The organism is Micromonospora craniellae, assembly GCF_014764405.1.
In the GTDB taxonomy this organism is placed as follows: Bacteria; Actinomycetota; Actinomycetes; order Mycobacteriales; family Micromonosporaceae; genus Micromonospora; species Micromonospora craniellae.
The window spans coordinates 1959695-2016696 of sequence record NZ_CP061725.1; the positions used below are offsets into that span (position 1 = coordinate 1959695).

A 57002-nucleotide genomic window follows, 5' to 3' on the forward strand; every position below is an offset into this window, starting at 1 on the left:
ACCCAGACGCCCGGCGGCGTCCGCGAGGACGAGTACGTGGAGATGCTGCTCGACCGTCAGGTGTCCGGGATCGTCTTCGTCTCCGGACTGCACGCCGACACCGCCGCCGACCACGACCGGTACCGCACCCTGATCGCCCGGCCGCTGCCGATCGTCATGATCAACGGGTACGCCCCCGGCATCCCGGCACCCTTCGTCTCCTGCGACGACCGCGAGGCGGCGGAGCTGGCCGTGGCACACCTGGGTGCCCTGGGCCACCGGCGGATCGGCCTGATCACCGGGCCGGACCGGTTCGTGCCGGTGCAGCGCAAGGTCAGCGGGTACAAGACCGCGATGAGCCGCCTCGTCCAGCTCGACGACGACGAGCTGGGCGAGCTGACCGAACTCTCGCTGTTCGGCGTGGAGGGCGGCGAGGCCGCCGCCGGCCGCCTGATCGAGCGGGGCGCCACCGGGATCGTCTGCGGCTCGGACCTGATGGCGCTCGGCGCGATCCGGGCCGCCCGGCAGCGCGGACTGTCCGTCCCGGAGGACCTGTCGGTGGTCGGCTACGACGACTCGCCGCTGATGGCCTTCACCGATCCGCCGCTGACCACCATGCGTCAGCCGGTGGCCGCGATGGCGGTCGCCGCGGTCCGGGCCCTGGTCGACGAGATCAACGGGCACGCCGCCCCGCACTCGGAGTACCTGTTCCGTCCCGAGCTGGTGGTGCGCGGCTCGACCGCGGTGGCCCGCCGGGACGACGCCGCCTCGCAGGGCGGCCAGGGCCGGCGACCGGCGCCGTCGGTCCTGTCGGTCCCGGCGTGACGCCGGACACCTACCGCCCTCCTTCCCCCGTGAGGCCGGCCCGATTCCGGCCGCCCGCGGCCGTCGACGAGACGCCACACATGCACCGCTCTCCTTGCGCAAGAAATGCTTGACTCTTGCAGCGACGGCGCGGCATTCTTCTCAGACACCCGCGCCACCTCGCCCACGCCCGGGTGCCGCCGTCCCGCGCCACAGAACGGGGAACACCCGATGACCGTCAGCCCTCCGTCGCCGCTGACCTCCGACGCCGACTGGTGGCGATCCGCCGTCGTCTACCAGGTCTACGTCCGCAGCTTCGCCGACTCCGACGGCGACGGCATCGGCGATCTCCAGGGCATCCGCGAACGCCTGCCCTACCTGTGTGACCTCGGGGTGGACGCGCTCTGGCTGACCCCCTTCTACACCTCGCCGATGGTCGACGGCGGCTACGACGTGGCCGACTACCGCGACGTCGACCCGATGTTCGGCACCCTCGGCGACTTCGAGGCGATGATCACCGACGCGCACGCCCTCGGGCTGCGGATCATCGTGGACCTCGTCCCGAACCACACCTCCGATCAGCACCCCTGGTTCCAGGCCGCGCTGGCCGCCGCCCCCGGTTCGGCGCAGCGGGCGCGGTACCTCTTCGCCGACGGTAAGGGCGAGCAGGGTGAACAGCCCCCCAACGACTGGGAGAGCATCTTCGGCGGCCCAGCCTGGACCCGGGTCCCCGACGGCCAGTGGTACCTGCACCTGTTCGACCCCGCCCAGCCCGACCTGAACTGGCGCCACCCGCAGGTACGCGCCGAGTTCGAGGACATCCTGCGGTTCTGGCTGGACCGTGGCGTCGACGGATTCCGCATTGACGTGGCCCACGGCATGATCAAGGCCGAAGGGTTGCCGGACGTCGGCTTCAGCTCGATGACCACCGGCCGCCGCCAGTCCGAGTTGCTCGGCAAGGGCCGCCTGCCCTACTTCGACCAGGACGAGGTGCACGACATCTACCGCGCCTGGCGTCCCATCCTGGACAGCTACCCCGGCCACCGGATGGCGGTGGCCGAGGCATGGGCGGAGACCCCGCAGCGGCTGGCCCGCTACATCGGCCCGGACGAGCTGCACCAGGCGTTCAGCTTCGACTTCCTCGACGCCACCTGGTCGGCCGACTCGTTCCGCAAGGTCATCGACACCGCGTTGGGCGAGTCCACCATCGTCGGCGCCCCGACCACCTGGGTGCTGTCCAACCACGACCGGCAACGGCACGTCACCCGGTACGGCGACGGGGAGATCGGGCTGCGTCGGGCCCGTGCCGCCGCGCTGCTGATGCTCGCCCTGCCCGGGTGCGCCTACCTCTATCAGGGCGAGGAGCTGGGGCTGCCCGAGGTGCTCGACCTGCCCGACGAACTGCGTCAGGACCCGGCGTTCCTGCGTACCGGGGAGAGCCGGGACGGCTGCCGGGTCCCGATCCCGTGGAGCGGCGAGCTGGCGCCGTACGGCTTCGGACCGGCCGGCAGCGCGCTGAGCTGGCTACCGGCCCCGGCGACCTGGCAGGCCCTCTCGGTCGCCGCCCAGGCCGGCGTGCCCGGCTCGACCCTGGAGCTGTACCGGGCGGCGCTGCGGATCCGGCACACCCACCCGGCACTGGCCGGCACCGGCGGCATCACCTGGCGGGAGACCGGGCCGGACGTGCTCGCGTTCCACCGGAACGCCGGCTCCACGTCGTTGACCTGCGTGATGAACACCGGCGACTCGCCGGTCCTGATCGACGGGTACGGCACGCCGCTCGTCGCCAGCGCGCCGCTCACCGAACGCGACGGCGGACACCTGCTCCCGGGTGACACGGCCGCCTGGTTCGAACGGCGCTGACCGGGGTATCACCTCGACGACCTGGTCCCTGGGACGACCGGGACGACTACCCCTTGTGGTGGGGGGTGCGGTGGCACCGGTGCCCGGACGTCGACGTCCGGGCACCGGTGCCGGGTGGTGCTCAGCCTCCGGTGAGCTGCGTCGCGATCCGGGTGAACCCGGCCCGCAGCTCGGCCTCGTCCGGCACCGGCAGCGGCCCGCTCACGCCCTCCCGCTCGGCCGCCGCCATCTCCTCCTCGTCGACGGTGTCCTCGTAGTCGCCGTACAGGTCAGCCTCCTCCACCTGGACCGTCTCGTCGGTGGCGGCGAGCTGCGCGGCGGCGATCTCACCCCGGATCTGCTCCACCGTCACCGCCGGCACCAGCGGCTCGACCACCGCCATCAACTGCTCCTCGGCCACCACCGCCTCGGCCAGCGCCAACGCGTGCGGTCGCTCGTACGGCCCGCAGACCACCGGCTCCCACTCGTCGGCGTCACCGAGCGGCCCGAACGTGATGATCCACGGCAGGCCGAGCATCGGTGAACCGCTCGGCAGGTCCAACGTCACGAGTGCCCCCACGGGCCCATCATCGTCGGTGGTCGACGACATCGGGGCGGGTTCCCCGCATCACGGTCAGCCGGCCCCGCCGGGCGTACCGGGGTCGCTCTCCACATCGTGGTCGACGGGACGGGGGCGACTGGCCAGGTCCACCACCCGGCCGCGCCGGCTCGTCGCCGCCAGCGCGGCACCGAAGAGCACCAACTGGTTGAGCAGGTAGAGATAGACCAACAGACCCACGGCGGTGGCCACCACGGTGTACGCCGGGTTGTGCTCCACCCGTCCCACCCAGAACCGCCCGACGGTGTTGAGCAGCGTGATGCCGACCGCGACGAGCAGCACCACCGGCCGCAGCCGGGCCCGGCTCATCCGCAGCCGGGGCACCGCCACCAGCAGCAGCGTCGCCAGCACCGCGTTCACCAACACGCTGAGCACCGCACTGATCGTGGTCAACGCGAACGAGCCGGTGCTGCGCAGCAGGAACCGCAGCAGCGTCTCCAGCGCGTCGACCGCCGCCACCGAGATGCCGAGCAGCACGAAGACCACGAGCAGTACGCCGAGGTCGACCAGCCGGCGGACGACCAGGTTGCCCGGATGCTGGTCCAGCCCGTGGATCAGCCGCTGCGAGGAGCGGATCGCCTCCACCCAGCCGATCCCGGTCAGGACCAGGATCAGCAGACCGACCACGCCGACCGTGCCGCTGCTCTCGGCCACCTGCGCCGGATCGAGGAACGGCAGGTTCTCCCGGAGGAACTCCTCCGCACCCGCGCGCACCTCGTCGTTCTCGTCCAGGATCGCGCCGAAGGCCGCGTACGACACCAGGGCGAGGGCGAAGACCGCGAAGAAGCCGTAGTAGGCGATGGCGGCGGCCAACCGCCCGCCGTGCAGGTCGGTGTAGCGCACGCCGGCCCGCCACAGGTGCCCGAAGGCCGGGGAGCGGTGGCGGGCGGTACGCAACCCGCGGTCGACGCCCGCCTCCACCCGCCCCAGCAGGTTCACCGGTCAGCCGCCCAGCCGGAAGTCCCGGCGGGGCTGCCACCGGGTCTGCCCGCTGTGCGAGAACAGGGTGAAGCCCTCCACCTCGAAGATCGCGGAGAAGTCGGCCAGGTCCTCGTACACCCGGTCGAGGGCCTCCGGCGCGACGTCCTGGGCCACCGTCACGTGTGGATGGTAGGGAAAGCGCAGCTCACGCCGGAGCTGGGGGGCCGAGTTGATCGCGGCGGCGAGCAGTTCACACTCGCTGATCCCGGCCGCCACCGTCACGAAGACCACCTGCGTCACCGGCCGGAAGGTGCCCGTGCCCCGCAGGTGCAGGGTGAACGGCAGGTGCTCGGCGGCGACCCGCCCGAGGTGCCGCTCCACCTCGGGCAACGCGGCCACCGGGATCTCGGTCGGCCCGAGCAGGGTGACGTGGGCCTGCACCGTGTTTGGGTCGCCCGAGGCCAGCCGGCGCCGGGTCAGCTCGCCGCCCCACGGCTCGGGGATGTCGACCGCGATGCCGATCTGGACAATGTCGCCGGTCGGCGGGACACCGCTGCCCTGACCCACGCTCCGCGTCACCTCTCCGGCCACCGACTGCTCGCCCTCGCGCGGGCGACTACTCGCCGCGTACCGGCGGGAAGAAGCCCACCCGCTCGTACGCGGTCCGCAGCGTCGGCGCCGCCACCGCCCGGGCCTTCTCCGCACCGGCCGCGAGGAGCTTGTCGAGCTGGGCCGGGTCGTCGAGGTACGCGCGGGTGCGCTGCTGGATCGGGGTGACGAACTCCCGCACCACCTCGGCGAGGTCCTTCTTGAGATCGCCGTAGCCCTTGCCGTCGTACGCGGCGACCAGGTCGTCGATGCTGCGCCCGCTCAGCGCGGAGTAGATGGTGAGCAGGTTGGTGACACCAGGCTTGGTCTCGGCGTCGTAGACGATCTCCCGGCCGGTGTCGGTGACCGCCGAGCGGATCTTCTTGGCCGAGCGGGCCGGATCCTCCAGCAGGTCGACGATGCCGCCCGGGGACGACGAGGACTTCGACATCTTGGCCGTCGGGTCCTGCAAGTCGGTGATCTTGCCGGTCTCCTTCACGATGTGCGGCGCGGGCACGGTGAAGGTCTGGCCGAACAGCGAGTTGAACCGCTGCGCCAGGTCGCGGGAGAGTTCCAGGTGCTGGCGCTGGTCCTCGCCGACCGGCACGGCGTGCGCCTGGTAGAGCAGGATGTCCGCGGCCTGCAGGATCGGGTACGTGAACAGCCCGACGCTGGCGCGCTCGTTGCCCTGCTTCTGGGACTTGTCCTTGAACTGGGTCATCCGGCTGGCCTCGCCGAACCCGGTGATACAGCCCAGCAGCCAGGCGAGCTGCGCGTGCTCGGGCACCTGCGACTGCACGAACAGGATGCAGCGTTCCGGGTCCAGCCCGACCGCGAGGAGCTGCGCGGCGGCGATGCGCGACCGCTGGTGCAACACCTTCGGCTCGTGCCCCGCGGTGACCGCGTGCAGGTCGACCACGCAGTAGAACGCGTCGTGCGACTCCTGCAACGCCACCCAGTGCCGCACCGCGCCGAGGTAGTTGCCGAGGTGGAACGAGTCGGCCGTCGGCTGGATACCGGAGAAGACGCGAGGTCGGGCGGGAACGTCGGACATGCCGCCGATTCTGTCAGCAACACCCGGCGTCCGTCATGACGGGCCGGCAGGTCGCGCCCGGTCCGCGACACCGCCCGGATCGCGGCGCTGTTCGGGCAGGCGGGCGAGGGTGACCGCGAGCCGGGCCACCCGGCGGCCCTCCAGTGTGAGCACCCGCAGCAGCCAGCCACCGCCGGACGCAGCGGGATCGTCACCCGCCCCGGACACCGGGATCTCGTCGCCCGGTCCGGGCAGCCGGCCCAGCGCCGCCATCACGAAGCCGCCCACCGTCTCGTACGGGCCGTGCGGCAGGTGCACGCCGGTGCGCTCGGCGAAGTCGGTGAGGTTGAGCCGGCCGTCGACCACCGTGGGCAGGCCGGCCAGGATCGGTTCGGGCGTGTCGGCGTACTCGTCGTGGATCTCACCGACCAGTTCCTCGATCAGATCCTCGCAGGTGACGATGCCGGCGGTGCCGCCGTACTCGTCGATCACCACGGCCAGATGGTGTCCCTCCCGCCGCATCTCGGTCAACGCGGCCAGCACCCGCTTGCTTGCCGGCAGCCGCTTGATCTCCCGGGCCAGTTCACCGACGGTCGTGCCCGGGTCGCGGTCCGGGCGCAGCAGCACGTCGCGCAGGTGCACCACGCCGACCACGTCGTCGTGGGTGCCGTCGACCACCGGGTAGCGGGTGTGCGTACCGGCCCGGACCAGCGGTTCCGCCTCGACGGCGGTCAGCGACGCGCTGAGGAACACCACCTCGGTGCGGGGCATCATCACCTCGCGGACCAGACTGGCCCCGGCCACCAGCACCTCGTCGATGATGCGGCGGCCGACCGGATCGAGCACCGTGTTCGCGGCCACCAGGTCCCGCAGTTCAGCCTCGCTGATCCGCTCCCGGCCGGCGGCCGATCCGGCGCCGAGCAGGTCGGTGACGAGTCGCAGGGTGCCGTCGGCGGCGCGCACCACCACTCGGGCGACGGCTCTGGCCACCGGCCCGGGCTGGCGGCGGGACCGCTGTGCGCCCCGTCGCCTGGGTCCGCGCCGACGCGCTGCCCGCATGACAGTGATGGTAGTCAGCGGGACGCGCCTCGGCCGTGTTCGACTCTGTTGAAAAATGGTTGGTCGTGATGGAGTTGTAGGGTGACCCCCACAGGTCCAGGCAGGAGGAGAGCGACGTGAAACTACTCGTCACCGGCGGCGCCGGATTCATCGGCAGCGTGGTGACCCGGATGCTGCTCGACGCCGGGCACGAGGTGGTCGTCCTGGACGACCTGCGCACCGGCCACCGGGAGGCGCTCGCGCCCGACGCCACCCACGTCGAGGCCGGTATCCACGATGCCGCCCGGGTGCTCACCCCGCAGGCGGGATTCGACGGCGTGCTGCACTTCGCCGCCCTGATCGCCGCCGGCGAGTCGATGACCGCCCCGGAGAAGTACTGGCACACCAACACCGTCGGGTCGCTGGCGCTGATCGACGCCGTCCGCGCCGCCGGCGTGCCCCGGATGGTCTTTTCCTCCACCGCCGCCGTCTACGGCAACCCGACCGAGCTGCCCATTGCGGAGACCGCCGTCAAGGCTCCGACCAACACGTACGGCGCGACCAAGCTCGCCGTCGACATGGCGCTCACCTCCGAGGCGATCGGGCACGGCCTGGCCGCCGTCTCGCTACGCTACTTCAACGTCGTCGGGGCGTACCTCGACGGCGACACCGCCCTCGGCGAGCGGCACGACCCGGAGACCCACCTCATCCCCATCGCCCTGGAGGTGGCCGCCGACCGGCGGGAGAAGCTGCAACTCTTCGGCGACGACTACCCCACCGCCGACGGCACCTGCGTCCGCGACTACATCCACGTCGCCGACCTGGCCCGCGCCCACCTGCTCGCCCTCGACGCGGCGACCCCTGGACGGCACCGCATCTACAACCTCGGCAACGGCAACGGCTTCACCAACCGGCAGGTCGTCGAGGTGGTCCGCGAGGTCACCGGCCACCCGGTGCCGGTGGAGGTGGCGCCACGCCGCGAGGGCGACCCCGCCGAACTGGTCGCCTCCTCCGCGCTGGCCCGCGCCGAACTGGGCTGGGAGCCGCGCAAGCCGACCCTGCACGACATGGTCTCCGACGCCTGGGCCTTCTACCGCGCGCACGTGCTGGGCCGGCCGTGACCGGCGTCGCCGCCCGCGCCGACGCCGGCTTCCGGCAGGTGTACGCCGAGCCGCCCACCGGCCGCTGGGCGGCCCCCGGCCGGGTCAACCTGATCGGTGAGCACACCGACTACAACGACGGCTTCGTGCTGCCGTTCGCGCTGCCGCTGCGCACTGTCGTCGCCGCAGCCGCCCGGCCCACCGACGACTGGACGGTCTGGTCCGAACTCACCGGCGAGACGGTCCGCTTCGGCGCCGACGAGGTGACCGCCCCCGGCCGGGTCACCGGCTGGGCCGCGTACGTGGCCGGGGTGGTGTGGGCGCTGCGCGAGGCCGGGCACCCGGTGCCCGGCGCCTGGCTGGCCGTCGCCTCCGACGTGCCGCTCGGCGCGGGTCTGTCGTCCTCGGCCGCGCTGGAGGCCGCCGTGCTCACCGCGCTCGTCGATCTCGGCGGGCTGGACCTGCCCGCCGGACACCAGCCCCGGCTGGCGCAACGCGCCGAGAACCACTACGTCGGCGCACCGACCGGCATCATGGACCAGTCGGCCGCGATCCGCTGCCGGGCCGGACACGCCCTCTTCCTCGACTGCCGCACCGAGCAGGTGGAACACATCCCGTTCGACCTCGACCACGCCGGTCTGGCGATCCTGGTGATCGACAGCCGCGCCCCGCACCGGCACGCCGACGGCGAGTACGCGTCCCGCCGCGCCACCTGCGAGAAGGCGGCGAGCCTGCTGGGCGTGCCGGCACTCCGGGACGTACCCGCCGACGCCCTCGACGACGCGCTGGCCCGGCTGCCCGACGACGAGACCCGCCGCCGGACCCGGCACGTGGTCACCGAGAACCAGCGGGTACGCGACACCGTCACCCTGCTGCGGGCCGGGGAGATCCGACGGATCGGCCCGCTGCTCACCGCCTCGCACGCCTCCATGCGCGACGACTTCGCCATCACCGTCGGAGAGGTCGACACCGCCGTCGACACGGCGCTCGCCGCCGGGGCGCTCGGCGCGCGGATGACCGGCGGCGGCTTCGGCGGCTGCGTCCTGGCCCTGGTCGAGGCGGCCCGGGCCGCGCAGGTGGGCGACGCCGTCACCGCGGCCTACGCCGCCCGCGGCTACGCCACCCCCACCCGCTTCACCGCGCTACCGGCCGCCGGCGCGACCCGCCTGGACTGACCCGCCCAGCACTCGCCGCATCGCACCCCATGACCACGCTCGATCCTGGATCGAGTGGCTTCGGTGCCGCCACGAGACCACTCGATCCCGGATCGAGCACGACCTTGCGACGAGTCGCCGCACACCCTGGGTCATCGGGTGGAGGCGACCAGGGTTGCCGGAGGGGCGAGCCTGCCCGGCCCGCCGTGCGGTCAGGCGGTCTCCACGATCATGGCGGCGCCGACGGTGCGGTTGGTGGTCTCGTCGATGATGACGAAACCGCCGGTGGTGCGGTTGCGGCGGTACTCGTCGGCCAGCAGCGGAACGGTGGTCCGCAACCGCACCCGGCCGATCTCGTTGAGCCGCAACTCGGTCGCCGTCTCGTCGCGGTGCAGTGAGTTGATGTCCAGACGGTAGTGCAGGCCGCGCACGATCGCCCGCGCCGACCGGGTGGTGTGCTTGATGGCGTACTTGCCGCCGACCTGCAACGGGCGGCTCTCGTCCATCCAGCAGACCATCGCCTCGATGTCCTGCGCCACCGCCGGGGCGTTGTTCGGGCGGCAGATCATGTCGCCCCGGGAGATGTCGATCTCATCGGTCAGCCGTACCGTCACCGACATCGGCGGGAACGCCTCCGCGACCGGCCCGTCGGCGGTCTCCACCGACGCGATCCGGCTGGTGAAGCCGGACGGCAGCACCATCACCTCGTCGCCCGGCTTGAGCACCCCCGAAGCGACCTGGCCGGCGTAGCCGCGGTAGTCGGTGACCACGGTCGACTGCGGCCGGATCACGTACTGCACCGGGAACCGCACGTCGACCAGGTTCCGGTCGCTGGCGATGTGCACCCGCTCCAGGTGATGCAGCAGCGCCGGGCCTTCGTACCAGGGCATGTTCTCCGAACGGGTGACGATGTTGTCGCCCTTCAGCGCGGAGATCGGCACCACGGTCAGATCCGGCACGTCCAGCTTCGCCGCGAACGCGGTGAACTCGTCGGCGATCCGCTCGAAGACCTCCTGCGAGTAGTCCACCAGGTCCATCTTGTTGACGCAGAGCACCAGGTGCGGCACCCGCAGCAGTGAGCAGAGGAAGGCGTGCCGGCGGGACTGCTCGACCAGGCCCTTCCGGGCGTCCACCAGGATCAACGCCAGATCGGCGGTCGACGCCCCGGTGACCATGTTCCGGGTGTACTGGATGTGTCCGGGGGTGTCGGCGATGATGAACTTGCGCCGGGGCGTGGCGAAGTACCGGTACGCCACGTCGATCGTGATGCCCTGTTCCCGCTCGGCACGCAGGCCGTCGGTGAGCAGCGCCAGGTTCGTGTACTCGTCGCCCCGAGCCGCACTGACCGCCTCCACCGCGGCCAACTGGTCGGTGAACAGCGACTTCGTGTCGTACAGCAGCCGACCGATCAGGGTCGACTTGCCGTCGTCGACACTGCCGGCGGTCGCGAAGCGCAGCAGGTCCATCGGTCGGGCGTCCGACCCGACCGGCCCGGCGGCCCGGCCCTCGTGGTTGCCCGGCGCGAGCGTCTCGGTGGTCATCAGAAGTAGCCCTCCCGCTTGCGGTCCTCCATCGCGGCCTCGCTGACCCGGTCGTCACCCCGGGTCGCCCCGCGCTCGGTGATCCGGGTCGCGGCGACCTCCTTGATGACCTTCTCGACCGTGTCCGCGTCCGAGCTCACCGCCGCCGTGCAGGAGGCGTCGCCGACGGTGCGGTAGCGCACCTGGGCCTTGAACCGCTCCTCCCCCGCCCGCGCGGGCAGGAACTCGTTGACCGCGTAGAGCATCCCGTCGCGCTCGACCACCTCGCGCTCGTGCGCGTAGTAGATCGACGGCAACTCGATCCGCTCCCGGGCGATGTAGTGCCAGACGTCCAACTCGGTCCAGTTGGACAGCGGGAACACCCGGATCGACTCGCCGGGATGGTGTCGACCGTTGTAGAGCGACCACAGCTCCGGCCGCTGGTTCTTCGGATCCCACTGGCCGAACTCGTCGCGGAAGCTGAACACCCGCTCCTTGGCGCGGGCCTTCTCCTCGTCCCGCCGGGCCCCGCCGAACAGCGCGTCGAACCGGTGCTTCTCCACCGCATCGAGCAGCACCGGCGTCTGGATGCGGTTGCGCATCCCGTCCGCCGACTCCCGGACCAACCCGCTGGCCAGCGCCTCCGGCACACTGGCCACCACCAGTTGCAGGTTCAGCTCGGCGACGCGGCGGTCCCGGTAGTCCAGCACCTCGGGGAAGTTGTGACCGGTGTCGACGTGCATCACCGGAAAGGGGATCTGGGCCGGAGCGAACGCCTTCTGCGCCAGCCGCAGCATCACGATCGAATCCTTGCCACCGGAGAACAGCAGCACCGGCCGTTCCATCTCGGCGACCACCTCGCGCATCACGAAGATGCTCTCCGCCTCCAGCGCGTCGAGATGCGTCACCTGGTAGGCAGCGGTGGCGATCATGACACCGGCTCGATTCGCTCGGTCATCCGATTTCCAGACCTTTCCGGTCGGGGATGTCAGAAAGTAGCGCCAGGCTACCCGCAATGCCGGTGCAACGCTGCAAGTAACCGGTTGGCGAGATCCGCACGGCACACCAGCAGGTCAGGCAGACGCGGGTCGGCCTCGTTGTATTTCAGCGCAGAACCGTCGATCCGGGAAGCGTGCAGTCCGGTGGCGGTCGCCACAGCCACCGGCGCCGCCGAGTCCCACTCGTACTGCCCCCCGGCGTGGATGTAGGCGTCCACCTCGCCGGTCACCACCGCGGCGATCTTCGCGCCGGCCGATCCCATCGGCACCAACTCTGCCCCGACCTCCTCGGCGAGGTCGGTCAGGAACACCGGCGGCCGGCTCCGGCTGGCCGCCAGACGCAGCCGCCGGCCCGCGCCACCGACCGCCTCCGCCGGGTACGCCGGCGACACGTCCGTGGCCAGCACCTGCTGCTGTGCCGGCAACCCGACAGCACCCGCCACCAGTCCGTGCGAGGCCGACGCGTCCCGCGCCCAGAGCGCCACGTGCACCGCCCAGTCCGCGCGCCCCTCCTCGCTGAACTCGCGTGTACCGTCCAACGGGTCGATGATCCACACCCGCTCGGCGGTCAGCCGCGAGATCGACGCCTCGTTCACCTCGGCCGTCCACGCCAGCCGGGAACCCTCGTCCTCCTCGGAGAGCACCGCGTCACCCGGACGCCACCTCGCCAACTCGGTCCGGATCAGCTCGTGCGAGACCTTGTCCCCCGCCGACTTCAACGCACCGGCGTCGGCGAAACCCATCTCCGCCCGCAGCCGCAGCAACTCCTGACCGGCGCGAGCGGCCAACCACCGCGCGAACGCCCCGTCGGCCGTCGGTGGACTGCTCATAGTCTGCGCTCCCGTCGTCACAGCCGCACCTCACGCACCGTGGTAGAGGTTCTGCGTCGGTTCGATGCCTCGGATGACCACGGATTCCACCACGTCCGCAGCCCGATCCACCAGAAAGTCCAACTCCTTGCGCTCCACCGCGCCGAAATCCGACAGCACGTAGTCCGCCGGATCCTGCCGCCCCGGCGGCCGTCCGATGCCGAACCGCACTCGTACGTAGTCCTTCGTGCCCAGCGACTTCGACATCGAGCGCAGACCGTTGTGCCCGCCCTCGCCACCACCGCACTTCACCCGCACCTGGCCGTACGCGATGTCCAGCTCGTCGTGCACCGCGATCACCTGACCCGGCGGCACCTTGTGGAACTGGGCCAGACCGGCCACCGGCCCGCCCGAGAGGTTCATGTACGTCAACGGCTTGACCAGCACCAACTTCGGGCCGCCAAAGCCGAGGCGCCCCTCCGCGACCTCCGCCACCGCCCGCTTGTGCCGGCCGAACCTGCCGCCCAACCGCCCTGCCAACAGGTCCGCGACCAGGAAACCGACGTTGTGCCGGTTGCCTGCGTACTCCCGGCCCGGATTGCCCAGGCCGACCACCAGCCAGGGCCCGGTCTCGTCCGTCACCGCCCGCCCCTTCCCTCGTCCCGGCGGACCGCCACCCGGCGGCCGTCCCCGATACGTCGACAGGCGCCCCCGGAGCCCGGGGACGCCTGTCGCGCAGCCTGCGGACCGATCAGGCCTCGGTCTTGGCCTCGGCGGTCTCCTCGCCGACCTCGGCGGTCTCCTCGCCGACCTCAGCCTCAGCCTCGGCCTCCGCCGTCTCGACCTCGGGCAGCGTCGACTCGAGCTGCTCGGCGGTCGGCGCCGCGGTGACCGTGGCGACCGCCATCTCCGGGTCGGCGGCCAGCTCGACCCCCTCCGGAAGCTTCACGTCAGCGGCGGTGACCTGGGAACCGGCCTGGGCGCCCTCGATCGACGCCTCCAGGTGATCCGGCACCTTGGTGGCGTCGGCGGTCACCGAGAGGGTGTCGTGGTCGTGCACGATCAGGGTGTCCCGCGCCGCCTCACCGGTCAGCTGCACCGGCACGTCCACGGTGACCTTCTCGCCCCGACGCACCAGCAGCAGGTCGACGTGCTCGAAGGTGTCCTTGATCGGGTCCCGCTGGATCGCCTTCGGCAGCGCCAACGCCTGCGTGCCGTCGCTGATGTCGAGCGCGAGGAGCTGGTTGGCGCCACCGTTACGGATGGCCGCCGCGAACTCGCGGGCCGGGAGCGCGATGTGCTTGGGCTTCTCGCCATGGCCGTACAGCACGGCGGGCACCTTGCCGGCCCGGCGGGTACGGCGGGCACCACCCTTGCCGAACTCGGTGCGGGGCTCGGCGCTGATCTTTACCTCGGACACGGGGAAACTCCTGATGCTTCGCTACGGCAGCTTGTCGTCTGGCGGTGCTGGGCGGGGGGCTCGCAGGGGCTCATGCGTCAGAACGACTGCCCGGAGCACCGCGTCGATCACGGTGCCTCCGTGCGGCGCTCTTCAGCGGCCCGCAGGGCACCCTCGCCGTGGCAACCGCACCAGTCTACCCGAGCGGATTCCCGGAGTCCCGGCAGTCCCCGCAGAACCCCGCCGGGCAGCTCACGCGCCGCTGCCGAGCGCGGTCACCACACCGGCGGACGGGCCGGTCCAATCGACCGACCCGCCCGGACCGACGTCAGCTCAACCCACCGAACAGGGTGGTCACCGACCCGTCGTCGAACACCTCGCGGATCGCCCGGGCCAGCAGCGGCGCGATGGAGAGCACGGTGAGCTTGTCGAGCTGCTTCTCCGGCGGCAACGGAAGCGTGTTGGTCACCACGACCTCGCTGATCGGGCTGTTCTTCAACCGCTCGGTCGCCGGATCGGAGAGCAGAGCGTGGGTGGACGCCACGATCACGTCCGCCGCACCGGACTCCTTGAGGATGTCGGCCGCCTTGCAGATCGTGCCACCCGTGTCGATCATGTCGTCGACGATCAGGCAGACCCGACCCTCGACCTCGCCGACCACCCGGTTCGCCACCACCTGGTTCGGCTTCAACGGATCCCGCGTCTTGTGGATGAACGCCAGCGGGCAACCGCCCAACCGGTCGGTCCACCGCTCGGCCACCCGCACCCGACCCGAGTCCGGCGCGACCACGGTCATCGGCCGGCCCGCGTACTTGCGCTCCACGTACTCGGCCAGAATGTCCATCGCGAACAGGTGATCCACCGGGCCGTCGAAGAAGCCCTGGATCTGCGCCGTGTGCAGATCCACGGTCAGGATCCGGTTCGCGCCCGCCGTCTTCAACAGGTCCGCGATCAGCCGCGCCGAGATCGGCTCCCGCCCCCGGTGCTTCTTGTCCTGCCGCGCGTACGGATAGAACGGCAGCACGACCGTGATCCGCTTCGCCGAACCGCGCTTCAACGCGTCGACCATGATCAGGGTCTCCATGACCCACGTGTTCACCCCGTGCGTTATGGACTGCACCACGAAGGCGTCCGACCCACGCACCGAGTCCTTGAAGCGTACGAAGATCTCGCCGTTGGCGAACTCGTACGCGTCGGCCGGCGTCGGCGCGACGCCGAGCACCTCACCGATCTCCCTGGCCAGCTCCGGAAACCCACGTCCGGAAAAGAGCATCAGGCTCTTGCGGTTTTCGGCGACGATGCTGCCCATGGGCCCGTCTGCTCCCGTTTTGGTCGGTGGTACCCGGCCACGGTGGTGGTCGACCGGGGACTATTCGGTTGCAGTATCTCCCGCCTCGGACGCACCGCCCACCGGCTCGGCGGCGCCGTGGATTGCCTCACCTTCGCTTGCGGCCGAGGTCACACCCGGAGCACCCTGCAACGCTCGCTCGGCCGCCGCCGCCGACGCCGTACCCGGCCGCCTGCGGGCCACCCAGTGCTCGACGTTGCGCTGCTGTGCCCGCGTCACACCCAACGCCCCCGGCGGTACGTCCTTGCTGATCGCGCTGCCCGCCGCCACGTACGCGCCCGCGCCCACCTCGACCGGGGCGATCAGGCTGGTGTCGCATCCGATGAACGCCGCCTCACCGACCACCGTGCGGTGCTTGTTCACCCCGTCGTAGTTGACGAAGATCGTCGCCGCGCCGATGTTGGCCCGCGCCCCGATCGTCGCGTCACCCACGTACGACAGGTGCGGCACCTTGGCGCCCTCACCCACCTCGGAGTTCTTCACCTCGACGAACGTGCCCACCTTCGACCGCTCGGCCAGCCGCGCGGCCGGCCGCAGGTACGCGTACGGCCCGACGCTCGCCCCCGCACCCACCTCGGCACCGACCGCGTGGCTGCGCAGCACCGTCGCACCCGGCCCGACCACCGTGTCGATCAGCGTCACGTCCGGCCCGACCACCGCGCCCGCACCGACCACCGAGCCGCCGCGCAGCTGGGTGTTCTGGTCCACCACCGCGTCCCGGTCCAGGGCCACCGTCACGTCGATCCAGGTGGTCTCCGAGTCCAGCAGAGTCACCCCGGTACGCATCCAGCGCTCGTTGACCCGGTCCCGCAGCAGCCGCCGCAGCGCCGCCAACTCCACCCGGTCGTTGCAGCCGAGCGTCTCGGTGTGGTCACCGGCCAGGTGCACCCCCACCGGCTCACCGGCCGACACCAGCAGCTGGAAGACGTCGGTGAGGTACTCCTCGCCCTGGTCGTTGTCGGTGGAGAGCTTGCCGAGCACGTCCCGCAACCGGACCGCGTCGAAGGCGTAGATACCGGCGTTGATCTCCCGCACGGCGAGCTGGGCCGGGGTGGCGTCACGCTGCTCGACGATCTGCTCCAACCGGCCCCCGGCGTCGCGCACGATCCGCCCCAGGCCGGTGGGGTCCGGCACCTCGGCGGCCAGCACGGTCGCCGCCGCCCGCTCGCTCTCGTGCGCCGCGACCAGACCGGCCACCGTCTCCGGCCGCAGCAGCGGCACGTCACCGTTGAGCACCACCACCGTGCCGGACGCCTCCGGCGCGGCCTCCAGCGCGATCCGCACCGCGTGCCCGGTGCCGAGCTGCTCGGCCTGCAACACCGGGACGGCCCCCGGCGCGGCCTCGGCCAGATGCGCCCGGACCTGGTCCGCCCCGTGCCCGACCACCACCATCGTCCGCTCCGCCGCCAGCGGCTGCGCCGCGTTCAACACGTGCCCGAGCAGCGTTCGGCCGAGCAGTGGGTGCAATACCTTGGGCAACGCGGACTTCATCCGCTTGCCCTCCCCGGCAGCAAGTACGACGACGGTACGGGGATGGGGCTCGGACACGAGGTGGCTCCCGTCGGAACGCGGACAGTCTCGCGGCCATGCTAACCAGACAATCCGGTCTGGTTAGCATGGCCACGAGGATCGGCGGTCACCCGAAGTGCTGGGGTGCCTGGATTCGAACCAGGAGCTCAAGGCTCCAAAGGCCTGCGGGTTGCCGTTACCCCACACCCCATTGACATGTCAAGCCGCAACACCACATCAATTCATGCTTGTGCGGTCTGCCGCAGACCGGAACAGCTCGGCGATCATACCTTCAATCCGCCAGTAGAGCTCGCGGCTACGCGGCACATTGATCACGAGGCAGCCCCGGTAGCCCTCTCCGGTGTTGCGGCGGACGGTCACCGGGTTGTGTCTCTTCACATTCGCTCGCTGGAAGCGGGTGAGCGGCAGCCCCAGCTCCTCCGCCCACCACTCGGCCGCGGCGACCGGGTCCGCCGACTCGTGGATGCTGACCCGGTAGGTCGGGGCCGCGCGGTCGACCCCGCACGTCTCGAGAAAGCGCAAGAAGAGGGCGAGCAATCCGGGGTCGGTGTTGACGAACTGCACATGGTCGTAGCGTCGCCACGGTTTCGACTTGGCCCCCTCGCACCAGTAGATCGCTGCGCCGAGAAGCAGCAGGTCGCGCTCTTCCAAACGGCCCCCGACGACTTCGGCAGCCGTCGCGTGCACCGCCGCCTGCGCCTCGTCACGCGTCCGGCGGTGCGCCGCCCACCGCGCCTCGGTCATGGCTCTCGACCGGACGCGACGACGTTCCAGACCGATCTCCGACTGGTGGTCGGGCGGCAGGTCCCGGACCCAGAGGTAGGCGGTGGATCGGCTCACGCCCAGCCGCCGGGCGATGTCCGGCACCGACTGCCCGGCCGCACGGAGCGCCACCGCCTCGGCGCGCAGCGCGTCCTTGGCGTTGGGCCGCCGGGTCCGCTCCGGCGGAGGGACGCCGCGCAGCAGGTCGTACACCCGGTTGCGGCCGAGCCCCGTGCGGTCGCGGATCTCGCGGACCGAGAGTTGTTCCTCGGTGCGCAGTCGGCGCACCTCGGCGGCGTCGGAATCGGTCATGCGGTGCAGGCTAGGGCCAGGGTGTGACACTTCGGGCATCGGTAGAGATCGCTGCCTGATGTGACCTGTCGGCGACGTAAGTTACGGTGACGTAGGCGTAGTTAGCGATCTCACCGTCCCTGCGAGGTGCCATGTCCAGCGCTGCACTCGACTCCCATCCGTCCGGCCCGAAGCCTCTCACCCAGGGCACCCAGTCACCCGGCATCCTGATCGCGCTCTGGGCGTTCGTGGTGATTCCGTTCGCGGCACTGGTCGCCGCCGTGCCGGTGGCCTGGGGCGGCTGGCTGAGCTGGGTCGACGTGGGCATCGCGGCGTTCTGGTACGTGTTGGCCGGTCTGGGCATCACGGTCGGCTACCACCGCTACTTCACCCACGGGTCGTTCAAGGCGAAGCGGTGGCTGCGCATCGCCCTGGCCGTCTCGGGCTCGCTCGCCGTGCAGGGCGACATCATCCAGTGGGTCGCCGACCACCGGCGTCACCACGCCTTCTCGGACCTGGAGGGAGACCCGCACTCGCCGTGGCGGTTCGGGACGACGTTGCGCGGCCTGACCAAGGGGTTGTTCCACGCGCACGTCGGCTGGTTGTTCGGCCGCGAGCTGTCCAACCAGGAGCGGTTCGCGCCGGACCTGCTGGCCGACCGGGACATCCAGCGGATCGGCAAACTCTTCCCGGTGCTGGCGGCCGCCTCGGTGCTCGGGCCGGCGCTGATGGGCGGGTTGCTGACGTGGAGCTGGCAGGGTGCGCTGACCGCGCTGTTCTGGGCGGGCCTGGTCCGCATCTCGTTGCTGCACCACGTCACCTGGTCGATCAACTCGGTGTGCCACGTCTACGGCGAGCGGCCGTTCATGATGCGGCACGGTGACCGGGCCGCCAACTTCTGGCCGTTGGCGTTGGTGTCGTTCGGGGAGAGCTGGCACAACCTGCACCACGCCGATCCGACGAGCGCCCGGCACGGGGTACTGCGTGGACAGATCGACATCTCGGCCCGGGTGATCTGGCTGTTCGAGAAGGTGGGTGCCGCGTGGGACGTCCGCTGGCCGAAGCCGGAGCGGCTCGCGGCGAAGCTGGCGAAGCCGGCGGACGGCGCGGCGGCCTGACGGTGACAGGGCGACCGACCGGCAAGTTACCTGGCAGTATGTTCGGGTGACCGGGCAGAGCGCGAGCAGGATCCCACGACAGGGCGTCACCGAGCGCCGGCGAGGTGACGAGGTGACCGAGGTGTCCAGCGACGAGAGCGGCAAGCGTCGTCGGCGCGCGGTGCCGGCCACGTCGACGAAGCCCACGTCCCGGGTACGCATGTCGGCAGCTCAGCGCCGTGAGCAGTTGATCTCGATCGGTCGGCAGATCTTCGCGGAGCGCGGTTTCGACGCCACCTCCATCGAGGAGGTGGCGTCCCGCGCCAAGGTCTCCAAGCCGGTGGTCTACGAGCACTTCGGCGGCAAGGAGGGCCTCTACGCGGTGGTGGTGGACCGGGAGGTCCGTTCGCTGTTGGACCGGATCACCACCGCGCTGACCGCGGGCCATCCTCGGGAGTTGCTGGAGCAGGCGGCGTTGGCCCTGCTCGGGTACATCGAGGAGGAGACCAGTGGTTTCCGGGTGCTGGTGCGGGAGTCGCCGGTGCTGTCCGCGACGGGCAACTTCAGCAGCGTGATGAACGACGTCGCGCACCAGGTGGAGCACATCCTGGGCGCGGAGTTCTCCAGCCGTGGGTACGACGCGAAGCTGGCCGAACTGTACGCGCAGGCACTGGTCGGGATGGTGGCGTTGACCGGCCGGTGGTGGCTGGAGGTCCGCAAGCCGCGCAAGGAGACGGTGGCGGCGCACCTGGTGAACCTGTCCTGGAACGGGTTGTCGCACCTGGAGGCGAAGCCGGGGCTGACCACGACGCGCGTCCGCTGAGGTTTCGGCGGGCGACGCCGGTCAGTGGCGGCGGTGGATCTCGGCGACCGGGTGGTAGCGGCGGTTGCGTTCGGCCTCGGCGTGCTCGGGCGGACCGACCTTGTCGTACAGGCCGGTGCCGAGCAGGATCAGGCCGAAGAGCATCGAGACGACCACGGTCGACATGGAGAAGTTCAGGAAGTTGGCCGCGGTCTGCAGCACCGACATCATCAGGATGCTGGTGACCAGGAAGACGATTCCCGCGGTCAGGTTCATGTAGTGGCCGAGGTTGCCGCGCCGGGACGCGCCGACGATGAGCACGATCCCGAAGACGACGGAGACCAGCGAGAAGGCCAGGTTGGTGCGGAGCCCGAGGGCCCAGTTGCTGTTTCGGGCGAACAGCGGCTCGCCCCAGGTGAGCGCGGTGCCCCAGACGCCGAAGACCAGGATGTAGAGCCCGATCAGGCCGGACAGCACCCGGTAGATCGGCCGTGCCGGGTGGTTGATCGGGAAGTGCGGCATCGGTCCTCCACGAACAGGGAACAATCAGGACAATTGTCCCCCACGCAGAAGTCATCCCAGGGCAAAACACCCATCAAGCCGAGCCCGGGGGCGAAGCGGGCCTCCGACAGGTCTTCGCCGGAGCCTGACCCGCGCAGGGATCAAGCCTGACCGCCCGGAGCGGGTCGGGCTCCGGCGAAAACCCACCACCGCAACCCCGGCGAAAACCACCACCGCAACCGAAGGAGCAGAACGGATCAGAGCACCAGGCGAGCCTTCTGCCACGCCTCGTGCTCGTCGTCGCTGCCGACCTTGCCGTACATGCCGGCCATCAGCAGAACCAGGCTGAGGAACATCAGCACGACGACGCTGGCCACGCTCATGTTGAAGATGTTGGCCCCGGTGCGGATGAAGGCGAGTCCGCCGAGGCTGACCACCATGATCACGTAGGCCGTCCACTGGTTGATCAGGACGTCCAGGTTGCGACCGATCACCGTGCCGAACAGCACGAGGCCGCCGGCCAGCAGGCAGAAGATCGAGAAACCGAGGTTGGTGCCCTGCCCCAGGACCCGGTTGTCGCTCAGGCCGAAGGCGGGCTCTCCGGTGCTGCCGACGAGTCCGAGCAGACCGAAGAGCACCAGGTACAGACCGGTCAGCCCGCCGATCGCCCGGTAGATCGGCCGCGCGGGGTGGTTGACGGGAGTGTGCGCCATGTCTGTGTCTCCAACGCCGTTGGGTGAGGGTCGTCGGCGATTCTCCCGTACCCGGCCGTGTGACGCCGCACACGGGGTCCCCGAAGGACGCAGGTCGCGACGGGCGGGCCGGAGATCAGCCGGCGGGGATCTCGTCGGCCAGGGCGAGCCATGCCTCCTCGACCTGCTCCCGTTCCGCACGGACCTGACCCAGTTGGGCGTCCAGCTCGGCGACCCTGGTGTAGTCGGTGGCGTTGGCGGCGAGCTGGTCGAGCAGCGCCGCCTCCTTCTGCTCCAACTTGCCTACCTGCCGTTCGAGGCGGGTCAGCTCCTTGCGCGCCTGCCGCGCCTCGGCGGCGCTCATCACCCCGCCGCCGTCGGTGGGCGCGGCAGCGGGGGGCGTGACGCTGCGCCCCAGGCCGGGCCGGTCGGGGGTACGCGCCAGGTACTCCTCGACGCCGCCGGGCAGGTGCACCAGTCGGCCGTCGCCGAACATGCCGTACGTGGTGTCGGCGACCCGCTCGATGAGGTAGCGGTCGTGGCTGGCCACCACGATGGTGCCGGGCCAGGAGTCGAGCAGGTCCTCCAGCGCGGCCAGGGTGTCGGTGTCGAGGTCGTTCGTGGGTTCGTCGAACAGCAGCACGTTCGGTTCCCCGGCTAGCAGACGCAGCATCTGGAGCCGTCGCCGTTCGCCGCCGGAGAGGTCACCGACCGGGGTCCAGAGCCGCCGGTCGTCGAAGCCGAACACCTCGGCGAGCTGCGCGGCGGAGATCTCCCGGTCGCCGAGGCGTACCCGCCGGGCGACCTCTTCGACGGCCTCCAGGACCCGCAGTTCGCTGGGGAGTTCGGCGAGTTCCTGGGAGAGGAACGCCGGCCGTACCGTGGAGCCGGTGACCAGCCGTCCGCCGTCGGGGCGGGTGATGCCGGCGAGCATCCGCAGCAGCGTCGTCTTGCCGGCGCCGTTGGCGCCGAGGATCGCGATCCGGTCGCCGGGGCCGACCTGCCAGGTGGCGTTCTCCAGGATGGTCTTGGGACCGGCGTGCAGGCGGACGCCCTCCAGGTCGTACACCTGTTTGCCGAGCCGGGCGGTGGCCAGCCGTTGCAGCGACATGGTGTCGCGAGGCGGTGGCACGTCGGCGATGAGCGCGTTGGCGGCGTCGATGCGGAACTTCGGCTTGGAGGTCCGGGCGGGTGCGCCCCGGCGCAGCCAGGCGACCTCCTTGCGGAGCAGGTTCTGCCGCCGGGCCTCGGTGGCGGCGGCGACCCGTTCGCGTTCGGCCCGGGCGAGGATCCAGGCGGCGTAGCCGCCCTCGTAGGCTCGGACGGCCTGGTCGGCGACCTCCCAGGTGGTGGTGCAGACCGCGTCGAGGAACCAGCGGTCGTGGGTGACCACGACCAGGGCGCCCTTGCGGCCGAGCAGATGGTGGGCCAGCCAGTCGACGCCGCCGACGTCGAGGTGGTTGGTGGGCTCGTCGAGGATCAGCAGGTCGGCGTCGCGGACCAGCAGCGCGGCCAGTGCCACCCGGCGGCGCTCGCCACCGGACATCGGCCCGACCTGGGCGTCGAGGCCCAGGTGCGGCATGCCGAGCCCGTCGAGGATGGCGCGTACGCCTGCGTCGCCGGCCCACTCGTGCTCGGCGCCCATGCTCTCGGCGAGCCACTCGGTGCCGAGGACGACGTCCCGGACGGTGGCGTCGGGGCTGAGGGTGAGGTTCTGCGGCAACCAGGCGGCCCGCAGGTCACGGCGGTGGGTGACCCGCCCGTCGTCGGGTTCCTCGATCCGGGTGAGCAGCCGTAGCAGCGTCGACTTGCCGGTGCCGTTGAGCCCGACCACACCGATCCGGTCGGCGTCGTCCAGACCGAGCGAGACGTCGGTGAGCAGCGGCCCGGCGGCGCCGTAGCCCTTGGACACCCGGTCCAGGTTGACGATGTTGGCCACAAACCCACCTTCCATGATCAAGGCGTCCCGGTGCCGGCGGGCACCTGGGGACGCCTGGCCTTCCAGGGTACGCGGAACACCGTCACCACTCGGCGCCCGCCGGGCAGCGGAGCGCGCACGGGCGGGTGACGCTCGGCAGTGCGGTCGGACTTCGGTGGCGTGAATGGGCCCCGGCGGTACGGATGGACCTCGGCGTGCGGGTGGCCCACGGCGGCCCGGCACGGTCTCTGGTCGGCTGCCTGTCGAGCTGATCCGTCCGTGCTCTCGCCGATGCTGAGTTCGGCGTCGACCTCCGCTGGTGCCGCACCCGGACCGCACACGGCTTCACCAGTCGGTCCAGCGCGACCATGCCGGCGGAGACCGCAGCGCGGCGGAACGTGGCGCAGGGCGATGCTCTCCCGAGCATGATTCATTCCCGCCGTCAGCTCGACAGGCACCGTAGTCGGTCACGACCCGGTGCCTGCGATCCGATCTCGCCGTCAGCTCGACACGGGCCGCACTGGACCACGGCCGCGCGCCTGACCGGCTCGGCGAGAGACCGGCCCTGTGCAGGGCGGGCCGGTGGAGTCAGGTGACGCGGGCACCGTGGACCGGGCCATGGGCGATGCGGGCTTCGCGGCACACCCCGGCGGCTTCCAGCTCGGCGGCGACGCGTTCGGCGTCGGCGGCACCGGCGGTGAGGAAGACACACGTGGGACCGGATCCGGAGACGATGCCGGCGAGCGCGCCGGCCGCCTCGCCGGCCTTGAGGGTGTCGGCCAGGGCGGGACGCATGGCCAGCGCGGCGTCCTGCAGGTCGTTGCCGAGGGTGGGGGCGAGCACCCGGGGGTCACGTTGGCGCAGCGCGGCGAGCAGCGCGTCGGTGCTGCCCAGCGGTTCCCCGGCGGTGCCGGCGTCGCGGAGCCGGTCGAGTTCCCGGTACGCCTGCGGCGTGGACAGGCCGCCGTCGGCGATGGCGACTACCCAGTGCCAGGAGGTGGGTCGGGCCAGCACGGGACTGACCGCCTCGCCCCGACCGGTGCCGAGCGCGGTGCCGCCGTGGATCAGGAAGGGCACGTCCGAGCCGAGGTCGGCGGCGATGCCGGCCAGTTCGTCGCGGGACAGGCCGGTGCCCCAGAGGGCGTCGCAGGCGACCAGTGCGGCGGCGGCGTCGGCGCTGCCGCCCGCGAGACCTCCGGCGAGCGGGATCTGTTTACGCAGGTGCAGCCGGGCGTGCGGCATGACACCGGCGTAGCCGGCGAGGGCGTGGGCGGCCCGCATGACCAGGTTGGAGTCGTCGAGGGCGAGTTCGCCGGTGCCCTCGCCCTCCATGGTGAGGATGAGGGTGTCGCCCCGCCGCGCGGTCAGCTCGTCGTAGATCGAGATCGCATGGTAGATCGTGTTCAGCTCGTGGTAGCCGTCGCGCCGTAGCGGGCCGACCCCCAGGTGCAGGTTGATCTTCGCGGGCACCCGTACGCGGACCGGTCCGCCGGCACCACGCCGTTCCTCACCCTCCGGTCGCCATGCCTCGGTCACCGGACGGTGTCCCGTGGACGCACCCGGATGTCGAACGGCTTCTCCACGATCAGCTCCTCGGCGATGTCGGCGACGGCGTACCGGCGTCCGCGCCAGCCTACTGCGCGGCCGGCGGGTGGGTCGGGGCCGACGCGGCGACGGCGGCGAACTGCTCGACGGTGAGTGACTCGCCGCGCGCGCCGGGATCGACCCCGGCGGCGGTGAGCGCTGCGGCGGCCCGGTCGGCCCCACCGGCCCAGCCGGCGAGGGCGGCACGCAGGGTCTTGCGGCGCTGGGCGAAGGCGGCGTCCACCACGGCGAAGACCGCCGCCCGGGACACGTCGGCGCGGGGTGGTTCGCGGCGGGTGAAGGCGACCAGGCCGGAGTCGACGTTGGGCACCGGCCAGAACACGTTCGGGGGCACCTTCCCGGCGGCCCGGGAGCGGGCGTACCAGGCGAGCTTGACCGAAGGGACGCCGTACACCTTGGAGCCGGGACCGGCGACGAGCCGGTCGGCTACCTCCTTCTGCACCATCACCAGGCCGTGGCGCAGGCCGGGCAGTTCGGCGAGCAGGTGCAGCACCACCGGTACGGCGACGTTGTAGGGCAGGTTCGCGACCAGTGTGGTGGGGGCCGGATCGGCCAGGTCGGCGGCGGTGATCCGGAGCGCGTCGGCGTGGTGCACGGTGAGCCGGACGGCGTCCGGGCCGACGTGCCGGGCGGCGGTGTCGGGCAGCGCGCCGGCCAGCGTCGAGTCGATCTCGACGGCGTGCACGTGGGCGGCGGCGCGGAGCAGGGCGAGGGTGAGCGAGCCGAGCCCGGGGCCGACCTCCAGGGCCACGTCGTCCGGGGCCAGCCCGGCGGTGGTGACGATCCGGCGAACGGTGTTCGGATCGTGCACGAAGTTCTGGCCGAACTTCTTGGTGGGTGCGACGCCGAGGCGGGCGGCGAGTTCCCGGATCTCCGCCGGGCCGAGCAGTTCTGCGGCCACAGTCAGGACCAGGGGCCGAAGGCGCGTTCGCCGGTGGCGGAGATGGCCGCGCAAAGGTCGTCCAGGTCGGCGCCGGTGGTGGTGGCCAGCGCCCGGACGGTCAGCGGAATCAGGTACGACGCGTTGGGGCGGCCCCGGTGCGGCATCGGGGTCAGGTATGGCGCGTCGGTCTCGACCAGGATCTGGTCGAGCGGGGTGAGCGCTGCGGCCTCCCGCAGTGCCCCGGCGCTGCCGAAGGTGACCGTGCCGGCGAAGCTGAGCAGGTAGCCCCGGCAGACGCACTCGGCGGCGAACTCGGCGTCGCCGGAGAAGCAGTGCAGCACCACGGTCTCCGGTGCGCCCTCGTCGTCGAGGATGCGCAGCACGTCGGCGTGCGCGTCGCGGTCGTGGATGACCAGCGTCTTGGCGTACCGCTTGGCGATGGCGATGTGGGCCCGGAAGCTCTCCTCCTGCGCGGCCCGGCCCTCGTCGCCGGTGCGGTAGAAGTCCATGCCCGTCTCGCCGACGCCACGTACCCGGTCCTCGGCGGCCAGCGTCTCGATCTCGCGCAGCGCGGCGTCGAGGTCGCGGCACCGGGGCGCCTCGTTGGGGTGCAGCGCCACCGTGGCGACCACCGCCGGGTACGTGCGGGCCACCTCGGCGCCCCAGCGGGAGGACTCCACGTCGACACCGACCTGCACCAGCCGGTCCACGCCGACGGCGGCGGCGACGTCGATCGCGGCGGCGACCGGGTCGGCGGCGGCGCTGCCCTGCGGTACGCCGACCTCGTTCACCGTGATGTCGAGGTGGGTGTGGCTGTCCAGCACCGGTCGGGGCAACGGCTCCGGCACGGGCGGGAACTCACCGGCGCGGCGGGACGCGCGCTGGCGGCGGGACTCCGTGGGCTCGCTCATCAGTCGACAGCATCACACACCGCCCGAGTCCACCCGTTCGCCACCCGTGGTTCGCCTCGACGTGCTGTGTCTGGTGTTGCGGAAGGAGCCGGGGTGGCTGCGGTTGCGGCTGCGGGCGTGCTGGACCACCGTACGTCCTCTGACGCCGCTCCGGCTCGGGCATATCGGCAGGTCGCACGGGAATGCGTGGGCGACAGCGTTGTCGCGAATCGTAGGAGTGGACATGCCCTTCATCACTGTCGGGACGGAGAACTCCGCGCCCATCGACCTGTACTACGAGGACCACGGCTCCGGTCAGCCGATCGTGCTGATCCACGGATTCCCGTTCAACGGGGCGACCTGGGAGAGGCAGGTGAGTCCCCTGCTCGCGGCCGGTTACCGGGTGATCACGTACGACCGACGCGGTTTCGGCAGCTCGGCCCAACCGGCGTTCGGGTACGACTACGACACCCTGGCCGCCGACCTCGACGTGCTGATGACCGAACTGGACCTGCGCAACGCGATCCTGGTCGGGCACTCGATGGGCACCGGCGAGGTGACCCGCTACCTGGGCGCCTACGGCTCGGACCGGGTGGACCGGGCGGTGTTGCTGGCGCCGCTGGCGCCGTACCTGCGGCAGGCTCCGGACAACCCGGAAGGTGTCGAGGCGAGCCTCTTCGAGGGGTTCAAACAGGCCATCGTCGAGGACCGGTTCGCCTACCTGACCCAGTTCTGCACCAACTTCTTCAACTACGACGAGAACCGGGGCAGGTTGGTCAGCGAGGAGGCGTTCCGGGCGCACTGGGAGATCGGCGCGCGGGCCTCGGCCAAGGCCACGCACGACTGTGTGGACGCCTGGGGCACCGACTTCCGGGCCGACGTGTCGCGGATCGACGTGCCGATACTGATCGTGCAGGGCGACAAGGACATGATCCTGCCGTACCCGAAGACGGGTCAGCGGTTGCAGCCGCTGCTCTCGGACAGCCGACTGGTCACCCTCAAGGGCGCCCCGCACGGCATCCCGTGGGCCAACGGCGACCAGGTCAACGAGGCGATCATGGAGTTCATCGGGTCGCCGTCGATGGTCCGGGCCTGACCCGGCCTCCTCGGCTGCGGAAGGTGCCGCGCCGGACGGACGTACGGCGGGCGCGATCCCGATGTCGGGGTCGCGCCCGCCGACGTGGTCAGCCTTCGAGCCGGGCCAGCTCCTCGTCGACGATCGACGGGTCGAGCTTGCGGAACACCGGCTTGGGCGCGGCGAGCGGCCGACCCACCGCGAGTGGTAAGGACTCCCAGCGCGCGCCCTGCGTGTAGTCCCCGGTCAACACCGGGTGCCCGGGCCCGCCGTCGAGGTCGTCGACCTCCTCGATCACTGGCATGGGCGCGTGTACGCCGACGCCGCCGAGCAGCTCGTGCACCTTCTGCGCGGCGTGCGGCAGGAACGGGGTGAGCAGGGTGTTGGCGTCGCTGATCACCTGGAGGGCGACGTGCAGGACGGTGCCCATCCGGGGCTTGTCCGCCTCGTCCTTGAGCTTCCACGGCGCCTGGTCGGAGAGGTACCTGTTGGCCTCGGCGACCACCTTCATCGCCTCACCGATGGCCTGCTTCTGCCGGTGCCTGGCGATCAGGTCGCCGACGGTGGCGAAGCCGGCCCGGGCCACCGCGAGCAGCGCCTCGTCGGCTTCGGTGAGACCGTCCGGGCCGACCGGCGGGATCGCGCCGAAGTTCTTCGCCGCCATCGACACGGACCGGTTGACCAGGTTGCCCCAGCCGGCGACCAGTTCGTCGTTGTTGCGGCGGAGGAACTCGGCCCAGGTGAAGTCGGTGTCGTTGTTCTCCGGGCCGGCCACCGCGATGAAGTAGCGCAGCGCGTCGGCATCGTATCGCTCCAGGAAGTCCCGGACGTAGATGACCACCCGGCGAGAGGAGGAGAACTTGCGCCCCTCCATGGTCAGGAACTCGCTGGAGACCACCTCGGTGGGCAGGTTGAGCCGCCCGAGTTGCCCCGGTTCGCCGTCCCGGCTGCCCTCGCCGGAGTAGCCGGCGAGCAGCGCGGGCCAGATCACCGAGTGGAAGACGATGTTGTCCTTGCCCATGAAGTAGTAGGACTGGGCGTCCTTACCTTCGGCGTCGAGGGACCACCAGCGTCGCCAGGCATCCGGGTCGCCGGTGCGGCGGGCCCACTCCACCGAGGCGGAGAGGTAGCCGATCACCGCGTCGAACCAGACGTAGATCCGCTTGTCGGCGCGCTCGCGCCAGCCGTCGAGCGGGATCGGTACGCCCCACTCCAGGTCCCGGGTGATGGCCCGGGGCTGGAGGTCGTCCAGCAGGTTGCGGGAGAACCGCAGCACGTTGGGCCGCCAGCCCTCCCGGGTGTCCAGCCACTGCCGCAGCACGTCGGCGAGGGCGGGCAGGTCGAGGAAGAAGTGCTCGGTCTCGACGAACTTCGGCGTCTCGCCGTTGATCTTCGACTTGGGGTCGATCAGGTCGATCGGGTCGAGCTGGTTGCCGCAGTTGTCGCACTGGTCGCCGCGGGCGCTGTCGTAGCCGCAGATCGGGCAGGTGCCCTCGATGTAGCGGTCGGGCAGGGTCCGGCCGGTCGACGGCGAGATGGCGCCCATGGTGGTCTTCGGCACGATGTAGCCGTTGTGGTACATCCCCTCGAACAGCTCCTGCACCACCGCGTAGTGGTTACGCGTGGTGGTGCGGGTGAACAGGTCGTAGGAGAGACCCAGGCCGTGCAGGTCCTCCACGATCACCCGGTTGTAGCGGTCGGCCAGCTCGCGGGGGGTGAGCCCCTCGGCGTCGGCCTGCACCTGGATCGGGGTGCCGTGCTCGTCGGTGCCCGAGACCATGAGCACGTCGTGACCGGCCATCCGCATGTACCGGGCGAAGACGTCGGAGGGGACGCCGAAACCGGAGACGTGGCCGATGTGGCGCGGGCCGTTGGCGTACGGCCAGGCGACCGCCGCGAGAACGTGACTCATGCCCAGCAAGCGTAGTGACCCACCTGCGACGGCCGCGAACCAATAGGGCCACCCACTCGGCAATCCGGTCATTCAAGGACAGAACGTTAGTCTGATTTGTCGCCGACACGCTGTCTGAGCTGCACGTCCGGACACCCCCGCCGGTGTCCAATGAACCGCGTGACTGGCAGCCGCGCCGCCCGCGACCACGAGGACGGCCTTCCCACCGAGACCCGGCCGGATCCGGCCGGGTCGGCGCGTACCCACTCGGTGGCCCCGCACCCTCGGCCGGTGCCGCCCGACGGGACGGCCCCGGCCGGGTCGGACCCCGCCGACCCGGCGGCGCCCGAGCACGGCGTCGAGCTGGAGCCGACCACCGGCGCGCCGGTCGACACACTGCCCCACCGGGCGCCGATGCGTGCGTCCCGGAATCTCGGCAAGAACCCGCTCGTGGCCACCGCCGACGAGGCGGACACGTTCTGGGCGCCGATCGAGGAGGTGCACTGGGACGGCACGCCGGTGCGGCAGGATCCGCCCGGCGAGCGCGGGTCGTGGTGGCGTCGGCTCCGGCCGGTACGCCGCCGGGAGCGGGCCCGTCATCCGCCGGACCCGCTGCCGGGGATGGCCGCGCTGGTCGGGCTGAGCCTGGTGGCGGCGTTCTTCGCCTGGGTCAGCGCCGGTCCGTTCTGGCTCGCCGTCGGGCACGGCACCTCGGGCACTGCCGTGGTGACCGTGTGCACCGGTGACGGGTTGACCCAACGCTGCCGGGGGATCTTCACCTCCGCCGACGGACAGTTCCGGACCCACGGCGTACGGATCAGCGGGGTGCCGGAGCAGCGCACGACGGCCGGGATGGCGCTACCCGCCCGGGTGACCGGCCCGGACGCCGCCGTCGCGTACGCCGACCACGGCGTCAGCGCTCACCTGCGCTGGCTGCTCGGCCTGCTCGGGGTGCTCGGCTGCGCGGCCGGGATCGCCCGGTGGACCGGAGCGACCCGGCTGCCTGATTCGCTGGGCCGCCGCTGGGCGGTCACCGCCGCCTTCGCCGGCCCGCTGACGACCACCCTCGGCTTCCTCGCCGCCGCCTGGTGAATGTAAGGAAGGGACCCTTCCTATACACCAGGCGTTAGTAGGGGGCCCTTCCTTACATCTCGTCCTTGCATCTCGTCCTTACGCCTGGTGCACGACGGCGTAGACGTCGCGGCGGCGCAGCCCGAAGGCGGTCGCCACGTCGATGATCGCGTCGCGGCGGCTCTGGCCGGTGGCCTCCCGTTCGGCGACCGCGGCGCGCAGGGCGTCGTCGTCCGGCCGCACCGCCGGTGCGGCCGGCGCTCCGGCCACCACGAGCGTGATCTCGCCACGCGGATCACCCTCGGCGGCCCAGCGGGCGAGTTCACCGAGCGGGCGACGGAGCACCTCCTCGTACGTCTTGGTCAGCTCGCGGCAGAGCGCGGCGGGTCGGTCGACACCGAACGCGTCGGCCAGGTCGGTCAGCGCGGCGGTGATCCGGTGCGGGGACTCGAACAGGACCAGGGTGCGTTCCTCCGTCGCCAGCGCCCGCAGCCGCGCCCGGCGGGCGCCGGCGGCACGCGGCAGGAAGCCCTCGAAGCAGAACCGGTCGCAGGGCAGCCCGGACAGGGCCAGAGCGGTGGTGACGGCACTGGGGCCGGGGGCGGCGGTCACCGGGACCCCGGCGTCCAGTGCGGCGCGGACCAGCCGGTAGCCGGGGTCGGAGACGCTGGGCATGCCGCCGTCGGTGACCAGCGCGACGAGGTACCCGGCGGTGAGCACGTCGACCAGCTCGGAGGTACGGCGTTCCTCGTTGCCCTCGAAGTAGGAGACGATCCGCCCCGGGATCGCCACGTCCAGGTCGCGGGCCAGCCGGCTCAGCCGCCTGGTGTCCTCGGCGGCGACCACGTCGGCGGTGCCGAGCACGTCTCGGAGTCGGGTGGAGGCGTCGGCGGGGTTGCCGAGCGGCGCGCCGAGCAGAACCAGGCGGCCAGTTTCGGACATTTCACCCACGAGTAGGCACTCCTTCATCGACGGTCGTACCGGATTGGGAGACGACGCACGCCACCGACCCCCTCCGCAGCCTACGATCGCCGGGTGACGAGTGCGTCGACAGCACAGAGCGCGAACGCGGACCAGCCGGGGCCGGAGCGCCCGGCCGCCCCGACCAGTGGTACCGGCAGCGGTGGCCTACCGGCGACGATCCGCCGCCGGCTGGCCACCGTCGAGGCCCGGGTGGACAGCCGTTCGTGGCTGGCCACCGCGGTGGTCGTGGCGATCGCCGCGGTCCTGCGCTTCGCCAACCTCAGCCACCCGGCCGGCAAGATCTTCGACGAGGTCTACTACGCTCGGGACGCCTGGGGTCTGATCGACAAGGGCGTGGAGTGGAACTACAAGGACGGCGGCCCGTCGTACGTGGTCCACCCGCCACTGGGCAAATGGCTGATCGGCCTCGGCGAGTGGGCCTTCGGCTACTCCGACGCCGAACACGGCATCTCGGTGCCCGGCGCCCTGCTCACCACCTCGCCGGAGTTCGGCTGGCGCTTCTCGGCGGCGCTCTTCGGCACGCTGTCGGTGCTGCTGCTGGTGCGGATCGGCCGCCGGATGTTCCACTCCACGGTGCTCGGCTGCGCCGCCGGCCTGCTGCTCGCGGTCGACGGCTTCCATCTGGTGCTGTCCCGGACCGCACTGCTCGACCTCTTCCTGCTCTTCTTCGTACTGGCCGCGTTCGGCGCGCTGGTGCTGGACCGGGACGCCACCCGGCGCCGCTGGACGCGGGCGTTGGAGGCGGGGCTGGACCCGACCGCCCCGGGCCGCGCCGGTCGACCGGCCGGTGGCTGGCGCAACTGGCCCTGGTGGCGGCTGGCCGCCGGGGTGTTGCTCGGTTGCGCCTTCGCGGTGAAGTGGAGCGCCCTGTTCTTCGTACCGGCGTTCGCGCTGTTGATGTTCCTCTGGGACGTCGGTGCCCGCCGCTCGGCGGGGGTGCCCCGGCCGTGGCGGGCCACCCTGCTCGACGGGGTGCCGTGGATGGTGCTCGCCGGCCTGCTGATGGCGGTCACCTACGTGGCGGCCTGGTCGGGTTGGCTCCGCAGTGAGGAGGGCTACTACCGGGTCGCCGAGCGCTACCCGGACGCCGGGCTCAGCGACATCCCGGTGATCGGGGCGCTGTGGAACCTGATCCAGTACCACCAGGCCGCGCTCGGCTTCCACGGCCAACTCGACGACCCGCACAAGTACCAGTCGTGGCCGTGGCAGTGGTTGTTGCTGGGCCGGCCGGTCGCCTTCCACTGGACCACTGACAGCCCGTGCGGCGCGGCGAGCTGCGCCGAGGAGATCCTGCTGCTCGGTACGCCGTTGCTCTGGTGGTCGTTCCTGCCGGCGCTGGTGGCGCTGGTCTGGCTCGGCCTGGCCCGTCGGGACTGGCGGGCCGGTGCGATCCTGCTGAGCGTCGCCGCCGGCCTGCTGCCGTGGTTCTGGATCGCCCTCGACGGGCGGACGATGTTCTCCTTCTACACCGCACCGGCGCTGCCGTTCCTCGTCCTGGCGGTGGTCTACGTGCTCGGCGCGGTCGCGTCGCCGGCCGGGCCGAGCGGTACCCGACCGGTCGGCGACGACGAGGCCACCCGCGACCGCCGACTCGTGGGCGGCGTGATCGCGGGCGCGTACGTGGTGCTCGTCGTCCTCTGCTTCGCGTACTTCTATCCGATCTTCGTCGGCCAGCCGCTGCCGTACGCGGAGTGGTCGGCACGGATGTGGTTGAACGGTCGCTGGATCTGACGCGTACGGCGAAGGGCCCGCACGCGCAGGCGTGCGGGCCCTTTCGCGCTGTTGCAGGCGCGCGGTGTTGCAGGTGTGGTGTCAGGCAAAAGGACGCGCCCCGATCGCCTGCCACGGGGGAAGCGGGCGATTGGGGCGCGCATCAGCAGCTTAACCACCCATGACCAGCGGCACAACGGGGCGGCTCGGGTCAGATTTCCGACCGGGGTCCGGCACGGCGACGATCTGTGGCCGCCGACACCCCGGAGGGGGCCCACACCGAACCGGAAATCGGCTCACATCGCACGTGACGCGACGGGTGGCGTCGTGGCCAGAGAACCGGTCCGCCACACCTGTCATCGCGCTCCCGTCCGCCTCCACACAGGACTGCGGGTGAGCACCCGCCGCCGCGCCACAAGCACCGTGCGTCCCCACAGCGCCCGGGATCGGCACCGCGTCACGTCATTGCGGTACGTTGACCAACCATGACCGCCGCCATCCACCGTACGCACCACCGTGTGGTCGCGCATGCGTGACCTGTTGCCCCCCGAGGTGGCGGTGGCGGTGGCCCGGCCGCAGGACTGGTCCGGGCAGCTCTACGCCGAGGAGGCGGCCGGTCTTGGGGAACGCGCCGTGGACAGCCGGCGACGCGACTTCACCGCGGGCCGCGTCTGCGCCCGACGGGCGATGGCCGCGTTGGGCCTGCCCCCGGTCGCGGTGCCCGCCGCCGAGGACCGCGCGCCGGTCTGGCCGGCGGGAACAGTCGGCAGCATCACCCACACCCGGGGCTACTGCGCGGCGGCGGTCGCGCGCCGCAGCGAGGTGCGGGGGGTCGGCATGGACGCCGAGCAGCACAAGGAACTGAGCCCGGGCGTACGCCGGCTGATCTGCCTGCCCGAGGAGGAGGACCGGTACGCCCGCCTGCCGTCCGGCGTCTCCTGGCCGACCGTGGCGTTCAGCGCCAAGGAGACGGTCTACAAGCTGTGGCACCCGCTCGTCGGCACCTGGCTGGACTTCCACGACGCGACGGTGGACCTCGACCCCGACTTCGGGACCTTCACCGCACGGATCGCACCGGCCCGGATCGACGCCGCCCCGGTCGACCGTCCGCCCACCCGGGTCATCGGGCGGTACGTGGTCGACTCGGACCTGGTCCGCACCGCCGCCGTACTCCTGCCGCAGTGAGCCGTCGACGCATGCCGCCGCCGACACACGGGGCGAGGGCCACCGCCCCTGACCGGGCCGTACGGTCCCCGGCCCTCCTCCGCTCGTACCCCCACCGGTGGCCGCTCGGTGTTGCCCGTCCGAGGTAGCGTCAGGCGGTTCGCGTTCGACGTCAGGTGCCCGAGGAGTACGGTGAGCGACCCCCAGCCCCCATCCGGGCCGCACGACCCCTACCAGCCGCCGCAACCGCCCAGCGATCCGTGGGCACCACTGCCACCGGTCGGGTCGCCGGCGGGTACGCAACCCGACGGCACGTGGTCCGCCCCGCCGGCCGACGATGCCGACAGCCCGTGGGCCGCGCCGCAACCGCCACCCGCCCCGCCGGTCTCCGGCGCGCCCCAGCCGCCGGCCTCCGGCGCCCCTCACTACCCGGCCTCCGGTGCCCCCCACTATCCGGCCTCCGGTGCGCCCCAGCCGCCCATCTCGGGATCGCCGTACGCGCCGCCCCAGGCCGGCGGCGGATACCCGCAGCCCGACCCCTACCAGGCCGGTGCCGCGTACCCGCAGGCCGGTGCCGCGTACCCGTCGCACGACCCCTACCAGGCAGCCGGCGCCTATCAGCAGGGCGGACCGTACGCATCGGGCGGCGCCTACCCGCAGGGCGGCTATCCGCCCGGCGGCACCGGCTACCCGCCGAGCGGGCACGGCTACCCGTTGGGGGCGCCGCAGCCCAGCGGCGGCACGAGCAAGACCGCGCTGATCGTGGTGGCCGTGGTGGCCGCGCTGGCGCTGCTCTGCTGCGGCGGAGGCGTCGTCGCGCTGATCAATAGTGCCGACCGGGACTCCGGCGCGCTGCCCACGCCGTCGGCCACGTCGTCGTCGCCGGATCCGTCGCCGAGCACCGCACCCACCCAGGCGGCACCGCCTCCGCCGCCTCCGCCGCCTCCGCCCACCAACTCGCCGCCCAGCGGCGAGACGTACAACCTGAGCATCGGCACCACCCTCGTGGTGAACGACAACCAGGGCACCGTCGAGATCACCGTGACCCGGGTCCGTACCGTGCGGGAGGGCTGCCGCTCGTTCGCACCCGACCCGCAGAAGGGCCGCTACCTGATCGCCGACGTGACGGCCACCGTGACCAAGGGCACCGGTTCCATCAACCCGATCTACTTCGAGTGGGTGGCCGCCGACGGGACCACGGTCAACGGCCTGGCCGGGATCCTCGCCGGGTGCGGCGACTCCCTCGGTTCCGGCAACAACCTGCCGACCGGTACCAGGCGGACCGGCACCGTCGTCTTCGACGTCGCCGACACCAACGGCGTGGTGGAGTACAAGCCGCTGTTCCGGTCCGCCGGCTCCTGGCGGCCGTAGACGCTCACCGGTGGCACGTCGGGCAGGCCGCGCGGTGACCGGCTCGCCCGACGACCGGAGTTACCGTCCTGAGTGGACATCGCTACACTCCGCCCGGTGATCAACAAGAGATGGCCGTCAGCCGCCCTGTTGGGGCTGCTGGCGGCGACCATGCTGGCCGGCCCCGCGTCGGCCCGGGCCGACGACGACCAGGCAGAACCCGTCGCCGAGCCGCCCCGCGTCCAGCTGGTGCTGGACGTGAGCGGCTCGATGCGGGCCACCGACATCGACGGGCGCAGCCGCATCTCCGTGGCGCAACAGGCGTTCGGCGAGGTGGTGGACGCCCTGCCCGACGAGACCCAGCTCGGCATCCGGGTACTCGGCGCCACCTACAAGGGCCAGGACAAGCAGCAGGGCTGCCGGGACACACAGCAGATCGTGCCGGTCGGCCCGGTGGACCGGACGAAGGCCAAGGCCGCCGTGGCGACCCTGCGTCCGACCGGTTTCACCCCGGTCGGGCTCGCCCTGCGGGAGGCCGCGAAAGATCTGGGCACCGGCACCACCGCCCGGCGGATCGTGCTGATCACCGACGGCGAGGACACCTGCGCCCCACCGGATCCCTGCCAGGTGGCCCGGGAACTGGCCGCCCAGGGCACCACGCTGGTGGTGGACACCCTCGGCCTGGCCCCCGACGAGAAGGTCCGCAAGCAGCTGCTCTGCATCGCCGCCGCCACCGGTGGCACGTACACGGCCGCGACCAGCGCCGACGACCTCACCGACCGGCTCAAGCAACTCGTCGACCGGGCCCGCGACACGTACGCCACCACGCCGGCCAAGGTCGACGGGACCGACGTCTGCGAGGGCGCGCCACTGCTCTCCCCCGGCGTCTACACCGACCGGGAGACCTTCTCCGAGCACCGCTGGTACCGGGTGCCGGTCCGCGCGGGACAGGAACTGCGCGCCTCGGTCAGCATCGCGCTCGACCGGCCGATCAACCTCGACCACGGCGTGCTGCTGCGGGCCACCGCGACCGACGGGCGGGAACTGGTCCGTGGCGTGGACGCCGGCAGTGGACGCACCGACGTCGTCTCGGCCGGCCTGCGCTGGTCGGCCAATGAGGACGGCGACGACGAGCGCGACGAGGACCCCGGCCCCGCGCCGACGGCCAGCGCCACCCCGGCGGTGACCACCGTCTGTCTGGTGGTCAGCAACATGTTCTCGCCCCGGGCGGGCACTGCGAAAGACCCCGGCATGCCGGTCGAACTGACCGTCGACGTGGTAGCCGCGTCCCCCGCCCCGGACGGGCCGGACCTGGGCCGAGGCTGGGTGCTGCTGCTCCTGCTGACCCTGGCCGGTCTGCTCACCGGGCTCGTCACCGGCCTGCTCACCCGCTGGTGGGTCGCCACCTGGAGGGAGAACTGATGCGTACCCGATCGGCAACCGTGGCCGCGCTGATGGCCGCCGGCATCGCCCTGGCACCGGGTACGGCGCTGGCCGCGCCCACCCCCACTCCCTCGCCCGGCGCCACCACCGTGACCAAGGCCGGCACCACCTTCCTCAGTGCCACCCCGGTGGCGGCGGGCCAGCCGGTCCGGGTCGGCGCCTCCACCGGCGAGTACCTCTACTGGTCGTTCCCGGCGGCGGCGGGCGAGACCCACGAGATCACCGCGACCGTCGCCCTCGCCGAGGACCGCACCGGCACGTCGACCTGGACCGTCGAGGTCTTCGACGGCCTGCGCCGCCGCCAGGCGTGCACGGCCGGCGCGCAGACCCCGACCGCCGATGTCTCTGCGCGTACCGTGGCCATCGGCTGCACGCTGCGGCGCGTACGGCCCTGGGCCGAGCCGTGGTCCGCCGACCCGCTGCCCGGCACCTACTACGTGCGGCTCTCCGTGGTCGACGTGCCCGAGCCCGACCTGGGCCGCCCGATCGACGTGGACCTGCTGATCTCCGCCAGCGGAGACTCCGGCAGCGCCCCGGAGGACGGCAGGCTGGAAGCCCCGCTGGTGCCGCCGACCGACGCCGGCGCCGTGCTGAGCACCGAGCCGACGGTCGCGCCGGTCGAGGAGGACGACCACGGCTGGAACATCGACCTCACCGGTTGGCTCCCCGAGGCCGGCTCCCGCTGGATCTGGACCACCGCCGGCGGCGTGCTCGCCGCGGTGGCCGGCGTGGTCGGTTTCGCCCTCACCCGCCGCCCCAGACGAGTTCGCGTGTGAGTCGGCCCACCCGGTGACCCGGGTCGACCCGCGATCTTGGTACGAAGCCGCCCTCACCGGGACCGTCTCGCACCAAGATCGCGGGTCAGGGGTTGATCTGGTGGGTGATCGTCGGGTCGGTTATGTCGGTGTCGTTGGCCAGCAGCATCGCCTTGCTGAGGATGACCGCGAGCATGCCGTCCCCCTCGAACGGCAGGAAGTGCCGCTGGGCGAGGTCGGCGGCGCCACGGGCCGGCACGATGCAGAGATACTCGTCGTTCGGGCTCATCAGGATGTTTCCCGAGCCGAGGTGGATCCGGTACGTCCGCAGGCCACCCTGAACCACCAGGAACCGGCCGTCGATGTGGGCGCGCTGCCCCACCGCCAACCGGGGCAGTAGCCGGGTCAGCAGGTCACGCCGGGTCTCGGCGGTCGCGGACAGCTCCCCGAAGCTGTACGACGTCCAGTAGTCCCGGAACCGGCCCTGCGGTCCTCCGTCCGACCAGGTCGGGTCGTTGCCGACGCTGGACACTCCGACGAACAGGTCGACGTCCCGCATGACCTCGCTGAACACCAACGGCGGAACCTGGTCCAGCGGCAGCGCGTCAGCCGGACGGCCGGTCACCCAGGAACCCGTGGAGTAGCCGCCGCCGGAGGCGTGCGACCAGTTCTGCGCGGCAGTGTGTGAATAGAAGCGCACCTGGTCGGTGACGAGCCGCAGGTAGGACCCGCTCTCGGTGGCGTCGGACGCGTAGTCGTCGCCGGCACCCTCCACCCAGTACTCAGCGCGCAGGCCCCAGCCGGGCAGTTCGCGTACGGTCGGCGGGTAGCTGTCGTCGACCATCAGCCGCAGCCGGTCGGACCAGCCCCGGATCGCGGCCAGCGCGTGATACTGATGTTGGCGCAGGATGTGCCCGGCGAACCGGTTGGAGTAGGTGCCGGTGTTCTCCTCGGCCGGGGTGAGCAGATACACCTCGCGATGGGCCTGCTTGAACGGCTGGACGACCTGGTGCCGTTCCAGCCACTCCCGCCAGCCCACCACCTCCGGCACCGGTCGACCGATCGGGTGCCAGATCCGCACCTGCGCGCAGTCGGCGGCGGTGACCGGGGTGTCGTCCAGAGTGCGCAGTGCCCCGTCGGCCCAGCCGCAGGGCACCCCGTCGACCAGCCAGAGCAGTCGGCGGGCCAGCGCGCCGACCAGCGGATGGTCGAGGTAACGCTGCCGCCAGGCGGTGAAGGTCCAGACGCGCTGGGCCAGGAACAGCCGATCCAGCCGGGCCGCCTGGGCGGCGAGCATCCCGGTGACCTCTTTGGCCAGACCCTTCAGCTCGGCCAGTTCCGTGGCGTGGTCGCGGCGTACCGCTGCCGGTGGGCTCTTCACCTGCCGGCCGGACTCGTTGTGCCAGGCCAGCGTGGCACCGGTGGAGCCGATCAGCAGCTCGGCCCGGCAGCCGCCGAGTATCACCTGGTGCCGACCCACCTCGGTCAGGGCGTAGTCCGGAACGGCCAACTCCTCGATCTCGTCCCGCCCGATGCCCATCGCTGCGGCGCGGGCGTCGAGCGCCTTGTCGATCTCGTTGCGGGTGCCCTTGTAGGTGACCCGGGCCGACAGTCGGGCGAGCTGCGCCAGCGCCGCCTCGCCGTCGAGCCGCCCGAGTACACCGACGGCCGCGTTGGCCACCTTCGGGCAGGCCGGCCCGATCCCCGGCAGCCGACGCAGCATCGACTCGACCAGACCGCCGACGCGGCGTACCTGCTCGGGAGAGGGTGCGGACCGCTCGACCAGCCAGAGCAGGCCGCGCAGCACGTCCGCGTTGGCCGGGGCGAGCGGCGACTGCGGGGTACGGGAGGCGGCCACCAGCCACCGCTCCAGCACCCGCGTCGCCTCGGTCGAATCGACCTCGGCGAGCAGGCGGGACGCCTCGGTCGACCAGCCGACCGTGGGTCGGGCCGCGACCGCGGTGCTGGCGTGGGCCACCAGCCGATGCCAGACCGGATCGAGGGCGGCCAGCTCGGTGCTGATCTGGGCGGCCCACGGGTCACCCGGGTCGAGCTGCGGGCCGGTCAGCTCGGCCACCAACTGCCGCAGGCGCTGACTTTCCCCGGACCGGTCGGTCATCACCTTGAGCAGGTCGGCGGGGAGCGGACCGGTCGCGACCACGCCCCGGGCGACGATCTCCACAGTGCCGGGCGTGAGCGCACGCCAGCCCCGGACGGCGTACCTGGTCAGGTCCGTGAGCTGTTCCGGGGTCAGCTCGGTGGGGAGCCGGCGGCAGACCTGGTTGATCATTTCGCGGGCGGTCCAGTTGTGCTTGCGGTCGGCGAGCGCGATGACGACCATGGCATGCACCAGCCGGGCCACGTTTGGGCGGGACAGGGGACGCAGCGCGTCGCGCACCGCCGGGTCGTCGCGGCAGAGCCGGGCGTGGGTGTAGAGGTGGCTGGCCAGCTCGGTGAGGTCGTCGTCGGCGATCAGGTCGCGGACCCGGGTGACGCACCAGGCAATGGTGGCGGTGGTCATCAGCCACCCACCAGCGGGACGAGTTTGAGGAAGGTGACCTCGGTGTCGCGGCGCAGGTCGACCTCGTCGTCGAGCTCGGTGACCTGACGGTCGTCGACCAGCACCACGAAACCGTTGCGCCCGAACGCCTCCTCGGCCAGGGCGACCTGCCGCTGGGCGTCGACCCGGCGGCGCGAACGCTGCGCCCGGTCACCGTTGAGGGCCTGCTCCGTGGCGTTGGGCTCGACGAGCAACCGACGCGGCTGCGGGCTGGCCGCGTTGTGCTCGGCCACCTCCTGGTGGATCCGCCGCCGGATCAGCTCGCGCAGCGTCAGCCGCTCCTCGAAGATCTGCAGGGCCCATGCGGGAGTACGAGCACCGGCCGTGCTCTCGTCTACGAATGTCACCGTCGCCATGTCGCGGGAGTCTAGGTACGGCCCCCGACAGGACGGGTCGAGGTCCCCGGCTGAGCCGGGGACCTCGACCCGTCGCTCATCCCTAGTCCAGGGCGAAGGTGGCCGACGCGCGCCCGGGACCGTCCGACACAGCTTCCAGGTAGAGCAGCCCGTCGCGGTGCCGGACGTACTGGCCGGGGTAGTTCACCGACTCCAGCGACACCTTCGCCGCGTCGGCGAGCCCGGCCCGGCGGGTGAACGTGGCGTCCTGCCGGAACAGTGTGGAGCCGTCGCTGCGCTCGACCCAGAGCTGGTGGTCACGGTGCCGCAGGTAGTAGCCGGGATAGTTGGTCGACTCCAACGAGATCGCCGACGAGTTCGACAGGCCGGCGACGATCCGGAACTGCGAGTCGGCCAGGGCGGTGACGTTCGACTCCAGCCGCGCCCGGAAATCCCAGTGCCGGAGGTAGCGGTCCGGCAGGTCGTGCGCGCGCAGCCGCACCGGGCTCAGACCGTCCGGCACCGGTACGCCGAAGTTCGGCGTACCGTCGGCGTTCCAGTAGACGCGCTGGATCCGGGTACGCCGGTTCGGATCGGTCAGCGGGTCGTAACCGTTGCCGAGGTACCGCTCGTAGTTGCGGGAGTGGTAGACGATCACGTCGCTGCCGTCCTCGGCGACGGTGAACGAGTTGTGCCCCGGACCCCACTGGCCCGTCCGGCTGTCGCTGGCCAGCACCGGGGTGGACCGCTTGCTCCACGACGTCGGGTTGAGCAGGTTGCTGGTGGCCGAGGCGGTGAGCAGCCCGACCGCGTAGCTGGCGTCGGTGGCGCTGGCCGAGTACGTCATGAACACCCGCCCGTTGCGGATCAGCACCGCCGGCCCCTCGTTCACGCGGTACCCCCGGGTCTCCCAGGCGTGCGTGGGAGTGGCGATCAGGGCCGGGGTGCCCGCGTACGTCCACGGGTTGACCGCGCGGGCGAGGTAGATGTTCGAGTTGCTGCCGGCGTACTCGGCCCAGGCCAGGTAGCGCACTCCGTTGTGGACGAAGGTGGTGGCGTCGAGTGAGAAGGCGTTGCGCGCCGGTTGCAGTTGTCCACGCTCCACCCACGGCCCGTCCAGCGGGTTCGCCGCACTGCTCTCCAGCACGTACGGCCGGATGGCCCAGATGTCGTCGGTACGCCCGGCGGCGAAGTAGACGTACCACTTGCCGTCGATGAAGTGGATCTCGGGAGCCCAGATGTGCGCTCCCATCTCGCCGCTGCCGTGCTTGCGCCAGATCACCCGCTCGGTGGCGGTGGCCAGCCCCTGGAGCGTGGTGGCACGGCGCAGCACGATCCGGTCGTACTCCGGGACCGTGGCGGTGAGGTAGTAGTACCCGTCGGTGTGCCGGTAGACGTGCGGGTCGGCACGCTGCTCGATCAGCGGGTTTGTGAACGTGACCGCAGCGGCCTGCGCCGGGGCCGCCGACCCCACCACCGCCCCGGTCCCCGCCATCAACATGGCAACCACCATCGCCACCACCCTGCGGACACTGCGCTGCGCCATGACCATTCCTCCCACCACCCACTGACCCGGCCCGCCGACGACGAACACCACCGCCTTGATAGCGCTAACAAACCACTCCCGTCAAGAGAGACCCATCAATACACCCCTCCCCACCGCGGGCGGCGGCTCCCCGAAAGCAGGCGTTGATCAAGGAGTTTTCGTGCCGCGCAGGCACTCGGAAGGGCCGAAATATCTTGATCAACAAGGGCTGGGGGCGGACGGCGGGTGAGTTGGTGGTGGTGGGTGGTGTGAGGCTGGTTCTCCTGCTGCTCTGCGTGGCCGGTGCGCTCGTCGTGGTGTCCCAACTCTCCGGGCAGACCGATGACGGGGCGGAGCCGATGACCCCGGCGCAGGCGGCGTCGAACACCGCCGCGGCAAGGCCGACCTCAGCCCCTGCACCACCAACGGCTGCACCGCGAACCTCAAGCTCCGCAGCCGGGTGACCTCGGCCTTCAAGCCGAAGGACACCACCACGGTCCGCTGCCGCGCGTCGTACCGCATCCCGCCGTCCCGAAACCCCAGGACCCATCAGGTGTACGCCGCGTACACAGCGGTCGCCCGCGCGGTCAGCACGGCGGACGCCAAGAAGATGGCCGCGGACCTCGCCGACGAGATCAAACGCAACGGCGCGCTGGGCGTCCGGCCGTCGAACAAGCCGCACGAGTACCTGCCGACGAACGCGAACCCACCCGTCCTCAACCCCCGCCAGCAGCAGGCGAAGACCCGTGTCGAGCAGCTCGCGAAGCAGGCGTGCCAGGACGTTCCGCAGTGGCCCGGTGAGTCCCCGCAGCACTGGGGCGACCGGGTGCACAAGCGCCTCGCCGAACTCGTCGGCAACGAGCTGCAACCGGAACTCTTCCTCGATCTGAAGACCGGCGCCAAAGGGCTCGACTCCACCTGGTACGAGGCTCTCATGAACCAGCTGCCGCGAGCTTTCCGAAACGTTCCGGCCATCACCGTTCGATGCTGAGGAGGAATGATCACGTGGATGCCGGCAGGTGGGAGCAGGCCGTCGACGCGTACCTGCTGCCCGCACTCGGCGACGGCTGGCGTGCCGCGCAGGGCCGGTTGGTCCGGGGCCCGGTGGGCTGGACGGCCCAGACGATGCAGCCGCTACCACCGCTGAGGCAACGGCCCAGCTTCCAGGTGGAGGTGATCGTCTGGCTGCTCGCGGTGCCGGTGACCGACACGTACACGTGCTCGCAGCGGCTGGACGGGGTGTTCCCGGAGCCGGACGCCGTGACCGGGTACGAAGAGGAGGCCGGTGAGCTGAACCGCGCCGACCCTCACCCCGTCGCCTGGGAGGACGAGATCCTCCAACGAATTCGTGCGGTGATCGCTCTCGGGCCGGACGAAGCCCGCGCGGCCCTCGCCCGCAACGGCAGCCGTCCTGTCCCTACCAACCCCCACCGCCACCCACCCCCGAAACCCGGGTTGATCAAGAAGTATTCGTCCTCGACAGGCACCCGAGAAGACCAAAACCTCTTGATCAACGCGGGCTGTGGGGGTGGGGTGGGGTGGGGTGGGGGGCATTCGCTCAGTCGAGGCAGAACTCGTTGCCCTCGACGTCCTGCATAATTAGGCAGGACTCGTTGAAGCCGTCGGCCGACAGCAGCCGTACCCGGACTCCGCCGAGCGCGACCAGCCGTGCGCCCTCGGCTTCGAGCACGTCCACGCGTCCCTGGCCGACGAGCCCGGTGCCAGCCCGTACGTCGAGGTGCAGCCGGTTCTTGACCACCTTGCCCTCGGGTACGCGCTGGAAGAACAGCCTCGGCCCGACCCCGGTGGGGTCGACGCAGGCGAACGCCGAGCCCTGTCGCTCGGGCGGCAGCGCGCGGTCGAACTCGGCCCAGTCGGCGAATCCCTCCGGTGGCGGCGGCACGACGTATCCCAACACCTCGCACCAGAAACGGGCGACACGCTCGGGATCCGCGCAGTCGAAGGTGACCTGGACCTGCTTCACGGACGCCATCGACCCACCATAGGGCAATTCCTCAGCCCCCGCCCCGCAGCAGGCGCACGATGCGCTCGCACTCGGCGGCCATCTCGGGCGTGGGCGAGGAAGTCGTCGAGGTGGCCGTCACCTGAGCGGTGAGGCCGAGGGCGGGTTCGGTGGGATCGGGCCTCCGGGCCCGATCTGGGCGGCACACTTGACCCTGTCACAGTGTCAAGGTCTTGACTGGTGGTCGGAGGTGGTTCCCATCGACTCGGCAGGCAAGCCCGCACCCGACGCGCGAGTGGTCGACGCGTTGGCCGCCGACGACTCGTCCAAGCGGCTGCACGCCGCCCTGGCCGTCGGTACGCACCCGGATCCCGCTCTCGTGGACGTGCTCGTGGCGCGCTGCGGGGTGGAGCCGGACTTCTTCGTGCGCGACATGCTCACCTGGGCGCTGACCAGGCTCCCGCCGGAGACCACGGTGCCGAGGCTGCTGGTGGAACTCGACTCCACCCACGCTCAGGCCCGCAGCCAGGCGCTGCACACTCTGTCCAAGATCGGGGACCGGAGCGCCTGGCCGGCGATCACGCGAGCGCTGCTGCGCGACGCCGACGACACGGTGGCGCGTACCGCCTGGCGGGCGGCCGTGGTGCTCGTACCCGATGCGGAGCGGTCGGCGCTGGCCACGGAGCTGGCCTCGCAGTTCGGTCGGGGCGACCGGGAGGTACAGCTCAGTCTGAGCCAGGCCCTCGTCTCGCTGGCCGACGTGGTCGAGCCGGTCCTGGAGGTCGCGGTCACACACCGAGACCCGGCGGTACGGGCACACGCACGCGCCACCGAACGGCTGCTGTCCGACCCGGACGCCGGATTCGGCCTTGCCGTGGACGAGGCGAAACGGGTCGTGGCGCTCGGCCCGGACCGGGAGGGTACGCCTGGTGCTGATCGGTGAGGTGGCACGACGCTCGGGCGTCAGCGCCCGGATGCTCCGGCACTACGACGCGCTCGGGTTGGTGCGTCCGACCGGCCGGACGGTGGGCGGCTATCGGGAGTACACCCCGGAGAACATCCGGCGGATCTTCCACGTGGAGGGGCTGCGCTCGCTGGGGCTGTCGCTGCGCGAGGTCGGCCGCGCCCTCGACGACCCCGGTTTCACCCCGGCCGCGCTGGTCGGCGACCTCATTCGCCGGGCCGAGGAGCGGCTGCACCGCGAGCGCGAACTACTCGACCGACTCCGCAAGGTCGACGCGGCCGGGCCCGCCGGCTGGCCGGACGTGGCGCGGATCATCGAACTGCTGCACGGCCTCGGTTCGGGCAGTGCCGCCCGGCGCCAGCAGGCCGTCCTGGCCGAGCACGACTCGGTACCCGCCGAGTTGCTGGCCGAGGCGGTGCTCGGCGAGTCGGATCCGCACGTCGCCGGGGCCCTGCGGTGGGCGCTGGCCCGGGCGTCCGGCGCCGGGGTGGCGAGCGTGGCGTCCGGCCTGGCCTCGGAGGACGCCGACGTGCGGCGGCGCGCGGTCCAGGCGCTCGCCGAGTTGCCCGGCGAGGAGGCGACCTCGGCTCTCGTCGACGCGCTCGCCGACCCCGAGCCGACCGTTCGCGGACCCGCCGCTCTCGCGCTCGGCGCACGGGACGACACCCGCGCCGTACCGACGCTGGTCGGTCTCGTGGTCGCCGGCCCGAACGACGTCGAGGCGGCCGAACTGCTGGGCACGTTGGCCGGGGACGCGACGTGGGAGGAGCGGATCATGGCTGCGCTGGCCGACGAACTCGACGATCCGGGCGTGGACTCGGCGGCGCGGATGCGATTGACCCAGGCGCTCGCCGAGATGCCGGGGACCCTCGCGGTGGAGATGCTGCGCCGGTTGACCCGCGACGACGACCGGCCGGTGGCGCTCGTCGCGTCGGCCCTGCTCGCCGTACTCGAAGAACGCGAGGGCGACGCCGAGAACCGGCGCAGGGAGACCTGACGCCGGTCAGGCCGGGACGGGCCCTGGGTCACCGCACCGTCGTGCCGCCACCCCTCAGGCGGTCGCGCCGCCGTCGATCGCGATCGACGCGCCGGTGATGTGTCGACCGCCCTCGCCCACCAGGTGACTGACCGTCGCGGCCACGTCGGCCGGGGATGCGTACCGCCCGAGGGCGATCTGCGTCCGCTGCGCGTCGGCACCGGCACTGTCGGCCGGGTTCATGTCCGTGTCGGTCGAGCCGGGCAGGATCAGGTTGACGGTGATGCCGCGCGGACCGAGCTCGCGGGCCAACGCCCGGGTCAGCCCGTTCACCGCGCTCTTGGTCATCGCGTACGCGCTGACCCCGGGAGCAGGGACGCGACTGGCGAAACTGCTGCCGATGTTGACGATCCGCCCGCCCTCGCCCATGTGCCGCACCGCCGCCTGGGTGGCCAGGTACACCCCGCGCACGTTCACCGCGACGGCCCGGTCCAGCGCGTCGAGGCTCACCGACTCGATCGGTCCGCCCGCGAACACCCCCGCGTTGTTGACCAGGATGTCCAGCCGCCCCAGCTCAGCCACGGTCCGCTCCACCGCGCCGACGACCGCCGCCGAATCAGCGCTGTCCGCACCGATCGACAGACCGGTGCGCCCGTACGCCTCGATGTCGGCCAGGACAGATTTCGCGTTGTCCCCCGCCGTACGGTAGGTGAACGCCACGTCGATGCCATCCTCGGCGAGCCGACGCGCGACGGCGGCGCCGATGCCCCGACTTCCACCCGTGACCAGGGCGACCCTGCCGGCAAGTTTGACCGTCATAGCGCAATCCTGACAGTTCACTCAGGATCCCGATCATCCGGGTCGCCTGCCGCCGCAAGCCCTCACGCATACGGCATCCACGTTGAGCAATGGATGAGCGGTGGACCGCCACCGGCCCCGCCCCCGGATCGGGCGCTTCCCGCCCCCGCAGCGGCGGCCGGACCGGACTCCACCGCGACTCCCGCCCAGGGCAACGCCCTGAGCGGGCGGTGATCGCGGTGATCCGGGTGCCCGGTCCCTGATCACCGCGATCACCGGTCAGGGCGAGTCGGCCGAGTCGAAGGGCGACTCACCCGGGCTGTCCGGGGACTCGGGCGAGTCGTCCGTGCCGGTGACGCCGTCGAGCTGCACCGACTCCACGGCGCGCTGCGATCCTTGAGGGTGATGCCGTCGCTGGCGGGCCGGCCTGCCAGTCCCGGTCGCCGAGCGCCATCGCCTTGGTGTAGACCTCCCACATCATCGAGCCGATCTCGATCGTGTCGAGCTGCACGAAGTCCGGCTGCTCGGCGCGGGCGAGCATGAGCAGGTCGTCCACCATCCGGTTCATCCGGTCCAGCTCGTCGGTGACCAGGGCGATCGACTCCCGCCGCTCGGCCGGGTCGTCGCCCATCAGCTCCAGGTGCCCGCGGACAATGGTGATCGGGGTACGCAGTTCGTGCCCAGCGTCGCTGACGAACGCCCGGTGGGCGGCGAAGGCCCGTTGCAGCCGGCCGAGCATGCCGTTGAAGGTGCGACCGAGGTCGGCCACCTCGTCGGTGCCAGCCACCTCGATCCGCCGGGACAGGTCGCTCTCCTCGATGTCCCGCGCGGTCTCGGTCATCGACCGTAGCGGTCGCAGTGCCAGGCCCATCGCGAGGTAACCGCCGGCGGCAACCACGCCGATGACCAGGACGCACGCCAGCGCCATCATCTGTACGGCGCGGTCGATCTCGGCCCGGCGGTCGCCGCTGAACTGGGCCACGACGACATGGCCACTGGGTACGTCGTTGATCTGAATCGGGACGGCCAGCCAACGCGCATCGCCGGCCGGTGTACCGGCCACCTCGCCGTGGGTACTGGTGACCAGCGAGGTCCAGCCGGCCACGAGATCGGGGTCGCGGGTGAGGTCGTAGGGCGGGTCGGCCGAGGAGCGGTAGTGCACGCCCTCGATGAAGGTGAGGCCGACCTCGCCGTCCTGCGGCTCGTTGCGCAACAGGTACGTGTCGGCGATGGCCCGTAGGTCACCGCCGAAGGGCCGGCCGGTGGTCGGATTGGTGCCGTCGACCAGCCGCCGGAACTCTCCGAACTCCTGCCGCATGTCGGCGGTGATCCGGTTCTCCAACTGGTTGAGCAGCACCTGCCGTACCACGAACACCGAGGTGAGGCTGGCGACGGCGAGCAGGACCAGCGCCCAGCCGAGCAGCCGCAACCGCAGGCCCAGGGCGGGGCGCCACCAGGCCAGCGACCGCCACGACCGCCGGAGACTGCCCGACACCGGGCCGAGGTCAGTCGTCGTCTCCGTCGTCCTCGTCGCCGTCGCCGTCGTCATCGTCGCCGTCGTCATCGTCGCCGTCGTCGGCGTCGTCTCCGTAGTCTCCGTCGTCGTCGGTGGCGTCGTCATCTGCGGCCCCGTCGTCATCGTCGTCGGGGTCGTCCGCTGCTCCGCCGGGCGAGTTGGCGCCACCGACGGGTCCGGTGTCGGGTCCGTCATCGTCATCGTCGTCCCCGTCTCGGGCCGGTGGGACCGCCGGCTCGGGTGCCTCCGGCGCCTCGCCATTGTCCACTTCCACCTGCGTGGATTCCGCCGTCGGCGCCACGATCCGGATCTCCGGGACGCGGTCCGGCGGCAGCAGCGCCGGCAATCCCACGGTCACGAAGAGTGCGGCCAGCGAGGCCAGGCCGATCCCGGTCGCCACCTTCTGCGTGCTCACCGCACCCACCCTGCTCGGCGGGCACGGCCGGACGATGAGCCGTTCATGAGATTTTCCTCATCAACCGGTGGGCTGACCGATCAAGCGGATGCGTGGCAGCACTCCGAGGTTGTTCAGCCAAGCCTGACGGCGGAGCTGCCCGATCGGACGGGCGGCGTGAATAGGGCGTTAAGAATCGCCGGCCGGCCGTGATGATCGCGTTATGGACCCTGTCGTGGCGGGGCGGATGACGTTGTGATTGCCCGACGGGCCGCAAGGACGGCCGGGCCAACCTGTTCGGGATTGAGAGGTCAGCGGTGTCTGACGTGGTGTACGTGGTGTTGACGGTGGTGCTGTTCGCGGCACTCGCCCTTCTGGTGCGGGCGGTGGAGAAGCGATGAGCGCGGTCAACGTCGTGGGCGTGGTGCTGGCGATCGGCCTGGGCGTTTTCCTGGTGGTCGCCCTGTTGTTCCCGGAGCGCTTCTGATGGGTACGACCACAGCCGGCGTTATCTTCATCCTGTCGCTGGTCGCGGCGCTGGTGGTGGTGCACCGGCCGTTCGGCGACTACCTGTACCGGGTGGTGTCCGGCGCACGGCACCTACGGATCGAGCGCGGCCTGTACCGGCTGGTCGGGGTGAACCCCGCCGCCGAGCAGTCCTGGGGCGTATACGCGCGTAGTCTGCTGGCCTTCTCTGTCGTGTCGATCCTGTTCCTGTACGGGTTCATGCGGTTGCAGAGCCATCTGTGGCTGTCTCTGGGGTTCGACCCGGTGGTCAGCCACGGGGCGTGGAATGCCGCGGTGTCGTTCGTGACGAACACGAACTGGCAGTGGTACTCGGGTGAGTCGACCATGGGCCATCTGGTGCAGATGGCCGGGTTGGCGGTGCAGAACCTCGTCTCCGCCGCGGTGGGCATCGCAGTAGCGGTCACGCTGGTCCGCGGCTTCGCCCGCAGCCGTACCGGCGAGCTGGGCAACTTCTGGGTCGACCTGACCCGGATCACCCTGCGGGTGCTGCTGCCCATCTCGGTGCTCGGGGCGCTCGCGCTGATGCTCGGGGGCGTGGTGCAGAACCTCTCCGCCGGCACCGACGTCACCACCCTGACCGGGGGCAGCCAGACCATCACCGGCGGACCGGTGGCCAGCCAAGAGGTGATCAAGGATCTCGGGACGAACGGTGGAGGTTTCTACAACGCCAACAGTTCCCATCCGTTCGAGAACCCGACCACCTGGACGAACTGGCTGGAGATCTTCCTGCTGCCGGTGATCCCGTTCAGCCTGCCCCGGGTGTTCGGCCGGATGGTGGGCCAGGTCCGGCAGGGCTACGCGATCGCTGCGGTGATGGCGACCCTGGCGTTGGCCAGCGTCACCCTGACCAACGTGTTCGAACTGTCCGGCCACGGCACGGTGCCGCAGGCGACGAACTACTCGCCCGTATCCGCGCCGTCACCCGCCGTCACACCGCCCCCGACACCACATACGGCCCGGTGACCAGCGTTGTACGGCTGGGCCAGCACACGGTCAACCTCGCCGACCGGATCGTGACCCACGACGGCGGCACCGAGGTCCGGCTCACCCCCACCCAGTGGGGCGTCCTCGAACAACTGTTGCGCCACCCCGGCAAACTGATCACCCAGCGTCAACTGCTGCGGGAGGCGTGGGGACCGGAATACCAGAACGAGACCGGCTACCTGCGCCGATGATCGCCAGAACCGGCAGGTCCAGACGACGGAGTCGCTGCTCACTGATCCGGGTGGGCTGCGGCAACCGTAGTGCTGCATGCCGGCTTCGATCATGCCAGCGACCGGCTCGTCCCCGACCGGGGCACCTTCTGCGGTGTAGGAGTTGAAGCTGTCCCGCCAGGACCGCGGAAGCCAGGACACGGCGGCGGGGATGGAGCGCACGATGGTGCCGAACGGCACGCCGGGCGAAGACGTGGACCGGGTCGATGGCGGTTGCTGCCTGCTCAGCCGTTGTCGTCCGTGCCGCGCACGAGCACGCCCTCTCCGCGATCGTCGCCGAACAACTTCACGACCACGAGTACGAGTACGACACCGCGACGGCGGCCGAGCACCTCATCACTCATCGGGTCCGCGCATCGGTCTAACTGCCGTCCGAGATTGCCCTCCTCCGCGGGCAGCAGGGGAATCTCGTCCGGGGCCGCGAACGGGCCGACACCTGTGGGGGTGTAGGCAGACGGGATGCCGGGTACCTCGCGTCCGACCCCGGACCCCCTGCCCAGGAGGACCCCATGACCGTCGTACTCGCCGTTGTCTGCAGCAACGGGGTGGTGATCGGCGCGGACTCCCAGATCACCGAGAGCGACCGCGGTCTGAGCTTCCCCGCCCAGAAGCTGCACCCGCTGGGCTCCTGCGCCGCCTGGGGCGGCAGCGGCGCGCGGGGAGTACTCAACGACCTGCGCCCCCTCCTCCAGGACACGGCCACCGCCATCCTCGAAGCACCCGACATCGGCGACGAGTTGCAGGAGCGCGTCCTACCCGTCTTCAAGAAGCACTACAAGAACTACATCCCGGACGTCCCCGGCGAGGACGGCGGCGGCGGGGTGTCGGCGTACCTGCTCGCAGTCGGCTACAGCCAGGGCGGTCCGTGGATCGTGGAGATCAACCCCAACGGGCTCATCGGCCGTTACGAGGATGTGGGCTTCCACGCCATCGGCTCCGGCGCGCCCATGGCCCAGCAGGCCGGCGCGCTGCTTTCCCACTTCCGGATGACCACGCGCACCGTCGAGTACGGCGTGGTGGGCGTGGTACGGGTGCTGGAGGCACTGGAGCGGACTTCACCGTCGGTCGGCCGCCCGTTCAGCGTCGCGTGCATCCGCGAGGAGGGCGCCCACCATCTCGACGAGAAGGAGATCGCCAAGGCGCTGAAGGACTCCCAGCGCTGGCGCGACCTCGAACAGGAAGCGCTCGACCGGCTGTTCGACTGACACATGGGCGTGAAGAGGCGAACACGGAGAGGCCGCAGGGCTGCTTGCTGCACGCCGCTGCTGTGCAAGTTCGAGAAAGGCCGTCCGCCCCGGGAGGCAAACGGCCTTTGAACTGCCAGCCCCGACGGACACCGCCACAGCGGCACAGTTGACCCAACCTCGCCCGACACGAACCCGGCCCCTGGCGGCGCAGCCGGCCACCCACGGCCCCCTCCCCGGTGGACAGTTGCTCTAACCCTGAGCGGCTGCGGAGTCGGCGCCTGGGCGAATCACGCGCCCCGGCGCGACACGGCGGCGGGCCGCAGGCCCGCCTTGATCGATCATGAACCGGGGACAAGCGAAAAAGGGCACCGACCTACCCGACATCTTCCGCCTGTGTCTCGACCCCGCAGCAGGACCAACACTTCTCAGTCAGCTAGCCAACGCCGAAGCACAGCTTCGCGCGGATGCCGCCCGCCATGCCCGCCGATGGTTCAACGAACACTCACAGCGCTCATTCCGCATCATCCGAGCCATTCCCGAGGGGCAGGACATCCACGTTGACGATCTCCACCTAGTCGGCGAACTACTTGAAGGTGCGCTCACCTGACTCAAGACACCTCCGGACCCGAGAGCGCAGGCGTGTGCGCTTGGAACGGCGAATGCCCTGGTCGGCTCCAGCCAGCCCCATCGGCCACCTTCGACAAATCTGCCGTGTCGAACCTACGGCCGGCACCCTGCATGAGCTTGCCGACCGTCGATGCTCGATACGAACTTGTGGGCCACCTCACCCATTCGGCTTGAGTTTGCTCGCCACGTTTCACGGATTGGGCTCCGCCCGACGGACGCCAGACGGACAGATGATCAAGGGCGGGTTCTCGATCATCCGAGAACCCGCCCTTGAACTGCTGTTTTGTGGTGGAGCTGAGGGGATTTGAACCCCTGACCCCCTCGATGCGAACGAGGTGCGCTACCGGTCTGCGCCACAGCCCCTCCGCCGATTACCGGCGTCGGCCCCACCCAACTTGTCACCGGGCGGGCCGGCGACAAGGCTAACAGGTCGACCGCCTCCGCCGCGAACCGCCCCGCCCCTCCCACGCGCAAGATCCACGCCGGCTGCCCCGAACGCACGCCCCCCAGCCCTACGAGGCAGCAACGTCCCTGATACTGCTGCCTCCACCCACTCGCGAGACAGCGACATTCCTGATGTTGCTGTCTCGGCCCCCGCCGCATGGTGGCGATCCCCCCGACGTCGTCACGCTTGCGACCCAGCGGTGGGCGGCCCGGGCGGCAGGCGGAGAAGGCAGCAGGCGGAGATGGTGGCGCGGCTGGAACTGGCCGGGAATCGGAGGTCGGCAGCGGCCGGAGGTCGGCAGCGGTCAGGCGCTGTGGGAGCCGCGTCCGGCCTCGTAGGGGCGGCCGCGCAGGCCACCGGCACGGCGGTAGGAGACCGAGCCGCCGCTGGCAGCCTGCGGCAGGTCGGCGGGGCGGTCCAGGCCCATTGCGGTACGCCGGACGGACTCCCGCTGGGCGGCCAGGCGACGCTGGGCCTCCCGGCGGGCTGCCGCGCGGCGCGCCTGTTCGCGGCGTACCTCGGCCTGTCGGGCGGCCAGCCAGGCGGCCTCGCGGGCCCGGGCGCGCCGTCGGCGACGGTCGGCGAGTGCGCGGGCGCGCAGGTGGACGACGTACACGATGAGCAGGGTGGCGGTGACCGCGAAGCTGATCCAGAAACCGGGGCCGACCACCAGCACGCCGACCAGTTCGACGGCGTTGAGCAGCACCAGGGCGGCGAGGACCCGGCGGCGGCGGTAAACGGCGGGGGTGTGCGGACGGCGGCGGTCGGGGCGGCGGCGTGGACGGTTGCCGGCCGGTGTGGCGGAGCGCAGCCGACTCGGGCGGCCGGAGCGGCGCGACGCGGGTGGGCCGGAGACGGGGGCCGAGCGGGCCGAGGCCGGGTCACCCGCGGCACTGCCGGAGCGGGCCGACACCGGGTCGGCTGCGGCCGGGGAGTCGCCGGTGCGAGGTGCGGGCGGGCCGGAAACGGGGGCGGCGAGCTGGCCCGAGCTGGGACCCTCGCTGAGGGTCACGACGAGGGCGCGGGACGGGTTGACCGGTCGGCGGCCCGGGACAGTGCGGCGTCGTCGGCGGCGCTGGAGCACCCGCGCCGTCGACTGCGCCCGCTCCGCCACCAACCGCTCGGCGGCGTCGTACCGGCGAACCAGCGCCGGAGCGAGAGCGAGCAGACCGGCGGCGGCGAGGACGGCGAGGAGCACCGAGGTCGGCACCCTCACCCCTCCCGTCACCAAGATTCGGAGCAACCGCCGACCGGCCGCAGGATCTTTCACCGATCGGCGTCGGCGACGTGAATCATGCGGAGCGGGCAGCGCCTGCCGCAGCTTGCAGTTACCTGAGGTTACGGGTCAGGCTCGCCGGAACCACCGCGCCGCGCCGAATCCGCACGTGGGACGGCTCACGGCGTACGGGTGCGCAACCGGTGCCAACGGGCCAGCAGCCCGCCCTCGGCGGCGATCTCCTCGCTCGTCATCGCGTACCCGATGTGGTCCCGCCACGCACCGTCGATGTGCATGTAGCGCGCGTGGTACGCCTCCTCGCGGAAGCCCAGTTTCTCCACCACGCGGCGGGACGGCCGGTTCTCCGGCCGGATGTTGACCTCCACCCGGTGCAGGCCACCGGGGCCGAAGGCATGGTCGACGGCGAGCGCCATCGCGGTGGGGATCACGCCCTGACCGGCGACCCGACAGTCCACCCAGTAGCCGACGTAGCCGGAGCAGAACGCCCGACGCACGATGCTGCCGATGTTGATGTGCCCGACCAGTCGCTCCATGCCGCCTGTGTACAGGCAGACCGCGAACGGCATCCCCTCGCCGGCACGCGCCGAACGCCGCTGGTCGCGGTGCATCCAGCGAAAGGTGGCCGGCGAGTTCAGCTCGGCCCAGTCACCGGCCGGCGACGACTCCCACGGGGCCAGCCACTCCCGGTTGGCGCAGCGCACCTCGGACCAGGCGGCCGCGTCGGAGCGCCGGTACGGCCGCAGCAGCACCGGACCGTCGGAGAGCACCACCGGCCAGCCGGGCGCCCGTCGGAACAGCACCACTCCTCCACTCCCGAGCGTCACCCGGATTCACCGTCGACGGTCGAGCAGCAGCACGTCCACGGTGGAGCCGGCAGCGGCGGCGGTGACCCGCTCGCCGAAAACGAGAAGTCCGTTCGCCTCCGCCAGGCCGGCGAGGGTGAACGGACCGCCGTTGAGCGGTTGGACAGTGTAACCCCCACCTCGACGCTCAGCGACATGCGCCGGCCGGAACTCCCGCAGGCCCCCGGGTGAGGAGACCGTCTCCAGCAGGTGCGCCCGCACGCTCGGGCGGAACACCGGTTCGGCGCCGGCCAGCAGGTTGATCGCGGGGCGGGCCAGCACCTCGAACCCGATCATCGCGGCGCCCGGGTCACCGGGCAGGCACACCACCGGCACCTCCTCGGCACCGACGGTGCCGAACCCGAGCGCGGTGCCCGGATAGAGCGCCACGTCGGTGAAGGTGACCGGTCCGGTGCGGCTGCCCTCACGGCGGGACAGGATGCGACGGACCATGTCGCCCGGCCCGGTGCCGGTGCCACCGGTGGTGATGATCAGGTCGGCCCGCAGGGTCTGGTCCTCCAGCAGGCCGCGCAGCCCCTCCGGGTCGTCGTCGCAGATACCCACCCGGTACGCCAGGGCGCCCGCCTCCGCCGCCGCGGCGGTCAACGCGTGCGAGTTGGCGTCCACCACCTGACCGGGCTGGCTGCCCCGGCCCACGTCCACCAGTTCGTCGCCGGTGGCCACGATCACCACCCGGGGGCTGGGACGAACCACGACGTGCCCGATGCCGGTGGCGGCGAAGATCGCGACCAGCGCCGGTGAGACGTACGTGCCGGCGCGGGCGAGCAGGGTGCCGGCGGCCACCTCCTCGCCGGCCCGGCGTACCCCGTATCCCCGCTTCGGGGCGCGGAAGATCTCGACTGCCGCCATGCCCTGGTCGGTCCACTCGACCGGGACGACGACGTCGGCGGCGACGGGCAGCGGCGCTCCGGCGGCCACCGAGAAGCACGAGCCGGGGGTGAGCCGGACCGGCCGCCAGCTCGCCGCGCCGAGGTCACCGACCACGTTGAGGCGTACCGTGCGGCTGCCCGGACGGCCGGACTGGGCCGGAACGTATCCCACGCCCCGGGCCCCACCGGCGATGTCCTCCCAGCGCGCGGCGTACCCGTCCACGGCCGCCTGGTCGAAGGCCGGGAACGAGTGCGGCGCGACGACGTCCTCGGCGAGGACGTTGCCGTGCGCCTGGGTGAGGTCGAGGTCGAGCGGAGGCAGCGCGCGTAACCTGCGCAGCACGCTGCCCAGGTAGTCGGCGAGCGGCGTCAACCCGTTTTCGGCCGCCTCGGCGTCGGCCGTAGCGGTCATGTATTGGGACCGCCCGACTGGTCGGAGTTGACGAACTCGGCCAGCCACTTGCGGAACTCGGCGCCCAGGTCCTCGCGCTCGCTGGCGATCTGGACCACGGTCTGTAGGTAGCCCAAAGGCATCCCGGTGTCGTAGCGGATGCCTCGGTAGACGATCGCGTGCACCGGCGTGCCCTCGGTACGCAGCAGTTCCATCGCGTCGGTGAGCTGGATCTCGCCGCCGCTGCCGGGCTCGGTACGCCGGATCGCGTCGAAGATCTTGCCTGGCAGCACGTACCGGCCGAGCACGGCCAGGTTGCTCGGCGCCTCCTCCGGCTTGGGCTTCTCCACCATGCCGGTCACCCGGACGACCTCGCCGATGTCGGTCAGCTCGGACTCGGCGGGCTCCACCGAGGCGATGCCGTAGCGCTTGGTCTCGGCCGGGTCGACCTCGAAGAAGGCGAGCACCACACCGCCCGTACGGGCCTGCAGCTCCAGCATGGCCGGCAGCAGCGGCTCGGAGAGGTTGACGAACTCGTCGCCGAGCAGCACGGCGAAGGGCTCGTCGCCGACGTGCGACTCGGCGTACCCGACGGCGTGGCCGAGGCCGAGCTGCTCGGGCTGCCGGCAGGTGTAGATGGCGGCCAGTTCCTCGGTGCGCTTGACGGCGGCCAGCAGCTCGGGCTTCTCCGCGAGCCGTTCCTCCAGGTCGGGACGGCGGTCGAAGTGGTCGACCATCGATGTCTTGCCACGTCCGGTGATCAGCAGCACGTCGCCGATCCCGGCCTGGGCGGCCTCCTCGACGATGTACTGCAACACGGGGCGGTCGACGACCGGCAGCAGCTCCTTCGGCACCGCCTTGGTCGCCGGCAGGAACCGGGTGGCCAGGCCGGCGGCCGGGATGACGGCCTTGACGGCACGGGGACGACCGGTGGCGGCGGTCGCTGAGAGGTTCGCTGAGTGCTCCGACATGTCGCGAGACTATCGGCCGAGGCCGTGACGCGGCGGGTGAGGACCGGAAGACGCGCCGCCCGCCGGAGCAGTT

At 71.4% G+C, this 57002-nt stretch carries 54 protein-coding genes, 2 tRNA genes and 2 pseudogenes (2 of these 58 running past the window's edge); 23 read left to right on the top strand and 35 right to left on the bottom strand.

What is annotated here, in order from left to right; genetic code table 11:
* A protein-coding gene (locus ID554_RS08915) for a LacI family DNA-binding transcriptional regulator (protein WP_191088758.1) crosses the window boundary here: on the top strand, nt 1-804 show its 3' portion. 279 nt of this gene lie to the left of the window's left edge; 804 of the gene's 1083 nt are visible here — the last part of the coding sequence; the start codon falls outside the window, past its left edge; its stop codon occupies nt 802-804.
* A gap of 210 nt (nt 805-1014) precedes the next feature.
* Nucleotides 1015-2646 (top strand): glycoside hydrolase family 13 protein, encoded by a 1632-nt coding sequence (locus ID554_RS08920; protein WP_117228662.1) that lies wholly within the window; start codon nt 1015-1017, stop codon nt 2644-2646.
* Nucleotides 2647-2767: 121 nt separating this feature from the next.
* On the opposite strand, the gene ID554_RS08925 is transcribed toward ID554_RS08920, so the two are convergent.
* From ID554_RS08925 to ID554_RS08945, 5 genes are read right to left on the bottom strand one after another with little or no spacing between them, the layout of a single operon-like run.
* The gene (locus ID554_RS08925; protein ID WP_117228661.1) at nt 2768-3205 is read right to left on the bottom strand and encodes a hypothetical protein; all 438 of its coding nucleotides are present in this window, start codon (nt 3203-3205) and stop codon (nt 2768-2770) included.
* 54 nt (nt 3206-3259) lie between these two features.
* On the bottom strand, nt 3260-4183 hold the full coding sequence (locus ID554_RS08930) for a YihY/virulence factor BrkB family protein (protein WP_117228660.1): 924 nt from the start codon (nt 4181-4183) through the stop codon (nt 3260-3262).
* Nucleotides 4184-4186: 3 nt separating this feature from the next.
* The gene (locus ID554_RS08935; protein ID WP_191088759.1) at nt 4187-4732 is read right to left on the bottom strand and encodes a 2'-5' RNA ligase family protein; all 546 of its coding nucleotides are present in this window, start codon (nt 4730-4732) and stop codon (nt 4187-4189) included.
* Between the two features lie 49 nt (nt 4733-4781).
* Nucleotides 4782-5807 carry a tryptophan--tRNA ligase gene (gene trpS, locus ID554_RS08940; protein ID WP_117228658.1) on the bottom strand — a complete coding sequence of 342 codons (1026 nt, stop codon included), beginning with the start codon at nt 5805-5807 and terminating at the stop codon, nt 4782-4784.
* A 33-nt stretch (nt 5808-5840) separates the two neighbouring features.
* The gene (locus tag ID554_RS08945; RefSeq protein ID WP_117228657.1) at nt 5841-6845 is read right to left on the bottom strand and encodes a hemolysin family protein; all 1005 of its coding nucleotides are present in this window, start codon (nt 6843-6845) and stop codon (nt 5841-5843) included.
* A gap of 116 nt (nt 6846-6961) precedes the next feature.
* Between ID554_RS08945 and galE the strand changes: the two genes are divergently transcribed.
* Together galE and galK are read left to right on the top strand one after the other, a co-directional pair.
* Nucleotides 6962-7945, top strand: coding sequence for a UDP-glucose 4-epimerase GalE (gene galE, locus ID554_RS08950; RefSeq protein ID WP_117228656.1), 984 nt, complete (start codon nt 6962-6964; stop codon nt 7943-7945).
* Nucleotides 7942-9099: a galactokinase gene (gene galK, locus ID554_RS08955; protein WP_117228655.1), complete on the top strand. Its 1158-nt coding sequence runs from the start codon at nt 7942-7944 to the stop codon at nt 9097-9099. Before galE ends, galK begins: the two co-directional genes overlap by 4 nt.
* Nucleotides 9100-9290: 191 nt before the next feature.
* On the opposite strand, the gene cysN is transcribed toward galK, so the two are convergent.
* From cysN to ID554_RS09000, 9 genes are all read right to left on the bottom strand, one after another.
* Nucleotides 9291-10619 carry a sulfate adenylyltransferase subunit CysN gene (gene cysN, locus ID554_RS08960; protein WP_396888491.1) on the bottom strand — a complete coding sequence of 443 codons (1329 nt, stop codon included), beginning with the start codon at nt 10617-10619 and terminating at the stop codon, nt 9291-9293.
* The gene (gene cysD, locus ID554_RS08965; RefSeq protein ID WP_117228654.1) at nt 10619-11530 is read right to left on the bottom strand and encodes a sulfate adenylyltransferase subunit CysD; all 912 of its coding nucleotides are present in this window, start codon (nt 11528-11530) and stop codon (nt 10619-10621) included. Before cysD ends, cysN begins: the two co-directional genes overlap by 1 nt.
* Before the next feature lie 74 nt (nt 11531-11604).
* A complete protein-coding gene (locus tag ID554_RS08970) occupies nt 11605-12426 on the bottom strand; it encodes an inositol monophosphatase family protein (RefSeq protein WP_117228653.1) in 822 nt (273 codons plus the stop codon).
* Between the two features lie 30 nt (nt 12427-12456).
* Nucleotides 12457-13047, bottom strand: coding sequence for an aminoacyl-tRNA hydrolase (gene pth / locus ID554_RS08975; RefSeq protein WP_117228652.1), 591 nt, complete (start codon nt 13045-13047; stop codon nt 12457-12459).
* A gap of 109 nt (nt 13048-13156) precedes the next feature.
* Nucleotides 13157-13825 (bottom strand): 50S ribosomal protein L25/general stress protein Ctc, encoded by a 669-nt coding sequence (locus ID554_RS08980; protein ID WP_117228651.1) that lies wholly within the window; start codon nt 13823-13825, stop codon nt 13157-13159.
* A gap of 307 nt (nt 13826-14132) precedes the next feature.
* On the bottom strand, nt 14133-15113 hold the full coding sequence (locus ID554_RS08985; protein WP_117228650.1) for a ribose-phosphate diphosphokinase: 981 nt from the start codon (nt 15111-15113) through the stop codon (nt 14133-14135).
* Between the two features lie 60 nt (nt 15114-15173).
* Nucleotides 15174-16700, bottom strand: a complete 1527-nt coding sequence (gene glmU / locus ID554_RS08990) for a bifunctional UDP-N-acetylglucosamine diphosphorylase/glucosamine-1-phosphate N-acetyltransferase GlmU (RefSeq protein ID WP_117228649.1) — start codon at nt 16698-16700, stop codon at nt 15174-15176.
* A gap of 100 nt (nt 16701-16800) precedes the next feature.
* Nucleotides 16801-16872, bottom strand: a tRNA-Gln gene (locus tag ID554_RS08995).
* Between the two features lie 26 nt (nt 16873-16898).
* Nucleotides 16899-17756, bottom strand: a complete 858-nt coding sequence (locus ID554_RS09000) for a helix-turn-helix domain-containing protein (protein WP_117228648.1) — start codon at nt 17754-17756, stop codon at nt 16899-16901.
* Nucleotides 17757-17887: 131 nt separating this feature from the next.
* Here ID554_RS09000 and ID554_RS09005 point away from each other — a divergent pair, with 131 nt between their 5' ends.
* Both ID554_RS09005 and ID554_RS09010 read left to right on the top strand, forming a co-directional pair.
* Nucleotides 17888-18853, top strand: a complete 966-nt coding sequence (locus ID554_RS09005) for an acyl-CoA desaturase (RefSeq protein WP_117228647.1) — start codon at nt 17888-17890, stop codon at nt 18851-18853.
* Between the two features lie 112 nt (nt 18854-18965).
* A complete protein-coding gene (locus tag ID554_RS09010; RefSeq protein WP_117228731.1) occupies nt 18966-19655 on the top strand; it encodes a TetR/AcrR family transcriptional regulator in 690 nt (229 codons plus the stop codon).
* A 21-nt stretch (nt 19656-19676) separates the two neighbouring features.
* Here ID554_RS09010 and ID554_RS09015 read toward each other — a convergent pair whose 3' ends face one another.
* From ID554_RS09015 to ID554_RS09040, 6 genes are all read right to left on the bottom strand, one after another.
* Complete coding sequence (locus tag ID554_RS09015) at nt 19677-20156, bottom strand: DUF4383 domain-containing protein (RefSeq protein WP_117228646.1); 480 nt, start codon at nt 20154-20156, stop codon at nt 19677-19679.
* 236 nt (nt 20157-20392) lie between these two features.
* Nucleotides 20393-20848: a DUF4383 domain-containing protein gene (locus ID554_RS09020; protein ID WP_117228645.1), complete on the bottom strand. Its 456-nt coding sequence runs from the start codon at nt 20846-20848 to the stop codon at nt 20393-20395.
* A gap of 115 nt (nt 20849-20963) precedes the next feature.
* Nucleotides 20964-22766 (bottom strand): ABC-F family ATP-binding cassette domain-containing protein, encoded by a 1803-nt coding sequence (locus ID554_RS09025; RefSeq protein ID WP_117228644.1) that lies wholly within the window; start codon nt 22764-22766, stop codon nt 20964-20966.
* A 567-nt stretch (nt 22767-23333) separates the two neighbouring features.
* Entirely contained in the window at nt 23334-24281 is a 948-nt protein-coding gene (locus tag ID554_RS09030; protein ID WP_117228643.1) for a 4-(cytidine 5'-diphospho)-2-C-methyl-D-erythritol kinase, read from the bottom strand.
* A 97-nt stretch (nt 24282-24378) separates the two neighbouring features.
* Complete coding sequence (rsmA, locus tag ID554_RS09035; RefSeq protein WP_117228642.1) at nt 24379-25251, bottom strand: 16S rRNA (adenine(1518)-N(6)/adenine(1519)-N(6))-dimethyltransferase RsmA; 873 nt, start codon at nt 25249-25251, stop codon at nt 24379-24381.
* 2 nt (nt 25252-25253) lie between these two features.
* Complete coding sequence (locus tag ID554_RS09040; protein ID WP_117228641.1) at nt 25254-26144, bottom strand: TatD family hydrolase; 891 nt, start codon at nt 26142-26144, stop codon at nt 25254-25256.
* Nucleotides 26145-26367: 223 nt separating this feature from the next.
* On the opposite strand from ID554_RS09040, the gene ID554_RS09045 reads away from it, so the two are divergent.
* On the top strand, nt 26368-27219 hold the full coding sequence (locus ID554_RS09045) for an alpha/beta fold hydrolase (RefSeq protein ID WP_117228730.1): 852 nt from the start codon (nt 26368-26370) through the stop codon (nt 27217-27219).
* Between the two features lie 88 nt (nt 27220-27307).
* Here ID554_RS09045 and metG read toward each other — a convergent pair whose 3' ends face one another.
* Complete coding sequence (gene metG / locus ID554_RS09050) at nt 27308-29110, bottom strand: methionine--tRNA ligase (protein WP_117228640.1); 1803 nt, start codon at nt 29108-29110, stop codon at nt 27308-27310.
* Between the two features lie 159 nt (nt 29111-29269).
* On the opposite strand from metG, the gene ID554_RS09055 reads away from it, so the two are divergent.
* Nucleotides 29270-30181, top strand: a complete 912-nt coding sequence (locus ID554_RS09055) for a hypothetical protein (protein ID WP_223884498.1) — start codon at nt 29270-29272, stop codon at nt 30179-30181.
* A gap of 78 nt (nt 30182-30259) precedes the next feature.
* Here ID554_RS09055 and rsmI read toward each other — a convergent pair whose 3' ends face one another.
* Nucleotides 30260-31129, bottom strand: coding sequence for a 16S rRNA (cytidine(1402)-2'-O)-methyltransferase (gene rsmI / locus ID554_RS09060; RefSeq protein ID WP_396888492.1), 870 nt, complete (start codon nt 31127-31129; stop codon nt 30260-30262).
* 66 nt (nt 31130-31195) lie between these two features.
* Here rsmI and ID554_RS09065 point away from each other — a divergent pair, with 66 nt between their 5' ends.
* The 5 genes from ID554_RS09065 (at nt 31196) to ID554_RS09085 (ending at nt 37587) form a co-directional block, all read left to right on the top strand.
* Nucleotides 31196-32875: a dolichyl-phosphate-mannose--protein mannosyltransferase gene (locus tag ID554_RS09065; protein WP_117228638.1), complete on the top strand. Its 1680-nt coding sequence runs from the start codon at nt 31196-31198 to the stop codon at nt 32873-32875.
* Nucleotides 32876-33382: 507 nt separating this feature from the next.
* The gene (locus ID554_RS09070) at nt 33383-34039 is read left to right on the top strand and encodes a 4'-phosphopantetheinyl transferase family protein (RefSeq protein WP_117228637.1); all 657 of its coding nucleotides are present in this window, start codon (nt 33383-33385) and stop codon (nt 34037-34039) included.
* 171 nt (nt 34040-34210) lie between these two features.
* Nucleotides 34211-35389, top strand: a complete 1179-nt coding sequence (locus ID554_RS09075) for a DUF4352 domain-containing protein (protein ID WP_117228636.1) — start codon at nt 34211-34213, stop codon at nt 35387-35389.
* Nucleotides 35390-35539: 150 nt separating this feature from the next.
* The gene (locus tag ID554_RS09080; protein ID WP_117228727.1) at nt 35540-36790 is read left to right on the top strand and encodes a VWA domain-containing protein; all 1251 of its coding nucleotides are present in this window, start codon (nt 35540-35542) and stop codon (nt 36788-36790) included.
* The gene (locus ID554_RS09085) at nt 36790-37587 is read left to right on the top strand and encodes a peptidase (RefSeq protein ID WP_117228728.1); all 798 of its coding nucleotides are present in this window, start codon (nt 36790-36792) and stop codon (nt 37585-37587) included. The genes ID554_RS09080 and ID554_RS09085 overlap by 1 nt, the downstream gene beginning before the upstream one ends.
* 85 nt (nt 37588-37672) lie before the next feature.
* Here ID554_RS09085 and ID554_RS09090 read toward each other — a convergent pair whose 3' ends face one another.
* The 3 genes from ID554_RS09090 to ID554_RS09100 form a co-directional block, all read right to left on the bottom strand.
* On the bottom strand, nt 37673-40087 hold the full coding sequence (locus ID554_RS09090) for a DUF4132 domain-containing protein (RefSeq protein ID WP_117228635.1): 2415 nt from the start codon (nt 40085-40087) through the stop codon (nt 37673-37675).
* On the bottom strand, nt 40087-40482 hold the full coding sequence (locus tag ID554_RS09095) for a hypothetical protein (RefSeq protein ID WP_191088761.1): 396 nt from the start codon (nt 40480-40482) through the stop codon (nt 40087-40089). Before ID554_RS09095 ends, ID554_RS09090 begins: the two co-directional genes overlap by 1 nt.
* An 82-nt stretch (nt 40483-40564) precedes the next feature.
* The gene (locus ID554_RS09100) at nt 40565-42007 is read right to left on the bottom strand and encodes a family 43 glycosylhydrolase (protein ID WP_223884499.1); all 1443 of its coding nucleotides are present in this window, start codon (nt 42005-42007) and stop codon (nt 40565-40567) included.
* A gap of 439 nt (nt 42008-42446) precedes the next feature.
* Between ID554_RS09100 and ID554_RS09105 the strand changes: the two genes are divergently transcribed.
* Together ID554_RS09105 and ID554_RS09110 are read left to right on the top strand one after the other, a co-directional pair.
* Nucleotides 42447-42977: a hypothetical protein gene (locus ID554_RS09105; RefSeq protein ID WP_117228634.1), complete on the top strand. Its 531-nt coding sequence runs from the start codon at nt 42447-42449 to the stop codon at nt 42975-42977.
* Nucleotides 42978-42991: 14 nt separating this feature from the next.
* On the top strand, nt 42992-43585 hold the full coding sequence (locus tag ID554_RS09110; protein WP_147333473.1) for a hypothetical protein: 594 nt from the start codon (nt 42992-42994) through the stop codon (nt 43583-43585).
* On the opposite strand, the gene ID554_RS09115 is transcribed toward ID554_RS09110, so the two are convergent.
* Nucleotides 43545-43979 (bottom strand): VOC family protein, encoded by a 435-nt coding sequence (locus tag ID554_RS09115; RefSeq protein ID WP_117228632.1) that lies wholly within the window; start codon nt 43977-43979, stop codon nt 43545-43547. The genes ID554_RS09110 and ID554_RS09115 overlap by 41 nt on opposite strands.
* Before the next feature lie 220 nt (nt 43980-44199).
* Here ID554_RS09115 and ID554_RS09120 point away from each other — a divergent pair, with 220 nt between their 5' ends.
* Both ID554_RS09120 and ID554_RS09125 read left to right on the top strand, forming a co-directional pair.
* Nucleotides 44200-44892 (top strand): HEAT repeat domain-containing protein, encoded by a 693-nt coding sequence (locus ID554_RS09120; RefSeq protein ID WP_117228631.1) that lies wholly within the window; start codon nt 44200-44202, stop codon nt 44890-44892.
* Nucleotides 44879-45910 carry a MerR family transcriptional regulator gene (locus ID554_RS09125; RefSeq protein WP_117228630.1) on the top strand — a complete coding sequence of 344 codons (1032 nt, stop codon included), beginning with the start codon at nt 44879-44881 and terminating at the stop codon, nt 45908-45910. The genes ID554_RS09120 and ID554_RS09125 overlap by 14 nt, the downstream gene beginning before the upstream one ends.
* Before the next feature lie 54 nt (nt 45911-45964).
* Here the strand turns inward: ID554_RS09125 and ID554_RS09130 are convergent, their stop codons facing one another.
* From ID554_RS09130 to ID554_RS09140, 3 genes are all read right to left on the bottom strand, one after another.
* Entirely contained in the window at nt 45965-46708 is a 744-nt protein-coding gene (locus ID554_RS09130) for an SDR family NAD(P)-dependent oxidoreductase (protein ID WP_117228629.1), read from the bottom strand.
* A gap of 289 nt (nt 46709-46997) precedes the next feature.
* Nucleotides 46998-48182: a histidine kinase dimerization/phospho-acceptor domain-containing protein gene (locus tag ID554_RS09135; RefSeq protein ID WP_158573752.1), complete on the bottom strand. Its 1185-nt coding sequence runs from the start codon at nt 48180-48182 to the stop codon at nt 46998-47000.
* A 10-nt stretch (nt 48183-48192) separates the two neighbouring features.
* Complete coding sequence (locus ID554_RS09140) at nt 48193-48618, bottom strand: hypothetical protein (RefSeq protein WP_147333472.1); 426 nt, start codon at nt 48616-48618, stop codon at nt 48193-48195.
* 376 nt (nt 48619-48994) lie between these two features.
* Between ID554_RS09140 and kdpF the strand changes: the two genes are divergently transcribed.
* From kdpF to ID554_RS09170, 6 genes and pseudogenes are all read left to right on the top strand, one after another.
* A complete protein-coding gene (gene kdpF / locus ID554_RS09145) occupies nt 48995-49084 on the top strand; it encodes a K(+)-transporting ATPase subunit F (protein WP_117228626.1) in 90 nt (29 codons plus the stop codon).
* Nucleotides 49084-50016 (top strand): annotated as a pseudogene (locus tag ID554_RS09150) (potassium-transporting ATPase subunit KdpA); the annotation flags it as partial. The gene kdpF and the pseudogene ID554_RS09150, both read left to right, overlap by 1 nt.
* Nucleotides 50016-50297: pseudogene (locus tag ID554_RS09155) on the top strand (winged helix-turn-helix domain-containing protein); the annotation flags it as partial. The pseudogenes ID554_RS09150 and ID554_RS09155, both read left to right, overlap by 1 nt.
* Nucleotides 50298-50545: 248 nt before the next feature.
* On the top strand, nt 50546-50704 hold the full coding sequence (locus ID554_RS09160) for a hypothetical protein (RefSeq protein ID WP_158573751.1): 159 nt from the start codon (nt 50546-50548) through the stop codon (nt 50702-50704).
* Between the two features lie 144 nt (nt 50705-50848).
* Nucleotides 50849-51544 (top strand): proteasome protein, encoded by a 696-nt coding sequence (locus ID554_RS09165; protein WP_117228624.1) that lies wholly within the window; start codon nt 50849-50851, stop codon nt 51542-51544.
* A gap of 322 nt (nt 51545-51866) precedes the next feature.
* Nucleotides 51867-52133 (top strand): hypothetical protein, encoded by a 267-nt coding sequence (locus ID554_RS09170; protein WP_147333471.1) that lies wholly within the window; start codon nt 51867-51869, stop codon nt 52131-52133.
* A gap of 306 nt (nt 52134-52439) precedes the next feature.
* Here ID554_RS09170 and ID554_RS09175 read toward each other — a convergent pair.
* From ID554_RS09175 to ID554_RS09200, 6 genes are all read right to left on the bottom strand, one after another.
* Nucleotides 52440-52516 (bottom strand) — tRNA-Ala (locus ID554_RS09175).
* Nucleotides 52517-52902: 386 nt separating this feature from the next.
* Nucleotides 52903-53814, bottom strand: a complete 912-nt coding sequence (locus tag ID554_RS09180; RefSeq protein ID WP_191088762.1) for a hypothetical protein — start codon at nt 53812-53814, stop codon at nt 52903-52905.
* Nucleotides 53815-53993: 179 nt separating this feature from the next.
* On the bottom strand, nt 53994-54602 hold the full coding sequence (locus ID554_RS09185) for a GNAT family N-acetyltransferase (protein WP_191088875.1): 609 nt from the start codon (nt 54600-54602) through the stop codon (nt 53994-53996).
* 63 nt (nt 54603-54665) lie between these two features.
* A complete protein-coding gene (locus ID554_RS09190; protein ID WP_117228623.1) occupies nt 54666-55979 on the bottom strand; it encodes a molybdopterin molybdotransferase MoeA in 1314 nt (437 codons plus the stop codon).
* Nucleotides 55976-56929, bottom strand: a complete 954-nt coding sequence (locus tag ID554_RS09195) for a UTP--glucose-1-phosphate uridylyltransferase (protein ID WP_117228622.1) — start codon at nt 56927-56929, stop codon at nt 55976-55978. Before ID554_RS09195 ends, ID554_RS09190 begins: the two co-directional genes overlap by 4 nt.
* A 9-nt stretch (nt 56930-56938) precedes the next feature.
* Nucleotides 56939-57002, bottom strand: partial view of a GGDEF domain-containing protein gene (locus ID554_RS09200; RefSeq protein WP_191088763.1) — the 3' end only. Its footprint extends 2201 nt past the window's final position; only the last 64 of its 2265 coding nucleotides appear in the window; its start codon lies off the right edge, out of view; it ends in the stop codon at nt 56939-56941.

Excerpts from the sequence above, each read along its gene's own strand:
- ID554_RS09080 (WP_117228727.1), top strand. The coding sequence starts at position 35,540 with ATGCTGGCCGGCCCCGCGTCGGCCCGGGCCGACGACGACCAGGCAGAA.
- ID554_RS09115 (WP_117228632.1), bottom strand. The coding sequence starts at position 43,979 with ATGGCGTCCGTGAAGCAGGTCCAGGTCACCTTCGACTGCGCGGATCCC.
- ID554_RS09005 (WP_117228647.1), top strand. The coding sequence starts at position 17,888 with ATGTCCAGCGCTGCACTCGACTCCCATCCGTCCGGCCCGAAGCCTCTC.
- kdpF (WP_117228626.1), top strand. The coding sequence starts at position 48,995 with ATGAGCGCGGTCAACGTCGTGGGCGTGGTGCTGGCGATCGGCCTGGGC.
- ID554_RS09165 (WP_117228624.1), top strand. The coding sequence starts at position 50,849 with ATGACCGTCGTACTCGCCGTTGTCTGCAGCAACGGGGTGGTGATCGGC.
- ID554_RS09045 (WP_117228730.1), top strand. The coding sequence starts at position 26,368 with ATGCCCTTCATCACTGTCGGGACGGAGAACTCCGCGCCCATCGACCTG.
- ID554_RS09020 (WP_117228645.1), bottom strand. The coding sequence starts at position 20,848 with ATGGCGCACACTCCCGTCAACCACCCCGCGCGGCCGATCTACCGGGCG.
- ID554_RS09085 (WP_117228728.1), top strand. The coding sequence starts at position 36,790 with ATGCGTACCCGATCGGCAACCGTGGCCGCGCTGATGGCCGCCGGCATC.
- ID554_RS09000 (WP_117228648.1), bottom strand. The coding sequence starts at position 17,756 with ATGACCGATTCCGACGCCGCCGAGGTGCGCCGACTGCGCACCGAGGAA.
- ID554_RS09095 (WP_191088761.1), bottom strand. The coding sequence starts at position 40,482 with ATGGCGACGGTGACATTCGTAGACGAGAGCACGGCCGGTGCTCGTACT.
- ID554_RS08920 (WP_117228662.1), top strand. The coding sequence starts at position 1,015 with ATGACCGTCAGCCCTCCGTCGCCGCTGACCTCCGACGCCGACTGGTGG.
- trpS (WP_117228658.1), bottom strand. The coding sequence starts at position 5,807 with ATGTCCGACGTTCCCGCCCGACCTCGCGTCTTCTCCGGTATCCAGCCG.
- ID554_RS09195 (WP_117228622.1), bottom strand. The coding sequence starts at position 56,929 with ATGTCGGAGCACTCAGCGAACCTCTCAGCGACCGCCGCCACCGGTCGT.
- ID554_RS09130 (WP_117228629.1), bottom strand. The coding sequence starts at position 46,708 with ATGACGGTCAAACTTGCCGGCAGGGTCGCCCTGGTCACGGGTGGAAGT.
- ID554_RS08945 (WP_117228657.1), bottom strand. The coding sequence starts at position 6,845 with ATGCGGGCAGCGCGTCGGCGCGGACCCAGGCGACGGGGCGCACAGCGG.
- ID554_RS09100 (WP_223884499.1), bottom strand. The coding sequence starts at position 42,007 with ATGGCGCAGCGCAGTGTCCGCAGGGTGGTGGCGATGGTGGTTGCCATG.
- ID554_RS09160 (WP_158573751.1), top strand. The coding sequence starts at position 50,546 with ATGGCGGTTGCTGCCTGCTCAGCCGTTGTCGTCCGTGCCGCGCACGAG.
- ID554_RS09070 (WP_117228637.1), top strand. The coding sequence starts at position 33,383 with ATGCGTGACCTGTTGCCCCCCGAGGTGGCGGTGGCGGTGGCCCGGCCG.
- cysN (WP_396888491.1), bottom strand. The coding sequence starts at position 10,619 with ATGACCACCGAGACGCTCGCGCCGGGCAACCACGAGGGCCGGGCCGCC.
- ID554_RS09190 (WP_117228623.1), bottom strand. The coding sequence starts at position 55,979 with ATGACCGCTACGGCCGACGCCGAGGCGGCCGAAAACGGGTTGACGCCG.
- ID554_RS09090 (WP_117228635.1), bottom strand. The coding sequence starts at position 40,087 with ATGACCACCGCCACCATTGCCTGGTGCGTCACCCGGGTCCGCGACCTG.
- rsmI (WP_396888492.1), bottom strand. The coding sequence starts at position 31,129 with ATGAAGGAGTGCCTACTCGTGGGTGAAATGTCCGAAACTGGCCGCCTG.
- cysD (WP_117228654.1), bottom strand. The coding sequence starts at position 11,530 with ATGATCGCCACCGCTGCCTACCAGGTGACGCATCTCGACGCGCTGGAG.
- ID554_RS09040 (WP_117228641.1), bottom strand. The coding sequence starts at position 26,144 with ATGAGCGAGCCCACGGAGTCCCGCCGCCAGCGCGCGTCCCGCCGCGCC.
- ID554_RS08985 (WP_117228650.1), bottom strand. The coding sequence starts at position 15,113 with ATGGGCAGCATCGTCGCCGAAAACCGCAAGAGCCTGATGCTCTTTTCC.
- metG (WP_117228640.1), bottom strand. The coding sequence starts at position 29,110 with ATGAGTCACGTTCTCGCGGCGGTCGCCTGGCCGTACGCCAACGGCCCG.
- ID554_RS08970 (WP_117228653.1), bottom strand. The coding sequence starts at position 12,426 with ATGAGCAGTCCACCGACGGCCGACGGGGCGTTCGCGCGGTGGTTGGCC.
- ID554_RS09015 (WP_117228646.1), bottom strand. The coding sequence starts at position 20,156 with ATGCCGCACTTCCCGATCAACCACCCGGCACGGCCGATCTACCGGGTG.
- ID554_RS09170 (WP_147333471.1), top strand. The coding sequence starts at position 51,867 with ATGAACCGGGGACAAGCGAAAAAGGGCACCGACCTACCCGACATCTTC.